The sequence below is a fragment of the Arthrobacter sp. APC 3897 genome (genome assembly GCF_030407495.1).
GTDB lineage: Bacteria > Actinomycetota > Actinomycetes > Actinomycetales > Micrococcaceae > Arthrobacter_B.
Genome location: NZ_JASDDG010000030.1, coordinates 1 through 56,379, shown reverse-complemented (window position 1 = coordinate 56,379; position 56,379 = coordinate 1). Strand labels below are relative to the sequence as shown.

Sequence of the window (56,379 nt, the reverse complement as noted above, 5' to 3'; positions counted from 1 at the left end):
GAGCAGGCCGAGATCTTTACCGAGTGGAACACCGGCCAGCTCAGCTCCTTCCTGATCGAGATCACGGCCGAAGTGCTGGCCCACACGGACGCGAAGACCGGCAAGCCGTTTGTCGACGTGGTAGTGGATTCCGCCGGGCAGAAGGGCACCGGCCGCTGGACCGTTGTGTCCGGCCTGGACCTGGGTTCGCCCGTTTCCGCTATTGCCGAGTCCGTTTTTGCCCGCGCTCTGTCCTCCCAGCGGGGACAGCGTGCTGAGGCACAGGAAATCCTTGCCGGCGGCGAAGCCGCCGTAGAACTGCCGGAAACCTTCGTGGAGGACGTCCGCCAGGCGCTGTACGCTTCCAAGCTCGTCAGCTACGCCCAGGGCATCGACATGCTCAACAGTGCCGCCAGGGAGTACGGCTGGGACCTGAAGCTGGACCAGATCGCCTCGCTGTGGCGCGCCGGCTGCATCATCCGGGCGGAACTGCTTGATGACATCATGAAGGCCTACGAGGGGGACCAGGCTCCGGCCAACCTGCTGCTGGCTCCGGCCTTCGCGGAATCCATTGCCGCCGCTCTGCCGGCCTGGCGCCGCGTAGTGTCCGTTGCGGTCCAGCTGGGCATTCCCGTGCCCGTCTTCAGCTCTTCCCTAGCCTACTACGACGGACTGCGCCGCAAGCGTCTGCCTGCCGCACTCACCCAGGGCCTGCGCGACCTCTTCGGGGCGCACACGTACAACCGGGTCGACGCCGACGGTACCTTCCACACCCTCTGGAGCGGTGACCACTCCGAGGTGGAAGCAGTGGACACCCACTAACAAACCGCAGCGCAGATAAACCCCAGCGCAGATAAACCGCAGAGGTACATAAAAGGCCGCCGGCACCCAACGGGTGCCGGCGGCCTTTTACGTTCGCTGTGCCAGATATAAAACGTGTGCCGGACAGACCATGTGCCAGATGTCTAAACGTCTGCCAGATGCTAAACGTGCGTCAGATATAAATGGCAGGATCGATGTACTCGGCCGGATCCACGGCTGCCTGGGTCTCCTTGGCCTGGCGGTGACGCCAGCGGGCGGGGATTCCGGTGATGATGGAATCCGCCGGGGCGTCCTTCACGACGACGGCGTTGGCGCCCACGGCACTGTTCCTGCCAATCGTCACCGGGCCCAGGATCTTCGCGCCCGCGCCCACTGTCACGCCGTCGCACAGGGTGGGGTGGCGCTTGATCCGGGCCAGGGACCGTCCGCCCAGGGTGACCCCGTGATACAGCATGACGTCGTCACCGATCTCCGCCGTCTCGCCAATGACCACGCCCATGCCGTGGTCAATAAAGAAGCGGCGCCCGATGGTTGCCCCGGGATGGATTTCGATTCCGGTGGCGAAGCGGGTCAGCTGCGAGAGCACCCGGGCAGGGAACCGCAGTCCGGGCCGCGCCCACATCCGATGGGTCAGCCGGTGCATCCAGATGGCGTGCAGTCCGGAGTAGACCACGAGGTTCTCCATGGAACCGCGCGCGGCCGGGTCATGGGACGCAGCGGCGTCGAGGTCTTCACGCAGGCGTGCAAGGAAGCTCACAGGTGACTTTCTGATCGTGCGGAACTAGGCGGGGCGGGATCAGCCCCGGATATCGTCGTAGAGCACGGTGGAGATGTACCGCTCACCGAAGTCGCAGACGATGGCGACAATCAGCTTACCGGCGTTTTCCGGCCGCTTGGCCAGCTCCAGGGCAGCCCACACGATCGCACCGGATGAGATGCCGCCGAGAATACCCTCCTTGGCGCCCAGGGCACGGGCAGTGGCCACCGAGTCTTCAACTGAAGCGTCAATGACCTCGTCGTAGATGTCGGTGTCCAGCACTTCGGGAACAAAGTTGGCGCCCAGGCCCTGGATCTTGTGCGGTCCGGGGGAGCCGCCGTTGAGGATCGCCGAGTCCTTCGGCTCGACGGCGACAATCTGGACACCGGGCTTGCGCTGCTTCAGGACCTGCCCGACGCCGGTCACGGTACCGCCGGTGCCGACGCCGGCCACGAAGATGTCCACCTTGCCGTCGGTGTCCTCCCAGATTTCCTCTGCGGTGGTCCGGCGGTGGACTTCGGGGTTGGCGGCATTGGCAAACTGCTGCGCCCAGATGGCGTTCTCGGTGGTGGCCACAATTTCCTTGGCCTTATCCACGGCGCCGCGCATTCCTTCGGAACCCGGTGTGAGGACAATTTCTGCACCGTAGGCGCGGAGCATGACACGGCGCTCGGTGGACATGGTTTCAGGCATGGTCAGGATGACCTTGTAGCCGCGGGCCGCACCGACCATGGCCAGGGCGATGCCGGTGTTGCCGGAAGTGCCTTCCACGATCGTTCCGCCGGGCTTGAGGGCGCCGGCCTTCTCTGCGGCATCCACAATGGCCACGCCAATCCTGTCCTTCACGCTGTTGGCCGGGTTGTAGAACTCGAGCTTGACCGCCACCTCGGCATCGAGGCCCTCGGTCAGGCGGTTGAGCCGGACCAGCGGGGTGCCGCCTACCAGCTGAGTGACGTCGTCATAAATCCGTGCCATGGTTTGTCCTCTATCCGTTGGAATGAAAGTGAGTCAGGGGCGGCTGGAGGTGCTGCTCCCGGGAATGTCCGCACCGGGGCCTCGTTCAAGCCTACCCCTCAGCATGGGGCTGGTTAGTTGTCAAGCCATTCGGCGTAATATTTCCGTGCCTTGGCGAGCTTGGGATTGATGATCACCTGGCAGTAGCCCTGTTCGGGGTGCTTGGCGTAGAAATCCTGATGGTATTCCTCGGCCACGTGGAAGCGGGGCAGCGGAACGATCTCCGTCACAATCGGGTTGTCCCAGTGTTCCTGTGCGCGGTCGCGAGCCTTCTCGAACTCTTCGCGTTCGGCCTCGCTGGTGTAGAACATCGAGGACCGGTACTGGGTGCCGACGTCGTAGCCCTGCCGGTTCAGTGTGGTGGGATCGTGGGAAATGAAGAACATGTCCAGGATCACCTCGCCCGGAATGATGTCCTCGTCAAAGGTCACAGCCACAACTTCCGCGTGACCGGTGGTGCCGGAGCAGACGCTGTCGTAATCCGGATGGGCGGTGTGCCCGCCGGTGTAGCCGGAAACGACGTCGGTGACACCGCGGGTCTTCTGATAAAGGGCGTCAAGGCACCAAAAGCAGCCTCCGCCAAGTACATAGGTCTTCATACCCTGTATCAATGCGCGCATGTCCGCAATGATTCCCGATCTTCCCTTTCAATACCCTGTGCGGCGGGAATCATGCCAGGCTCCGGTGCGGCCGAATTGAGCCCAGGAAACCCAGCAGGTAGAACTGAAGCCATGGATACAGACATGCCCGCTGAAGGCACCGAGCCGGCGGCACCGGGACAGGACCCGGAAACTCCCGCCGACGCAGCAGCACCGGACGGGTCGGTCCCCACCCTGGGCGACGTGCTCCTGGCAGCCGAAGAACTGTGGCCGGAATCCCTGGCTGAAGGCTGGGACGCCGTCGGGTTGGTGGCCGGCAGGCCTTTCCGCCCGGTTAGGCGCATTCTCTTCGCGGTGGACCCCACCTCCGAGGTCATCGACGAAGCCGTGGAATGGGGTGCCGACCTGCTGGTGACGCACCACCCGCTCTTCCTGAAGCCGGTCCACTCGGTGGCGGGTACGGGTTTCAAGGGTGACGTGGTGCACCGGCTGATCGAAGGCGGCTGCGCACTGCTGACGGTCCACACCAACGGTGACAGCGCTGTGGGCGGGGTGTCCGATGTACTGGCGGACGCGTTTGGGCTTGTCGGGGTTCAGCCGCTGGTTCCCGCTGAAGACGGACTGCCCGAAGAGGGTATTGGACGGGTGGGGGACCTGCCGGAGGCCACCACGCTGGCGGACTTCGCCAAACTGGTTTTCAGCATCCTGCCGGCCGTTGCCGGCGGAGTCCGCGTTGCCGGGGATCCGCACGGAGTGGTCCGCCGGGTTGCGGTCTGCGGCGGCGCAGGTGACAGCCTTTTCGACGCCGTCCGCCGGCACCGGGCTGACGTTTACGTCACAGCCGACCTGCGCCACCATCCCGCGTCCGAAGCCCGCGAGGCCGCCGTCAACGGCCGCCCCTATCTGATGGATGTCTCCCATTTCGGCAGCGAATGGCTGTGGTTGACGCCTGCGGCCAATGCCCTGGAAAACGTCCTGAACGATCAGGGGTTCAGTGCGGAGATCCGAATCAGCGGCACCAACACGGATCCGTGGGACTTTGTGCTGACACCCGGGCTGAACTGACCTTCCCCGTTGGCATAGGCTAGGGGGAAGAAACGGGTCAGGTTGGCCCGGTCATAGGTGGAGGTTTTACGGTGGCAAAAGCATCGTCGGAGGAGCAGCTGCGGCTGCTCGATTTGCAGGCTCTGGACAGTACTGTCCGCAAACTCCGGAACCGGGCCCGCACCGTCAGCGACAACTCGGAAATTGCAGCCCTCGCCCTGCAGCGTGCCGCGGCGCAGAGCAGGCTTGTTGCCGCTTCCACCGAGGCCGCCGATATCGCCCGTGAGCTCACGCGGGCGGAAGCCGATGTGGCCGCCGTGGCAGCCCGGGTTGAGCGCAACCAGAAGCACCTGGACAGCGGCCACGGCACCTCCAAGGAGCTCACCGCCCTGCAGAGCGAAATGGAGTCGCTGAAGCGCCGCCGTTCCGATCTGGAGGATGTGGAGCTTGAGGTTATGGAGCGCCTTGAGGCGGCCCGGGCAGCCGAGGAGCAGTCCCGTGAAGCCGCAGCCGCCCTGGACGCTGAAATGGCGGCGCTGGAAGAAAAGCGCGACGCCGAACTGGCCGAAATCGAAACCGAGCGCCAAGCAGTGGTCGCCGCCCGTGACGAATTGGCAGCCACTTTTGAACCCGGCCTGCTGGCCGTTTACGAAAAGACGCTGGCCAAGCACGGCATTGGTGCCGCACGGCTGTTCCACGGCACCTCCGAGGGCTCAGGGATGCAGCTGAGTCCCGGAGACCTTGCAGATATCCGCAAGGCTGCCGAGGATGACATTGTCTTCTGCCCCGACTCCGGCTGCATTCTGGTGCGCTCCGAAGAGTGGAGCAGCTGACCGGTGACCCTGTTTGACCCGGCCGATACGCCTGCTGAGCCTTCGGGCACGGCTGCGGCTTCATCGAACGCGCCCCGCCGCACGCTGATCGTGGAAGCCGACGGCGGCTCCCGCGGCAACCCCGGACACGCAGGCTACGGCGCCCTGGTGCGGGACCCTGAGACCGGACGCATTCTGGCGGAGAAGGCACAATACATCGGCAAGGCCTCCAACAACGTGGCGGAATACTCCGGCCTGGTGGCTGCCCTGGAAATGGCCCACGAGATCGACCCCGACTGCTGGATCCTGGCCAAGATGGACTCCAAACTCGTGGTGGAGCAGATGAGCGGCCGCTGGAAGATCAAGCACGAGGACATGCAGAAGCTGGCAGCCAAAGCCCGGGGCATCGTCAACCCGCGCCGGGTGAAGTACCAGTGGATTCCGCGTGAGCTGAACAAGGATGCTGACCGGCTTTCCAACGAGGCAATGGACGCCGGCATGGCCGGAGTTCCCTGGGTGCAGAAGGGGGCGGCCGCCGGCGAATCCAAGGCCGCGGCCGCGCCGGAACCTGCTGAAGCAGCGCAGCGGACAGCGCCGCCGGCAGCCACCGGCAGGCTGCACCACACCGAGCTGTGGGTCCGGGACTTCGCCGCCGCCGAACAGTCCCTGGGCTGGCTGCTGGAGCGGCTGGGCTACCTGCGCGCAGACAGCTGGGAAACCGGCGCACGGTGGCAGGGAGCCGACGGCTATGTCGTCATTGAAGCAGGGCCTGACGTGCTGGATGCAGCGCACGAAAGGCGGCGTCCGGGCCTGAACCATCTGGCGTTCCGTGCCGGATCCCGGGCGGACGTGGACCTGCTGGCCCGGCGCGCTGCAAGCCATGGGTGGACGCTGCTCTTCGCCGACCGGCATCCCCATGCCGGCGGCTCGGACCACTACGCGGCCTACCTTGAAAACAGTGCGGGCTTTGAAGTGGAACTGGTGGCCGAAGACTAACCCGCAGTCTCCGGTGCGGGAAGGATGAGGTTGAGCTGGAACGGCTTCCGGGCCGTGGCCGGCACCAGCTCCGCCTCCCACTTCTCCGCCGCGGCGGCGACCAGCTGTTCCGGCGTTTCAGGAGCCGCGCCCGTACGGGTCAGGAGATGACGCGCCAGTTCCCCGCGCGTGTGCTTGGCAAAGTGTGAAACAACGGCGCGTTTGCCGTTCCGGATCTGGAAGACGTTCACGGCCGCGGTCCGCGCGGGGTCTGGTGCCCAGGCCGCTGCATAGGTGCTGGACCGGCAGTCCACCACCAGTTGATCCGCCGCATACTCGTTGAGTGCGGGCGTCAGATGGGTCTTCCAGAAAGACGCAAGTTTGCCCGTCTCCGGTAGTTTCACCGCCATGGACAACCGGTAAGCCGGGATGGGATCGCCAAAGCCCAGCGCCCCCCATAAACCTGAGATGACGACGACGGCGTTGTCCGCGGCGTGCTGCTGGGCGGAAGACAGGGTGGAATATCCCAGGGCGTCGTAGAGCACCCCGCTGTAGATGCGGTGTGCCGGAGCGCAGGGCTGATCCTGCAGGACGGTGTTGCGCTGTACCTCTGCGGCCAGCGAGGGGCCGACGCCGAGAACGGCGTGCGCGTCTGCGGCGGCGCTGGTCCGGGCTACAGCCTCAAGGACCTGTTTGCGGGCGTCGTTAAGTCCGGGAAAATGCAGCTTGTCGGGGTCAAAAGCCGGACCTGAGACGGCGGCCGTTTTTCCTTCGGAGGGCGGGAGCAAAATCAACACCAAATAATCCTACGCGAGGCGGGTTGGCCTCCCGGTCCGTGCCCTGGAACCCAACCAGCCCGGCGGAGACGGTAGCATTGAGGCTGGACGGGTTGGCCAGGCGATCGCGTTGGGTCCCTCTTGAGGGAGCCACCGAGGAAAGTCCGGGCTCCGCAGAGCAGGGTGGTGGGTAACGCCCACTCGGGGAAACCCGCAGGCCAGTGCCACAGAAAAGAAACCGCCGATGACGGTGATCCGCTTGGAACACTGTCTGTCGGTAAGGGTGAAAAGGTGGTGTAAGAGACCACCAGCGTTCCGGGTGACCGGATCGGCTAGGTAAACCCCACCCGGAGCAAGGCCATACAGGACGCGTTTGAGGGCTGCTCGCCCGATGCGTCCGGGTAGGCCGCTTGAGGGCGCCGGTAACGGCGTTCCCAGATGGATGATTGCCGCCTCCGGCCCGGTAACGGACCGGAGATACAAAACCCGGCTTATCGGCCAGCCCGTCCACTTAAGCATTCCTCATCCACCCGGGATCCTGTTTCACTGAAACATCCTGAGCGGCAACCCTGCCTCAAGATTTGGGGTCGTTTTTCCGCAGGATTTGCACAAGCGCTGTACAAAGCAGGCGCACCGGCATCTGCGCGGCTAGTCTTTGGCAATGTCCAGAACTACGACAAAGGGCCGCCCGCTGGTCATCCGTAATGCGAACTTCCGCGCGCTGTGGATCTCCTCAACCGCCGGCATTTTTGGCACTTCCGTTGCCGCTGTGGCGCTGCCCCTCATCGCCGCCGTCGAATTGGATGCCTCGGACTTCGCTGTTGCAGCCTTGTCCGGCGTGGGATTCCTGCCGTGGCTGCTGTTTGGATTGCCGATTGGCGTGCTGGTGGACCGATACCGCCGCAAGCCCGTGGTCATGGCCGCGCTCGTCCTGCGGATCACCGTTTTGATGACCCTGCCGGTGGCGTTCTGGCTGGACCGGCTCACTGTCGTCCAGCTTTTTGCAGTGTCCTTTCTCTCCGGTTTGGCGGCCGTCTTCTCCATGCTGGCGGAATCCGCCTTAGTTCCCCGGGCGGTCAAGCGTGAGGAACTGATCGAGGGCAACGGTCTCATGACCGGATCCGCTGCTTCCGCGGACGCGGTGGGCCGCGGACTGGGCGGCTGGCTGACTTCTGTCTGGGGGGCATCAAACTCTCTGCTGCTGCAGGTGGCAGCGTCCACGGCATCGCTGCTTTCGGTGGCAACACTCAGGGTTCAGGAAGAGGCCGCTCCGTCAAAAAAAGGGAGCAGGATCTTCCGGGACATGAAGGAAGGGCTGCGGTACAGCTTCAGCACCGCTCCGCTGCGGGCAATCCTGCTGGTCGGTGCGTTGTGGAATCTGGGCGGAGCCATCGTTGTCTCCCTCATGGTCATCCTGGTGGTGCGGACGCTGGGGGAATCCGGTGCCATGCTCGGATTCCTGACCGCTTCAACGGCGCTGGGCGGAACGCTGGGCGGGCTCACCGTAAAGCACGTCACGCACCGCCTGGGCTCGGGGACGGTGTGGCGCTGGTCCATGCTGCCCGCTGCGGCCGGCTATTCCAGCCTGCTCTTGATGACGCCGGGCTGGGGGCTGCTGCCGGGGTTCGCCGGGCTCTTCCTGGCCGGATATGCCATCTCCATGAATGTTGTGGTGTCCACCAGCTTCCGCCAGCGCGTGTGCCCACCCGGGATGCTGGGCCGGCTGGGGTCTGCGTCCCGGATGGTGACCTGGGGAATGCTGGCCGTCGCCGGCATCATCGGCGGCTTCCTGGTGGAAGGGCTCGGGATCCGCGGCGCCATCCTTGTTGGACTGGCCATTGCGTTCGTGGCCCCGGTCGTTGCGGCGTTCGGTCCGCTGCGGGGAATCAGGGACCTGGAGGACCTGGAACCCGAACCGGTTGATGAAACCCTCGAGGTCCGCTGAGCACAGGCAACTGTGACAAACATCTCGCTCAACAAAGCGGTGCGGCAAGTGTGTCCTAATACACTTGGAGGGACGACAACCGGCACAAAGCAGTGCCGGCTGAGAAAAGGAAGTGAAATATCTTGAGCCAGTTCTCCGATACCTGCCTTGACACCTGGATGGACCGTGAGGCCCTTGCCGAGGCAATGATTCCGCTGATCGGGCGGCTGTACCGGGAAAACAGCGTGGTCACTTCGGTCTATGGCCGTCCGTTGGTCAACCGTTCCGTCATCGACATCCTCAAGGCACACCGCTTTGCACGGCAAATCGATGAGGTTGAACTGCCGGTCTCTGACACGTTCCCGCTGGTGCAGGCACTGACTGAACTGGAACTGGGCGCCGCGTCCATCGACCTGGCCCGCCTGAGCCTTAAGTACAAGGCCGAGGGCGCCGGAGTGGATCTCAAGGATTTCCTGCGCCGCGAACTGGCCGATGTGGCCGGCAAGCAGGGCGCTGACGACCGCACCAGCACCGACGTCGTGCTCTACGGGTTCGGCCGGATCGGCCGCCTCCTGGCCCGCATCCTCATCGACCATGCCGGCGGCGGCCGGGGCCTGCGGCTCCGGGCGATCGTTGTCCGCAAGGGAGCGGAAAATGACCTGGTCAAGCGCGCGTCCCTGCTGCGCCGGGACTCCGTCCACGGCGCCTTCGACGGAACCATCACCGTTGACGAGGAAAACAACACCATCCTGGCTAACGGCACGCTGATCCAGGTCATCTACTCCAACGATCCGTCCACTGTGGACTACACGGCCTACGGCATCAGCGACGCCGTAGTGGTGGACAACACCGGCCGCTGGCGCGACGAAGAGGGGCTGTCCCAGCACCTGTCCGCCAAGGGTGTCTCGCGCGTGCTGCTCACCGCCCCGGGCAAGGGCAACCTGAAGAACATCGTGCACGGCATCAACCACGCATCCATTTCCGATGATGACAAGATCGTCACCGCTGCTTCCTGCACCACCAACGCCATCACTCCGGTCCTGAAGGTGCTCAACGACAAGTACGGCATCATTCACGGCCATGTGGAAACGGTGCACTCGTTCACGAATGACCAGAACCTGATCGACAACTTCCACAACGGCGACCGCCGCGGCCGCTCCGCCGCCCTGAACATGGTGATCACCGAAACCGGAGCCGCCAAGGCTGTTGCGAAGGCGCTGCCGGAACTGGCAGGCAAGCTCAGCGGCAATGCCATCCGGGTTCCCACCCCCGATGTCTCAATGGCCATCCTGAACCTGAACTTCGAGACCGCCACCACCAAGGAAGAGATTAATACCTTCCTCCGGGAAACCTCGCTGAACTCGGACCTGCACAAGCAGATCGATTACATCGATTCACCCGAGGTTGTTTCCACCGACTTTGTCGGGTCCAAGCGGGCCGGCATCGTGGACGGACTGGCCACCATCTCCAACGGCAAGAACGCCGTCCTCTATGTTTGGTACGACAACGAGTTCGGCTACAGCTGCCAGGTCATCCGGGTTCTGGAGGAAATGGCCCATGTGAATCCGCCGGCCTACCCGCGCGTTGAGGAACTGGCCGCCTCGATCTAGGCGGGATTTATCGAAGACGCCTCAAAGCGAAAGGCGCGTTTCCCTGTCGGGAAGCGCGCCTTTCGCTTTGGTTCAGTCCGAAGTCCCTAGTGGCCGAAAGGATCCGGATCCACACCGGGCATCCATGTCAGTCCCGGAACGTTCCAGCCGTGAGCCTTGATGGCCTTGCGTGCCTTTCGGCTCCACCGGTCATTGAGCTTGTCCACGTACAGCTTGCCGTCCAAATGGTCGTACTCGTGCTGCAGAACCCGGGCAAACCAGCCGGTCGCTTCGAATTCCAGCGGTTCGCCGTTCTCATCGAAACCGGAGATCTTCGCCCAATCGGCACGGTTCACCGGGAAGTTCTCGCCGGGGACGGACAGGCAGCCTTCAGTGTCCTCCTCGGGATCCGGTGCGGAGCCTGGAACCTTGGAGGTGATGAGCACGGGATTGATGACAACGCCGCGGTCCGGGGCGTCGTCGTCGTTCTGATAGGCGAAGGTGAAAAGGCGCAGGCCCACGCCAACCTGGGTGGCGGCCAGGCCGACGCCGTTGGCCACGTCCATGGTCTCGTACATATCCGCCACCAGGGTGCGCAGTTCGTCATCGAACTTTTCCACCGGAGCGGCTCGGCGGTGCAGAACGGGTTCGCCGTGGATAACGATGGGACGGACGGTCATTGCTGGTCTTCCTGTTGGACGGGTAGTGCTGACATGCTGTCTGTGCACCGGGGGACTTGGCTAGGCGGTGATCTGCCGGCCTATAACTTCGCGCATGATTTCTGATGTACCGCCGAAGATGGTCAGCAGCCGGGCGGCCAGGAACGCCTGGGCCACCGGGTATTCCAGGATGTAGCCGTAGCCGCCGTGCAGCTGCAGGCAGCGGTCGGTAATGGACTGGACCCGCTCGCTGGCCCAGAGTTTGGCCTTGGCCGCGGAGACGGCGTCCAGCCTGCCCTCGTTGAAAGCGAGGATTGCCGAATCCACATAGGCTTCCGTGACTTCCACTTCGGTGGCAATGTCCGCCAGGACAAACCGGCTGTTCTGGAAATCCGCGATCCGCTCGCCGAAGGCATTGCGGTTCTTCGTGTATTCCACCGTGGCCTCATAGATCTGCCGGGCGACGGCGGATGATGCGACGGCGATGGCCAGCCGGCCCTGGGGGAGCTGCCCTGCGGCGTATTCCAGGCCGCGGCCCACTTCGCCCACGAGGTTGCCCTCGGGGATGTGGACATCATCGAAGAACAGCTCGGCCGTGTCGGAGGCCTTCAGGCCCATCTTGTCCAGCTGGCCGCCGGTCTTGTAGCCCTCGGTTTTTTCCACCATGAACATGCTGAAGGAGTCTTTGGCGCCGCGGCCGGTTCCGCCGTCGGTGCGGGCAAGGACCAGGGAAGCGTCACCGCTGATCCCGTTGCCAATGAAAGTCTTCTGCCCGTTCAGCCGCCAGCCGCCGTCGTCGTCCCGCACAGCCTTGGTGCGGATGCCGCGAAGGTCGCTGCCGGCACCGGGCTCCGTCCAGGCCACTGAGGTGACCGTTTCGCCGCTGACCATCCCGGGCAGCCAGCGTTCCTTGAGGTCATCGGAACCGTATGCCAGCAGGTGGGGGAGAACCATGTCGTCATGCAGGTGGAAGGCGAGCCCGACGGCGAGGTGGTTGGCTTTGGCGAATTCCTCGTCCATGACGGCGCGGTAGCGGTAGTCCGGCATGCCGGCACCGCCAAACTCCTCCGGCACGGCAAGTCCCAGAAGCCCCTGCTCGCCGGCAGCGCGCCAGAGCTGCCGGGGCATCATGTGCTCGGCGTCCCACTGGGCGTACCCCGGAGCAACCTCGCGGGTGTTGAACTCCCTGGCAAGATCACGGAAAAGCTCGTGGTCTTCGTCGAACAATCTGCGCTCCAAGGCGGCGCCTCCTCATTGGTTGGCCGCAGTACGTTCCGGCGGCGGTGCTGCAGGCTGCCGCAGCACCGGCTGGCGGCGGCCCCATAACAAGTCAAACACAAGTCCAAACACAACAAAGGCCGCCCCGATGAACCGGGACGGCCTCTGTGAAACTGATCCTGCCAGTCTCCCTGGGGTGAGTAACGGGGGTTGAACCCGCGACCTCCTGGACCACAACCAGGCGCTCTGCCAACTGAGCTATACCCACCATGTGCCTCGGATAACATATTCGCAAAATCCAGGCGAGTGGTTTTTGCGAACTCATTTATCTGAGGCAGCGGAATCAAGCTTACACGGTTTTTGGGGCGGTCCTGACCAACTGGCGTCCAAGACCCCAAAATGTGACCGAGCTAACTTCTGATGCCCTCCGCAATCTTCTTGGCCGTGGCCGAATCCGGGCCCGGGGCAGGTACAAAGACGGCCTCGCGGTAGTACCGGAGTTCGTTGATGGAATCCACGATGTCTCCCAGTGCACGGTGGTTCCCGGTTTTCGCCGGTGCCTGGAAGTAGGCGCGCGGGTACCAGCGGCGGGCCAGTTCCTTGATGGTGGAAACGTCAATGATCCGGTAATGCAGATAGTCGATGACTTCCGGCATGTCACGGGCCAGGAACATTTTGTCGGTTCCCACGGAGTTCCCGGCCAGCTGGGCCTTCCGCGGCTCCGGCACCCACTTGGTGATGTATTCGATGACCTGGGCCTCAGCCTCGGCCATGGTCATTCCGTTGGGGAGTTCGTCCAGGAGCTTGGAAGTGGTGTGCATGTTCCGCACAAAATCACCCATCTGCGCCAGCGCAGCGTCATCGGGGCGGATGACCACATCCACTCCGTCACCCAGGATGTTCAGCTCGGAGTCCGTCACCAAGACAGCAACCTCAATGAGGGCGTCATTCTTGATGTCCAGACCGGTCATTTCACAGTCAATCCACACAAGTCGTTCATTAGTTATTGGCACAGAACCAATGTACCGCGCGGGCTGAGCGCGGGTCCGGCACAACCGCTGCCTGTCGTTGGCGCTGAACTTAGTGTCTGCAGCGTCTGGCCGGCGCCCCGCAGGCCGTACCGCCCTGCCTTGCCGTTTCGAGGGACTCCGGTCCGCGTGACGTACGCCGCATCCGCACGATCCGCCCCCCGGCGCGTTGAAGCATCCCGGCTTTGTACACCCTGCGGTGCTAATATCTTGGCTACTGACGGTCCGTGCCGCGGGGAGTTTTTCGCGTCTACCGCGGTTCCGGCGGCCGCGCTGGTTTACTGCTGGTGAGCGCTCCCAAGACGTCCGGTTTCACCGTGATGCCGGGTGTGCGCCGCTGCCGTTGGGCAAATTGTACGAACCCAAAGATTGGAACCACGCAGATGACCGCCCAGGTCCCCGCGACCGAGCCTTCGTCTCCCGGCCCGGAGCTAGCGAAAGCCACCCACCCCAACGTCGCAGTCGTCCAGGGCTTCATCGGTTCCCTCATGATGCTGGTGGGCTCGCTAGGCGTCGGGTGGCTGTCTTTGGCCTCCTACGACCTTCGCCGCAACCCGGTGATCATGTGGCTGCGGTTTGAGCCGGAGGGTGCCGTGCTCTCTGTCTTCCTGCTGGCCCTGGGCGGAATGCTTCTGGTGCGGTCCTGGCTGCGGCTGGGCCAACGCATCACCTCATGGGGCCCCGAGAGCCGTCCGGTGGTTTTGAAGGCCACGATCGCCTGGGCCGCACCCATGTGCGTGGCTCTGCCGCTCTTCAGCCGCGACGTGTTCGCATACATTGCCCAGGGCCTGGTCATGGTCAGCGGGCTGGACCCGTACAAAGACGGCTACTCCCAGATCTCCAACTATGTGCAGATCGGCGCCGATGACCTGTGGGCCCAGAGTCCCACTCCTTACGGTCCGATTTTCCTTTGGCTGGAGGAACTCGTGGTCCGGGCCACCGGCGGCCAGCCGGAATACTCCATTTTGCTGTTCCGGGTTATCTCGCTGATCGGCGTGGCGCTGTGCGTGTATTACGTGCCCAAGCTTGCCGAACTGCACAACATCAACCCCAACCGCGCGCTGTGGCTGACCACGGCAAACCCGCTGTTCCTGACCACGTTCATCGCCAGCATCCACAATGATGCGCTGATGATCGGCCTGGCTTTGGCCGGTCTCTACCTCGCCGCAACCAAGCGCGCCATTCCGGGCATTCTGCTCATTACGCTGTCCATCGGCATCAAGCCGATCACGCTGATCCTGCTGCCGTTCGCCGGGCTCATGTGGGCGGGCAAGGGTGCGTCCTGGCCGCGCAGGTTCCTCTACTGGTTCATGACCGCGGGAATCTCCCTGGGACTGCTGTGGATCCTGGGCATCGTCAACGGTCTCGGCTTCGGCTGGGTGAGTGCGCTGAGCACGCCGGGCAGCGTCTGGATCTGGTACGCGCCGGTGGGTTTCCTCGGCATGCTGGTGGCCACCCTGGGCAATGCCCTGGGCCTGCCGGGCTGGACCTTTGCCGACATCGTTCACACCCTTGGCCGTGTGGCCTCACTGCTGATTGTCTTCTGGCAGATGTTTGTGGGCGAGTACAGCCGGCTGGTCCGCCGGCTCGCCCTGGCCTTCGCCGCCGTCGTCATGCTCGCGCCCATGATCCAGTCCTGGTACGTGGTGTGGCTGATTCCGCTGTTTGCCGTGACCGGAATCCGCAACGACTGGCAGGTGAAAACGCTGTATCTTCTGGTCTCGTTCTTCATGGTGTACGCGATCAGCGATCAGCTGGACATCTGGCCGTACTTCGACTTCAGCCTCACTGCCGCCCGCCAGATCGCGGCCGTGATAGCGCTGGGCTTCGCGCTGTACCTCATCTTCCTTGACCCCAAGACCAAGGTCCTGTTCCGGAAGAAACTTACGGAGCCGTCTCCGGGCGAACTTCGGGTGCGCTGAGGGGTCGGCTGTTTCCGGCTTTCGTCAGCCGGACAATCCGCACCAGCGACCAGCCGAAGAGCACCAGCAGTGCAATGTTGCGGACCGTCAGCAGAAGGGCAACCCCAATGTTCAGGTCGTTGTAGAGCGCGGCGTAAAACATGGGGTACACCAGTGTGGTCAGGGACGCAATGGCCAGCATGAGGACCGCCGGGACACGCCAGCTGCGGCCCTCCCAGGCCACGCCTACCGCCACTACGGCGCCAAGCCACAGCATGAACTGGGGCGAGCCCACTTTGTTGAACACAATAAACGCGGCCACCAGTGCCAGCGACCCGGCAACGAGCAGCTGGCCGGCGTCGGCGCCCCGCCGCAGTGCCCAGATCAGCAGGACGACGACGGCGAGGGCTGCCGCTGCGAGCAGCGGCGTCATGAGCGCGGCCACCGGCTCGCCGAGGGCGCCGCGCACTTCGCGGGTGTTAATGATCTTGTCCTCGAAGATGTAGGCGCCGGAGTCGCCGCCGAGGATGGCCTGCCACAGGCCCGGAGTGGTGAAGGGCGCCTCCATCTGCATTCCGCGCGCGCCCTGGGCGCCGACGAAGGACAGCAGATGCCCGATACCGCCTCCTGCGATGACAATCCCGGCCATCACGGCGGACACTGCCGCGCCGGTGACCAGCAGGGTCAGCCGCCGGCGTGAGGCAACCAGAACGGCCAGGATCACGGCTGCCGGCCAGACTTTCATCCATGTGGCCAGTGACAGCAGAGCTGAGGCAACCACGGGGCGGCCCGCCAGCAGCAGCAGGCCCATGATGACCAGGGGAGCCGTGAGACCGTCGACCCGGCCCACAGCCACCGGCCCCAGCAGACCGGTCACTGCCAGCCACCAGTACGAGGCCGCATATCGGGACGGCGTTCCCGGCTTGCTGATAACTGCGACGGCGGCAGCGTTCAGCCCCGTGAAAATGGCGAACCACACCGCCTGATACGCGCCCCAGCCCAGGACCGAGGACAGGAGCATCGGCAGAAGAGCTCCGATTGGATACACCCAGTCCGTGCTGATGCCCTGCCACACACCGTCATTGATGCCCTCGAAGGCCCACAGCCGGTACAGATTTATGTCACTCAGGACTCCGCTGGAAAAGATCAGCGGGGACAATGCCGCAAAAAAAATCAAATGGACCACAGCGAACCAAATCCATAACGATTTGCGGCGCATAAAGCGCTCCTGCAAAGGGGCCGTTTTCTGCGACATTCCGGGTGGTTCTCCTTAGTTGATGCAGGTGCGGTGCGCTGTCAAGGCACAGCGACAAGGGTACCGGCGGGCGCGCCCCGGCATGCAATCCATGGCCGGACACGGGATACTGGAGGCATGACCGACGGAACAGAACAGGTAATTACGGCAGATTTTGATGTCTCGCAGTGGGAGCCCACCCCGTATCAGGTGGAAGGAACCAACAGCGAACTCTCCACTGTCCGGGCGGTGAAGATTTTCGAGGGGGACATTGTGGGAACTAGTGTTGCCGACCTGATTATGGCCGGAAATGACGTCGGTGCCGGTTACGTTTGTTCGGAGGTTTTCGCCGGATCGGTCGCGGGCCGTTCGGGCACCATGGTGATCCAGCACTGGGGTGTCGCCGAAGGTACTGCCACTGCCAGCTCCGGCCACATCATTCCCGGATCCGGCACTGACGGACTCGCTGGAATCGCCGGTAAAGCGATTTTCACGCAGACACCCGACGGCCAGCACCGGTTGGAACTGCGGGTAACGCTGCCCGAGGAGTCCTAGCCTGCCACCTGCCGCAGGCACCATAGTGCTGCGGCAGCCGATGCCGCGATCACCGCGGCAAAAGCAGAAAGCCAGAACACAGCAGGAACTCCGGTGCGCTGATAGAGGATGAAGGCGTCCGAACTGTGCAGGGAACGCCGGCGCCGGGTATGGACGCTGAGCACCTTGAACCAGTCCCGGACGGCGCCGGCGAGCAGGGCCATGCCCACGCCCAGGGTGATGCCCGAGACTGCGGGGGGCGAGGCAAACCAGACCAGCAGCACTGAAATCCCGGCGCACCCCAAGGCGATCAGCAGCCCCTGTGCGTTGCGGATAAACAACAGCGCTGCCAGCAGAACCAGGGCTCCGGCGGACAACGCAAATCCCGCCCAGCCGTTGATGGCAGCCCAGACCAGAAGCGCGCCGACAAGGGCGGGAACCGGATAACCCCAGAACCCGGTCCACGCCGCTGCGAACCGGCTGCGGCCCATGCTGTGCATCTGGCCGGAGTGGTCAAACCGCAGCTGAATCCCCTTGACCAACTGCCCGGTCATCAGGGCGGCGAAGGCGTGTCCCAGCTCGTGGACAAACGTGACGAAGAGTCCGAACCACCGCCATGCCGGCCGCGGCACGGTGAGCAGGGCCGCCCCGGCAGCAATGAGCAGCAGGGCAGGCAGCGGGACTTCCAGCGGGTCCCCGCGGGTAAAGCCTTCTGCTGCCTTCGAAAACCAGGTACTGATGATGGAGCCGGCAGTTCCTGCTTCCACTAAAGATCCAGTTGCCCGCGCAGAATGGAATCTCCGGAGTGCGCGGGATCGCCGTCGTACGGTTCGTCTGAGATGTCCACCACGGGATACTTGCTGAGGTCCAGGTCCTGCGGCAGCACGAAGTGTCCTTCGGTGCCTTCCATGGTTCCCAGACTGACCATTGACGTAGCGTCCGGAGCGAGCAGCCAAACCTCCCGGTATCCCCGGGCCGCATCGCTGCTGGACGTCACCACAAGTTCCCGCTCGCCGTCCGGAAGCTCGTCCACGACGGCGCTGCCCGTGTCCGAGTAGGACGCCAGCGGGGACAGCTCCACCGATGCGATGGCAACAGGTTTCGGATCGGACTCAAGTGTTCCCAGAGCACCCCAGGTGCCCGCTGCCGCCACAACGACGGCGGCTGCCGCAGCTGCCGACCACGCCCCGGCACGCCTGCGCCGGCGGGCTGCGTCAAGGGAGGCCACGGGCGAGCCGGAGCCTGCCGCGGTGCTGGATGCAGGCGCGCTGGACGAAGAAGCAGCGGGAGCGGACAGCGGGTCCGGCTTCAGTTCTTCATCCAGATTCAACTCGCGGTGGATGTTCTCCCACACCGAGGAGTCCGGTGCCTGGAGGGTTCCGGTCTGCCCGCCGCCGGCTGTTGCTCCGGCGGCCAATGGGTTGTCGTCCAGATGTGAGGCACCGGCCAGGCGCGCGGCAGACACCACACGGCGGAACGAATCCAAATCCGCGCTGCAGCGGGGGCAAGCCTCAAGATGGGCACGTTCCTCGTCAGTGGCTTCTTCACCCAGTGCCAGGAGGGTGAGCGCGTCATCGTGCAGGTGCTGCATCACTGACCTCCAATCTTTGCCTCAACTGGACGAGACTTCGGCGTATATGACTCTTAACGGTTCCCAGCGGCATTTCGAGCCGGTCGGCGATCTGCTGATGGGTCAGGTCCGCATGAAATGCCAGCCGGAGGATGGAACCCTGCGGTTCACCCAACCGGTCCAGCTCCGCGTCGATGACCACTTTGTCGGCAACCCGGTCGGGATGCCCCGTCTCGTCGTCGTCCTCTTCCCGGTGCTGGGCGGCGGCCAATTCCCGCATGTTTTCTTCGCGTGCCCTCGACGTGCCCATGCCGGCTGCAACATTGCGGGTTATGCCAACCAGCCAGGCCACCAGGCTGGAGCGCTCCGGGGAGTAGCTGTCCCGGTATTTCCAGGCCCGGATAAAAACTTCCTGCACTACATCATCTGCTGCTGCTGAATCGTAGAGCCGCCGCAGGGCCATCGAACGGATCAGGGGTGCAAACTGCCGGTAGGCTTCAGCGAGCGCGCTCTGATTGCCGGAAGCGAAGGCCTGATCGAGGCCTGCGTCCTCCTCCGGGGAACCAAGTGGCATCGGGTGCGGACTCCTGATCTCGGGAAGCCGGTCCTCTGCGGTGCGGCCGTCCGGCACGCCCCAAGGATCGGCAGTTTTCCCTATGATACCGGTGCCGCGGTCAAGACCACGTTATCTTCGTAGTCGTCCTCTGCCTCAAGCCATTTGCCGCCGCAGGTGACGAGTTTGAGCCGGGGTTCTCCGGTGCGGTCGAATAGCCTGTGGCCGTCCAGGCTTCGCTTGGCGATGTTCTCCACCTTCTCGGTGGCATAGCGCTGCACCGATCCGTCCTCCCGGGTAACAGTGACGATGGTGCCCGGGGGCACATCCTTGAGGCCGGCGATGGGCAGCTGCTCGGTGCGGGAATCCACGTGCGCGGCAAGTACGCTGGATCCCGCATCTGCTCCCGGGGCCGGACCGTACTTGTACCAGCCGGCTTGATAGTGGTTGTCGGGAATGGTCATCGCGCCGTTGTCCTCCACACCCACGGGCACTACCTCCAGGCTGATCCCCGTTCCCTCGACCTCGACCCGCACCGGGGCCGGGATGCTGACGGCCGGTTCCGGAGTAGCCGGGCGGACGGGGATGCTTGACGGCGCGGGAATCTGCGCGGCGGGACTGGAAGCGGGGACGGGACCGGACGGCGGGGTGGGGTCGGCGGTCTGGGTTGCAGCGGCCGTTGCCGGCGCGCTGACAGCCGCCGGGGAATCCCCTGCCGGTTCTGCCGGGGTTCCGCAGGCAGCCGTTCCTGCGGCCAGCGCACCAAGAACAGCGGCACTGGCCCAAAGTCTGCGTCCGGCGGCGGTACGGGACATGCGGCGAACTTCCAATCCAGAGGTGCGGTACAAAATGGTCGGGGGAGTCCGCCGCCGGCGGCCGGAAAACTTCTCCGGCCGCCGGCAGCGGACTTCAGCCAGCGCCCACCCGGTGTGCCGTCCGGCACGAGGGGCGGATGGAGCAGTTAGCTGCGGGCTGCGGCAGTGTGCTTGCGGCGTGCCACCGCTGCTGCGCCCACCAGGAGCATCAGCGCTGCGCCGGCACCTGCGGCCAGAGCGCCGCCGTTGCCCTCGTCAGAGGTTGCCAGTGCACCGGGGACTGCGTTCGGAGCCGATTCCATGCCGTGGATGGTCTGGGTGGCGAGGGCAAGGTTACCGTCCTCCAGCGAACCCCAGGCGTACACGAAGGTGTGGGTGCCTTCAGCCAGGGTCAGGTCTGCCGGGCCGATGACGGGATCGGTGGTTCCGGCCGCAGCCACGGACGCGGAGATGGTTCCGGCATCAACGGTCAGAGACTTCTCATCAGGGTTTTCCAGTCCGGTGATGACCGGGGTTCCGTTGGCCAGGACGTCCACGGCAGGTGCCGCGGCGTCGTGACGGACAGTCAGGCCTGCCTTGCCCGCTTCGAGCATGGACAGGTCATTTGTGTAGAAGTTGGCCGTCGGCTGACCGGTTGCATCAAGGTTGGCCACGGCGGTGTAGTTTCCGCCCGCAGCCAAATCCACCGTCACCGGACCGATGATCGGTGCCGAAGCATCGGCGGCGTCGGGCGCGGTGATCGCCAGGTCATAGCTGCCTCCGGGCAGGTCGAGCGGTCCGGCCAGGGTGCCCGGAGTGAAATCGTCGAGGGTCAGTGCACCGTTGACGTACACATCCACCGTCGTGTCGGGTATCCCGTGCAGAACCGAGAGCTGAGCAGTGTCTGCTGCTGCCGCTGGGGTCATGAAACCAACTGCGGCAGTCAAACCTGCGGCTGCTGCAAGGGCGGTGACGGTCTTACGCATGATCTCTCCTGAAGGTCGCATCTCCGCCGGCAGCGAAGAATTTATAAGTTGCTTACACTCCCTCTACTTCCGGGGCCCGCGGTTTGGATGCAAACTCATGAAAACTTTTTTCATTTATTTTTTTCGTGTCCTCCCGGGACGTGCCGGGCCCGGTCGGATACCCCGTGGATAAGCCCCTGCCGCTGCGTAGTATTATCGTGAGGTCGCCTCCGTAGCTCAGGGGATAGAGCAGGAGCCTTCTAATCTCTTGGTCGCAGGTTCGAATCCTGCCGGGGGCACAGTATTTGCAGGTGTGAACTTCTGCAGTTTTTCCGCGGTGCCGAAACGGCCGACCGGATCTCCGTACACGTCGGGAGATCCGGTCAGCGTTTCGGCACCATTGCTTTAACCGGTCGTGCCTCTTACCGCACTTGCCGCTCCGGCCGGTTGGTTCTCTGCCGGTGTTCCCTCCCCAGCGCCCTGATTGCCGCACCTCATCCACAACAGCGCCAACTGCCCCCCGTTGTTGCTGTGCACGGCCAAGACTTGCCTCAGCGGGCCGGAAGCGGCCGGCGGTGACTTCGCAGCGACCCCCATGACCCGGTTGCCCGAGCGAAGGAATCGGACCATCCATAGACAGGCAGGTAACAGCATGAGCGACACGATCACAGTCCGGGGATACGTTGCCACGGACGTTCGGAGCACCACTGCGGACAGCGGACTAGCGATTGCGGGCTTCCGCATGTGCACCACGGAGCGGCGATATGACAGGGACACCGGAAGCTGGGCGGACGGCCAAACAAACTGGTTCTCCGTGTCCCTGTTCCGCCAGTTGGCTACCAACGCCGCGTTTAGCATCCACAAAGGGGATCGGGTCATTGTCACGGGCAGGCTGAAGGTGCGGCAGTGGGTCTCGGATGACGGAAGGAGCGGTACTTCGGTGGACATTGACGCCGAGAGCGTCGGGCATGACCTGATGTGGGGTACAGCCAATTACCGTCGAAATGTGCAGAACCGGGCCGCGGGCGAGGGTGGGGCTGAGGGAAGTGAAGGTTCAGGCGGTGAGGATGCCGGGACCGGTGACCTCACCGATGACCTGCCGGCGGATTTGGACCTGGACACAGGCGAACTCGTCGGAACCACCTCAGACGAGCATTCGGGGGACGGACGTGGGGACGGACATGAGGACGGACATGAGGACCATCCGCAGGATCCCTTTGAGCCGTCCGCGAGCGGGTTGGCGGCTGCCGTGTTGTCCAAAACGAAGCACTGAGCCGTGCGCGCGGCGGGTGCGGTGCAGGGGCGTGGCAGAATAGGCGGATGATTCGCGTTCGCCGCAGCAACAGGCTCTCAGGGGTTAGTCTCTCCGTGCTCTTGATTGGCTCCGCAGGCCTGCTTGCTCCGGCGGCCGTGCCGGCGTCGCCCGCAGAGTCCCTGCAGGGCAGCGCCGCAGCCCGGGCAGTGGCCCCCGTCCACGAGGCAACCGTAGTGCCGGACGCGAACACCATGCCGCCGGGGGCAGCAGAGCGCACCCCTGAAAGCCTGACGAAGGCACTCGACGCGCTCGCCGCCGCATCGCCGAGTCCGGACCGTGCCATGATCCGGAAAGCATTCACGGAGGCCGGGTTCCCCGCTGAAACAGTGGAAGTGTCGCTGGACATTACGCCTACCGGCCTGGCCGTCGATTCCATTCGCGGAGCGGCGGCAGAGGACGGCTCCTGTTTCTTCGGAGAAGTGCGCGAAGGTGCAGTCGCGGTCAGCGTTCTGCCCGTACTGGACAGCGGATACTGTTTCGTGGGAGACCAGCGCTAGGCCGAGCACGGGACGGGCATACGGGCTGACGGCGGGGGAGTGATTCTGCCGGGCGGCCGGCTGTCCGCGGAAGTGCGTCACCGGCCAAATGGAACTTATCCGGCCTGACCCACTAGCCTTGATCCTATGGCGGAATTTATCTACACGATGACCAAGGCCCGCAAGGCCGTTGGCGACAAAGTTATCCTCGACGACGTAAGCATGTCCTTCTACCCCGGTGCCAAGATCGGCGTGGTGGGTCCCAACGGTGCGGGTAAGTCCACCATCCTCAAAATCATGGCCGGACTGGACACCCCCTCCAACGGTGAAGCACGGCTGAGTGCCGGTTACACCGTTGGCATCCTGCTCCAGGAACCACCCCTGAATGAGGAAAAGACCGTACTCGGCAACGTCCAGGAGGGCGTTGGCGAGATCTATGCCAAGATCCAGCGCTTTAACGAGATCTCCGAGGCAATGTCCGAGCCCGACGCGGACTTCGACAGCCTGCTCGAAGAAATGGGCAAGCTGCAGGAAGCCATCGATGCCGCCGACGCCTGGGATATCGATTCCCAGCTCGAGCAGGCCATGGATGCGCTGCGGTGCCCGCCGGCCGACGCCGATGTCACCCTGCTTTCCGGTGGTGAGCGCCGCCGCGTTGCGCTGTGCAAGCTGCTGCTGCAGAAGCCGGACCTCCTGCTCCTGGATGAGCCCACTAACCACCTTGACGCTGAAAGCGTGCTGTGGCTCGAGCAGCACCTGTCCGCTTACCACGGCGCCGTCCTGGCCGTGACCCACGACCGGTACTTCCTGGACCACGTTGCCCAGTGGATTGCCGAAGTGGACCGCGGACACCTCTACCCGTATGAGGGTAACTACTCCACCTACCTGGAGAAGAAGCGTGCCCGCCTCGAGGTCCAGGGCAAGAAGGACCAGAAGCTGGCCAAGCGCCTCACCGAGGAACTGGACTGGGTTCGTTCCAATGCCAAGGGCCGCCAGACCAAGTCGAAGGCCCGTCTGGCCCGGTATGAGGAAATGGCCGCCGAAGCGGACCGCACGCGCAAACTGGACTTCGAAGAGATCCAGATTCCGCCGGGCCCGCGCCTGGGCTCCCTGGTGCTGGAAGCCAAGAACCTGGAGAAGGGCTACGGTGACCGCAAGCTCATTGACGGCCTGTCCTTCTCGCTGCCGCGCAACGGCATCGTCGGCGTGATCGGTCCCAACGGTGTGGGTAAGTCCACGCTGTTCAAGACCATCGTTGGCCTTGAAGAGCTCGACGGCGGTGAGCTCAAGATTGGTGATTCGGTCAAGATTTCCTACGTCGACCAGTCCCGCGGCGGCATTGACCCCGAGAAGAGCCTGTGGGAGGTAGTCTCCGACGGCCATGACTGGATCCAGGTGGGCCAGGTGGAGATGCCTTCGCGCGCCTACGTCTCCGCCTTCGGTTTCAAGGGCCCGGACCAGCAGAAGAAGGCCGGTGTGCTCTCCGGCGGTGAGCGGAACCGCCTGAACCTGGCCATGACCCTGAAGCAGGGTGGAAACCTTCTGCTGCTCGATGAGCCCACTAACGACCTGGACGTCGAGACGCTGTCCAGCCTCGAAAACGCGCTGCTGGAATTCCCCGGCTGCGCCGTGGTGGTTTCTCACGACCGGTGGTTCCTGGACCGCGTGTCCACCCACATTCTGGCCTATGAGGGCACCGAGGAGAACCCGGCGAACTGGTACTGGTTCGAGGGTAACTTCGAAGCTTACGAGCAGAACAAGATCGAGCGGCTGGGCCCCGATGCAGCGAAGCCGCACCGCGTAACCCACCGCCGTCTGACCCGCGACTAGTACAGCGGCCGGACCGGCAACGGCAACCGGTCCGGGTGAGCCGGTTCCTGACTAACCCGGTCCTGAATCCAAGGAACCCGCCCCGTACACACGGGGCGGGTTCCTTGGTTAACGCGGTTCTGCTTTATACAGACGTTCCTGTTTTAATGACGTTCCCGAAAGCAGCAACGAGGTTCCTGCCGGGACGGGCCGGCGCGAGGTCCTGACCGGCGCCGCCGTTACGCCTGTTCCGGAATGCGGATCATGCCTTCCTGCGCCACAGTGGCTACGAGCTCGCCGGCACGGTTGAAAATCCTGCCGCTGGCCAGTCCGCGGGCTCCGGAAGCACTCGGTGATTCCTGGACGTAGAGCAGCCAGTCATCCACCCGCAGCGGGCGGTGCCACCACATGGCGTGGTCGAGGCTGGCCACCGACATGCCGCGGGCGGACCATGCCAGGCCATGCCGGCGCAAAACAGACTCCAAGAGGGTGTAATCACTGGCATAGGCCAGGGCCGCACGGTGCAGGTTCTGATCATCCGGCATCGGCCCGAAGGCCTTCATCCAGACAGCGTTGCGGGCCACCTTCTCCGGTCCGGCTTCGAAATACACCGGCTTTTCCACGTGCCGGATGTCCATCGGCCGCTCGTGGGACCAGGCCTTGGCCACGGGATGATCGATGCCTTCAAGCAGCTCCGCAGTGGTCGGAAGGGACTCCGGCTCCGGAATTCCGTCCGGCATTTCCACCTGGTGGTCCAGCCCTTCGCCCGGCTCCTGGAAGGAGGAAATCATGGAGAGGATGGGAACGCCGTTTTGGTACGCATGCGTTCGCCGGGCCGAGAAGGACCGGCCGTCACGCAACCGCTGCACACCGAAGGTAATGGGAATGTCAGTGTCTCCGGGCCGCAGGAAATAGCCGTGCATCGAGTGCATCAGGCGTCCGGGTTCCACGGTCCGCGCGGCGGCCACGAGCGACTGGCCGAGCACCTGCCCGCCAAACACCCGTTTCCGCGGTTCCTGTTGTGAGCCGCCCACAAAGATGTCCTCATCCGTTTGCGCGCCGTCGGCAGGGCTGAGGTTCAGCAGGCTCAGCAGGGAAGCGGTGGGATCGACGGTGTCGGCCATGGGTGGTTGGTCTCCTTGGACAAAAGAAAAAGATGCACTGGTGTTGGCCCCGAAAGTGTCCCGGGGCCCCCTTCGAGATTAGACGTACCCTCCGGCCACACCCAAGCCGGAGCAGGAATGCGCGGCTGCCCGCAGCGTTTGAGAGGATGGGGTTATGCCTATGAATCGCTTTCCCGTCCAGCTGCGCTTTGGTGACGAGGATTCCAACGGTCACGTGAACAACGTGCGCTTTGTCCAATTCCTGGAAGAAGCACGGGTGCGCCTGAGCCTCCTGCCGCTTGGCGCGGAACTTAGCCCGGCTGAACCGTCCGAAACTTTCCGGTCACTGACCTCCCGGACCGGGATGACGCTGGTGGCACATCAGGAGATTGAATACCGTGCCCCGCTGGTCTATCGCCGGGAGCCGGTGTGGGTTGAGGTCTGGGTGACCGGAATCGGCGGTTCCAGCCTCACCTACGGCTTCCGCATCGCCGACGACGACGGCGGCACGGTCTACGCCCTCGCCGAATGCACGCTGGTCATGGCCGATGCGGAAACAGGCCGTCCCGCGGCTCTGTCCGATCTGCAGATTCGGGTGCTGGAGAGCTGGCGCGGGGACCCCGTGCCGTTCCGGAAAAGCAGGCAGGCCAACGCCGGCAGCACGATGTCCGCACCCGCGGGAGTAAACCGATGACCGCGGCCGCTGCAGCCCAGGCGTCCACGGAACTGGTCCTGGCGGACCCCCAGGTCACAGCAGACCTGAGGACCTTCGTGGTGCGCGCCAGGGCGGCGGAGGACGGCGCGGTGCGGCTGCAGGCAGTGGGATCCGTGCTGGCTGCCTATGTTTGTGTTCTCCGGCCTCGTGCACTGGGAGAGAACACACCCACCGTGCTGGGCATGCGGACGATGCCGCTCGCCGCCGAGGCCCGGCTTGATACGGCAGTTTCCCTGGCCTCAGTGGCGGACCGGCTGGCCCGCATGGGGGAGACGGACACCGTGCTGCCGGTGCCGCCCATGACGGTGACCGAAAGCTGGACCGGTGTGGGAGCGCCGCGGAGCGGGTGGGAACGCGGCGACGATGTCCCCTACAAACTGCTGGAACAGTCCGCGCACCGGGGCATCAAGGAGGTTGCTGCGCTGGTTCCGGCCAGCTCCGGAGCGCCGCTGGTCCAGACTGCACGCGGTGCCGTCTGGGGGCAGCAGCTGCCGGACGTGGCTGCGCCCATCCCGGCCGGTGCGGCGTTTGCGGCGCTGACCCTGGGCTTCCTTCCCGCCGGATCGGACGGGGCTGCCGCGGCCTTCCGCTGCGGCCGTTGGATCCGGCTGAGCATGCCCCGGGGCCACGTGCTGATCCGATCGGCCGCGGTCCTGGCTTGACGGCGGCGGGCCGGGGCGGGATCCGCCCAGCCCGCTGAACCTGCCGGGCTAGGCGGAATTAACCATCGAGTGCGCGGCACGCTCCAGATAATCCCACAGCGTTGCTTCGTGCAGCGGCGAGAGATCCAGGGCGTCGACGGCGTCGCGCATGTGTTTCAGCCAGGCGTCCCGGGCCTGGGGCGTGACGGCGAAGGGCATGTGCCGCATCCGCAGCCGCGGGTGTCCGCGCTGCTCCGAGTAGGTCTTGGGGCCGCCCCAGTACTGCTCCAGGAATCCCAGCAAACGGTCCTTGGCTGCGGTCAGGTCTTCTTCCGGATACATGGGCCGCATCAGCGGATCCTCAGCGACGCCGTCGTAGAAGACGTCAACAAGTTTGACGAAGGTTGGATGTCCGCCCACGGCCTCGTAGAAGTTCTCCGTATAGGCTGGCTGCGTAAAGGCAGGCTGGACGGACAGCGGCATGGACGGCCGGTTCTCGGACGGTGTGCTCACAGTTTTTTCCCCTTGAATGAATCGGCAGGTGCGGCCGGCGCAGCTTCGGCGGGAGCGGCAGCGGTGTTGCTGACGGCAACCCGGCCCGCGGTACCCTCTTCGGAAACCTCTTCAGGCTCCCGGTAATTCCCCTGCGAGCGGTTGCCCACCTTGGCCAGCTCCCCGTTGCGGATGTACCAGATCACGCCGCGGCCGTCGACCACGCGGGTGATGCGGATGCCCACTGACTGCACGGTTCCCACGGTGTCGCCTACTTCAATCACATCGCCGATCCCGTACTGGTCCTCGATGGTGATGAAGAACCCGGCCAGGGCATCGCGGATCAGCTCGCGGGCACCAAAACCAAGGGTGATGCCGACAATTCCGACGCTGGCAATCAAGGGAGCAACGTCGATGCCGATGGCCTTAAGCACCATGATGATCACGGTGGTCCAGATGAACAGGCTCACGGCGCTGCGCAGAAGCGCCCCAATGGTGTCCGCGCGCTGGGCGCGGCGTTTCTTGTCCAGGGTGCGCATGACGGGCTGGGCCCATTTCAGCTTCGAGGAGCTGAAGAGCGCATATCCCTTCTGCGCGCGCTGGACTACGCGGTTGATCAGGAACCTTGCGGCCGTCCAGATGAGCAGGCCGGCCAGGATGATGAACCCGGCCTGGATCAGCCCGGACCAGTCAAAGTCCATGGGGACGGATGGGGCGTCGACTTCTGCGGCGGTCAGCAACGGACGGGTACCGTCCCTTTCGTGTGATGGAGCTTCTCTGCCGTGTTGGCAACCAAGCTGCGGGCACAAACAAGGCTACCGGGATAGGCTCCCAACATGCGCATCCTTATTCTTGGTGGAACCCGTTTCCTGTCCCGTGAAGTTGCCCGGCAGGCCGTTGCCCGCGGTCATGACGTGACATGTCTGGCCCGGGGGGAATCCGGGCCGCCCGTCACCGGCGCTGCCTTTGTCCAGGGCGACCGCGACGCGGGTTTGTCCGCCTATGAGGGGCTCGGCGGCGCGTGGGACGCAGTGATTGACTTCGCCCGAAAACCGCAGCAGGTTCAGGAAGCCCTGAGCGCACTGGCAGAGCACGCCGCATATTGGTCCCTGGTGTCCACAGCCTCGGTGTATTCGTCCCATGACACCCCCGGCGAAGACGAAAGCGCTGTCCTTGTTCCGGCAATGGCCTCTGATGACGGAGTGTTCCCGGACCCCGCCGACAACGAATACGGTGCCGGCAAGGTTGCCTGTGAAGAGCTGGTCCGGGAGCTGGGGCCGGCGAACGTCCTGGTGACCCGGCCCGGCCTGATCGCCGGCCCCGAGGATGAGAGTGACCGGTTTGGCTACTGGCCCGCCCGTGTGGCCCAGGAACGCAGCCCGGTCCTGATCCCCGACATGGCAGAGGCCGTGACACAGACCATTGACGTACGGGATCTGGCGCTGTGGCTGGTCACCGGAGCGGAAGACACCCGGACCGGAACCTACAACGCCATGGGCCCCTCGGTTCCTTTTGGTGAGCTCCTGACGCTCTCCACGGCTGCTTCGGGCTACCACGGCAGTTTCCGCACAGCCGATCCGCAGTGGCTGCATGAGCAGGGAGTTGCCTACTGGGCCGGAAACGAATCCCTGCCGTTGTGGATGCCGGAAGGATATGAGGGGTTCTCCACACGGTCGAACGCTGCTGCCCTCGCTGCCGGACTTGAGCTCCGGCCCGTTGAGCACACCGTCCGTGACGTTCTTGCCGATGAGGAAGCCAGGGGGCTGCACCGGGAGCGTAAATCCGGACTGTCTGCTGCCCGCGAAACGTCCCTGCTGGCCGCACTGGATCAGGCGGACGCCCACGGCCGGAACTAGCAGGCAGCGGGTTCAGTCCGCGGCGGTGATTTCGGGCTCGTGCAGCACCGGAAAATTCACGCTCCGGGCGATGAAGCACAGACGGTTGGCCTCCGCGTGCAGCTCCAAGGCGGTGTGTACCGGGTTGCCCGCGGCAACGGTGACCCGGGGCCGGAGCACGGCTCCGGTGAACTCACCGCTTCCGTCCCGGTTCAGGCGCAGCGTGCCTTCGGCGTCGTCGGCGTAAGCCACCACAGTGATGCCGTGCTTCACTGCCACGTGCAGATAGGACAGCATGTGGCACTGCGAGAGTGCCGTGAGCAGCAGCTGTTCGGGGTTCCACCGGTCCCGGTCGCCGTGGAAGGTGGGATCGGCGGTGCCGGCCAGGTCCGGGAGGCCGGGGGCACGGATAACGTGGTCGCGGCCGTAGCCGCGGTAGGAGGAGGTGCCGCTGCCCCGGTTCCCCGTCCATTCCAGGGAGACGCCGTACCGGTGTTCGGAGAGGTTCATCGTTGCTGGGGCTCCTTGGATGCGGGAGGTATAACAAGCGGACGGCGGCGGTGTCCCGGGATCTGCCCGGGACACCGCCGCGGTGTTGGTTGGCTGAACAGGTGGTACGCGGGTGTTACTGGTCCGCGGCCTGGGCCTTCAGGGCACGGACGACTCCGTCGCGGCTTTCCAGCAGGAGCCGGCGCAGCGAGGGAGCTTCGTCGCCCAGTGACGCCAGGAACTCATCAGTGGCATCCACTGTGGCCTGAGTGGTCAGCCGGGACGGGTACAGCCCGGTGACGATCTGCTGGGCAATTTCATGCGTCCGGGTATTCCAGACTTCACGCACTGACGAGAAGTACTTCTCGGCGTAGGGTTCCAGCAGCGCCGTGTCCTGTACACGGCTGAAACCGACAATTGCCGAACGCTGGGCCGCGTTGGGCATATCGGTGCGCTCCACGATGGCTTCCCATGCTGCGGCCTTGGCTTCAGCGGCGGGAAGGGCTGCCCGCGCCATGGCGGCAGCCAGCTGGCCGGTTGCCGTGGCATCCTTGTCCAGCTCCGCTGCGATGTCCGCCTCGCCCAGACGGCCGCCCGCCACCAGCCCGGTCAGCAGTTCCCAGCGCAGGTCGGCGTCGATCTGCAGGCCCTCCAGCGTGCGGTTCCCGGAAAGCAGCCCGGCCAGCGTGTCCAGGTGCCCGTCCGTCACTGCATGTCCGGCGAAGGACTTGACGAACTGCAGCTGGGAATCCGACCCGGGGGCTGCTGCGGCTGCCAGTTCCCACAGGCTGTCCGCAGCGGCGGCCATCATGGCCTCGCGGTCCTTCGGGGCCACGTAGAAGGCCAGGGTGGTGGCGAGCTGGCGCAGGAGCACCTGGACCACCGAAGAATCGGACTCGGAGCCAATGTTCTTCAGCACCAGTTCCACATAGCTGCGGGCCGGGGTCTCGCCGTCGCGCGCGGCGTCCCAGGCGGAAGCCCACACCAGGGTGCGGGGCAGCGACTCGGCAATGTCACGCAGCCGTCGGACGGCGGTGTCTTCGGACTCCGGATCCAGGCGGATCTTGGCGTAGGCCAGGTCATCATCATTGAGCAGGATAAGATCCGGCCGTTTCCGTCCCGCGAGCTCGGCAACGTCGGTGCGTTCGCCGTTGACATCCAGCTCCACCCGGTGGGTGCGGTGCAGCTTTCCGTCCTCGCCGCTGTCGTAGAAACCAATGGCGAGCCGGTGCGGGCGAAGCGTGGGGTATTCGGCCACGGCGCTCTGGAGGACAGCGAACGAGGTGATCACGCCGTCGTCGTCCACTTCCAGGTCAGGACGCAGGGTGTTCACGCCCGCAGTCTCAAGCCACAGCTCGGACCACTGTTTCAGGTCGCGGCCGCTGGCCGCCTCCAGCTCCGACAGCAGGTCCTTGAGCTCGGTGTTGCCCCAGGCATGCTTGCCGAAATACCGGCGGACACCGGCCATGAACTGGTCCTGGCCAACCCAGGCGACCAGCTGCTTGAGCACGGAGGCGCCCTTTGCGTAGGTGATGCCGTCGAAGTTCACCTGCACGTCTTCAAGGTCGCGGATTTCGGCAACGATCGGGTGGGTGGTGGGCAGCTGGTCCTGGCGGTAGGCCCAGGCCTTCTCCATGGACGCAAACGTGGTCCAGGACTGCTTGAACTCAGTGGCGTCGGCGGCTGCCAGTGTAGACATGAACTCGGCAAAGGACTCGTTCAGCCACAGGTCGTTCCACCAGCGCATGGTGACCAGGTCGCCGAACCACATGTGGGCCAGTTCGTGCAGGATGGTGATGGCACGGCGCTCCACCGTGGCGTCGGGCACCCGGGAGCGGAAGACATAGCTTTCCAGGAAGGTCACGGCGCCGGCATTCTCCATGGCTCCGGCATTGAATTCCGGGACGAACAGCTGGTCGTACTTCTCAAACGGGTACGGCGTTCCGAATTGTGCTTCGTAGAACTCGAAGCCCTGCCGGGTCAATTCGAAAACATTCTCGGCATCCAGGTGCTGCATGAGCGATTTGCGGGCAAACACGCCCAGCGGAATGACCCGGCCGTCGGAGCTCGTGAGTTCGCTGCGCACTGACTGGTACGGTCCGGCGATCAGCGCGGTGATGTAGGACGAAATCCGGGGAGTGGGTTCAAAGGACCAGGTGGCGTTCCTGCCGCCCTCTTCCAGCGAGCCGGCCGGCACCGGTTCCGGGGTGGGGGAGTTGGAGATGACATCCCAGTGCGACGGCGCCGTGACGGTGAAACGGAAGGTCGCCTTCAGGTCGGGCTGCTCAAAGACGGTGAACATACGGCGGGAATCCGGCACCTCAAACTGGGAGTAGAGGTATACCTCGTTGTCCACCGGGTCCACGAAGCGGTGCAGCCCTTCGCCCGTGTTCATGTAGAGGGCGTCTGCCTCCACCACGAGTTCATTGGTGGCGGCAAGGTTCGGCAGCTGGATACGGACGCCGTCGGACACCTCGGCGGGATCCAGGTCAACACCGTTCAGCGTGACGCGGCGAACTGATGCCGTCACGGCATCAATAAATGTGGAGGCGCCCTGCCGTGCGGAGAACCGCACCACAGTGGTGCTGCCGAAGACCTCGTCTCCGCGGGTGAGGTCCAGATTCACGTCATAGGAATCGACGCTGATCAGTTCTGCTCTTTCACGGGCTTCTGAGCGCGTGAGATTCATACCTGGCAAGGTGTTGCCTTTCCAATATGTGTGAAGTGGAGTCCGCCGTCGCCGTATTGCAGCCCAGTGGAGCTCGCCCTAACGGCTGATAACAATTGCAACATTGTCTCACTGCTTAGCGCCGGGAACGGAAAGGAACCGCGGATTATCCGGCAAAAGAGTGCAGGTTTCCGGGTCCGCGCGCACCATGACGCGAGCGGCCGGAGCATTGTTTGTGCCTGCCGGTCACGGGCTAGGCTTGAAGGGCAGGATTTCGACTCACAGAAAACGGATGGAACATGCGCGTCCATATTGCAACCGACCACGCGGGCATGGAACTCAGTGCCCACCTTCTTGCCCACCTCCGGGAGAAGGGGTACGAGATGGTAGACCACGGTCCGCAGGTTTACGACGCCGAGGATGACTACCCCGCGTTCTGCATTGCAGCAGCCGAGGCCGTAGTGGTTGACCGGCAAAGCGGTGTTGATGCGCTGGGGATCGTGCTTGGCGGTTCCGGCAACGGCGAGCAGATTGCGGCCAACAAGGTCCGCGGCGTCCGTGCCGCGCTCGCCTGGAACCTGTCCACGGCCAAGCTTGCCCGTGAGCACAATGACGCGAACGTCATCGCCGTGGGCGGCCGCCAGCACACGGTTGAGGAAGCCACCGAGATCATTGAAGCCTTCCTCGCGGAGCCCTACAGCAACGCCGAACGGCACAACCGCCGCATTGCGAAGATTGCCGAGTACGAGACCACCGGTACCATCGCGGACTCCTGATGCCTGAAGGGCATTCCATCCACCGGCTGGCCCGGCAGTTCACCTCGGTGTTTGCCGGCCACCGGCTGGAAGTATCCAGCCCGCAGGGACGGTTCGCCGCTGGTGCGGCCCGCCTGGACGGGCAGGTTCTGACGGGCGCTGCGGCGCACGGCAAGCAGCTGTTTTTGGCGTTCGGCAACGAGCTGTACCTGCGCATCCACCTTGGCCTGTACGGGGCCTTTGACTTCGGCGGAGACTCCACATTCCTTGGTGCCTCCAGCATTGGCGCTCCGCGGAAGGTGGGGGAGCGGGAAATAGCGTCCGACGACGACGGCGGCACCTACGCGGGTCCGCCGCCTCCCAGGGGCGCCGTCCGCGTGCGGCTGGTGTCCGGGCACGGCTGGGCCGATCTCCGGGGTCCCACTGCCTGCGAGGTCATCACGGATGCCGAGCGTGCCGCCGTCGTGGCCCGTCTGGGACCTGACCCCCTTCAGGACGAAGCCGACGGTGCCGAGTTCGTGACGCGGCTGCGGAGGAAGGGCTCTCCGGTGGGCCTGCTGCTCATGAACCAGGAAATCCTGGCCGGAGTAGGCAATGTCTACCGTGCCGAGGTGCTGTTCCGGCAGCGGATCTCCCCCTTCCGGCTGGGACGGGACGTGGCGGAGGGCGAAGCAGCGGACCTGTGGAAGGACATTGCGTCTGTCATGAGTGACGGCGTTGCCGAGGGCAGGATCATCACCACCCTGCCGGCGGACCGGGACAGCGGTGCTGTACCCGTTCCGGTGGAAGAGGCCCATTACGTGTACAAGCGGACCGGATTGCCGTGCCGCCGCTGCGGGACGCCGGTTGCAGGAACCGAAATGGGTGCCCGGAAACTCTACTGGTGCCCGGTCTGCCAGGAACGCTGAACTGCCGCTAGCCCGCCAGGGATTCAAGGAACGCCGCCGCCACGGCCACTGCGTCAGCGGAGCTGCCGGGCAGGAAGACGGCGACGGCGAGATCGCCCTGGATGGCCGCCACCCAGGCGTGGCCCGGCTTCTCACCGCCGGTCCCCGCAGTGCCTGCAGCAGCCATGACAGGTTTGCCCGGGAGATACCCCAGGACCTCCAACTCCTCCGAGGCACCTCCGCCGGCCACATTGGCGCGCAGAATCGACTGCAGCTGTTCCGCCTCGTCGGCGACCAGAGCCGGGGTATGGTCGGCGGACGACGGGGGCTCAGTCTCTCCGTCCCCGGAATCCTGCCGAGCCTCGGGGTTGAGGACCAGCACGGGAGAGACCCTTTCGCCCCTGCCCACAGAGGCCGCCACGGCTGCCACGGCGAAGGGCGAAGCGAGTACCGCGCCCGGAACATCCGCGGACGCTGTCTTCTCGGCTCCGCCGTCCGGCACTCCGCCGTAGAACGCGGGTGTCCCCGGATCCTCGGCTGTGCCCAGCCCCAGGCTCTGAGACGCTGCCGCCAGGTCCGCGTCAGCGGGAATGCCGGATTCTTCGGCTCCTCCCGCTGCGCCGGCACGGAGCCGGGCCAGCACAGTAACCGGGAACGTACTGCCCAGGGAGTATTCGCCCAGCAAAGCAGTCTGGGTTCCCTTGCCGCCGGATGAACTGGCGACGGCCAGGACATTGCCGGTGGAGGGTTGGACGGCCACCAGCGAAGCACCGGGTGTATCGGCAAGCAGAGTATCTGCCTGGGACTGAATCCGCAGGTCAAGGGTGGTCTCCAGGGCCACGCCGGGTTCCGCCGGTGCTTCAAAGAGAGGCGGCGACGGAGTGTTGTCCGCGTTCAGGATACGAACCGTCACCGCGTCTGAACCCCTGAGCTGGGAATCGTATTGACGCTGGAGTCCGGAGAGCCCGGTGAGGTCCCCCGGAGCCAGCAGACTGTCAGCGGACATCTCATCTGTTGCGGGTCCCACCGTCCCCAGCAGGTCTGCCGCAAAGCCGGGGCTTGGGCCCAGTACCCGCCTTTCCGGCATGGCATCGGCGCCCGGAATGGTTGCGATCTCGGAATCGAAGGACGGTGACACCTTGTCCTGCCGCACGGTGGTGACTTCAACGAAATCATCGGGCCCGGCAGCCTGGACTTTTGCCGTGAGCGCGTCCGCATCCAGACCGAGGAAGAGAGAAAGGTAATATGCCGAAGCGGCGTACTCATGTGCGCCCAGCACTGACTTGTCCATGACCACCCGCCAAACCGGCCAGTGGCGCACCAGCACGGACCCGCCGGCGCCCAGAATGTCCGCACGCGTGGGCGGGGATGCCTTGCGCACCATCCTCTGCCACGGAAGAAGGTCCGGATGCACCGTGGTGGAACGGAAACGGGTTTGCCAGCCGGTGTCCCTTCCGCGCTCCAGGGTCACAGTGGTCTCGTAGGTGTAGTCCTCCGCTGACGCGTTGACGTCCCACACGTATTTCAAGGTGGCAACGGCCTCGTTGGCTGAGACTTCCTCGACTTTTGACACGGTGACGGAAGGTTTAACCTTCATGCCGGAGACCACGTACTCAAGCATGCCGTTCACGGCCTCGACGGTTGAATGGGCGAACTCGTTTCCGGTGACGTCCACGCGGGAGAGCCCGTCTGCCAGTGAAGCGACGGCTTCTTCCGGCCCGGGGCGCTCTTCAGCGGAGCATCCGGCCAGCGGAAGGCCCAGGAACGAGAAAACAAGGATGGCGGCTGTCAGGCGTTTCTTCCCCATGCGGGAAGAATAGCTGCGCGCAGGGAAAAAGGGACGGGCAAAGCTCCGAATTGGTCCTGCGGGGATCTTATTGGCCGTTTCCGGCCAGGCCGCCCGGGCCTGCGGGTGAATTACCTGCATTCTGCGGGCCCAGGCACCCGAGAGGGCAGCTCGGCGAACTCACGCCTGCCTGTGGTTCGTAAAGGCAAACAAAAAGGGCCCCGCACAATAGTGCAGGACCCTTTCGAAGCCGGCGGCAGCCGGTTATATTGACTGAGGGGATGACGGGAATCGAACCCGCGTAATCAGTTTGGAAGACTGAGGCTCTACCATTGAGCTACATCCCCGGCGCCCTAAGGCAGGTTTTACCTTAGCACGGGAATTGAGCGGTTCGTTAATCCCGTCGGGGAACAGGCCCGTTGCAGGTCAGGGCGCACTCCAATTGTGCACAGGGCGGTTTCTGCCGGTAGGCTGTCAGGTGCACTGACGGGGTGTAGCTCAGCTTGGAAGAGCGCCTGCTTTGGGAGCAGGAAGTCGCAGGTTCAAATCCTGTCACCCCGACTCTGTAGTACACATGGTGCAGACCCAATCCCCAGAACCCTCAGGAGAACTACGCTGTGAAGAGCGCTGTAGAAAACCTCACACCCACGCGGGTAAAGCTCGTCGTCGAAGTTCCGTTTGAGGAACTGAAGCCGAGCATCGACGAGGCCTACAAGACCATCGCCACCCAGGTGCAGGTGCCTGGCTTCCGCAAGGGCAAGGTCCCCAACAGGCTCATCGACCAGCGCGTTGGCCGCGGCTACGTCCTGGAAACCGCCATCAACGATGGCCTGAACGGTTTCTACCAGGCTGCCGTGCAGGAAACGGGTATCCGTCCGCTGAGCCGCCCCGAGGTTGAGATCAGCGAAGTTCCGGACCCCGCCACCAACGAAGGCCAGCTGGTCTTCAACGTTGAGCTGGACATCCGCCCCGAAATCGAGCTCCCGGACTACGCCGGCCTCGAGGTCACGGTTGAGCCCGCCGAAGCCTCCGACGACGACGTCACCAAGGCACTGGATGAACTGCGCGGCCGCTTCGGCACGCTGAAGTCCGTAGACCGTCCCGCTGCCGAGGGTGACTTCCTCACCATGGATCTCGTAGCCAAGGTTGACGGCGAAGAGGTCGACTCCGCTGCCGACCTGTCCTACCAGGTTGGCGCCGGCACCATGCTCGAGGGCATGGACGAAGCAGTCACCGGCCTGTCCGCTGACGAGTCCGCCACCTTCGAGACCAAGCTGGCCGGCGGCGAGCACGCCGGTGAAGACGCCACCATCACGGTGACGGTCAAGGCTGTCAAGGAGCGCGAGCTCCCTGAAGCCGACGACGACTTTGCTCAGCTGGCCAGCGAATTCGACACCATCGAAGAGCTCCGCGAAGACCTGACCAAGCGTGCCGCAGAGTCCAAGCTCATGGAGCAGGGCGTTGAAGCCCGCGACAAGGTGCTGGAGAAGCTCCTGGAAATGATCGAGGTTCCGGTTCCGGAATCCGTCATCGAAGAACAGCTGGAACAGCACTTCAACTCTGAGAGTGCACACTCCCAGGGTGCGGATCACGACACCGAAGAGCACCGCGCAGAGGTTCGCGAGAACACCGCCGCCGCCTTCAAGAACGAGATCATCCTTGACGCCGTTGCTGACAAGGAAGAGGTAGGTGTCAGCCAGAACGAGCTGATCGACTACATCGTTTCCGCAGCCGGCCAGTACGGCATGGAGCCGAACCAGTTCGCACAGCTGATCGACCAGAGCGGCCAGGTCCCCATGATGGTTGGCGAAGTCCGCCGCCGCAAGGCGCTGGCCAAGGTTCTCGAGCTGGCCAAGGTCACCGACACCGCCGGTGTCGAGATTGACCTGACCGAGTTCGTTCGCCCCGCAGGCGAAGAGGCACCGGTCGAAGACGCTGAAACCGAAGCCCCCGAGGCAGAGGTTGCCGAAGAGGCCAAGAGCGACGACAAGGCATAGCCTGCCCGCCGGCAGCGCGTGACCTTTGGTCAAGGCAATGCGCCGTCAGCCCGAAAGGGCAGGCGGCGCATTTGCGTTTTACTGCCCGCGTGCGCCCGCTGTGCTGTGACCCGTCCCGCACGGAGCCGTGACTGGCATCGTGCGCCGTCAGCGAACAGTCAGCGAAACGCAAGCAGATCACACGCGCAACAGGTTAGTGTCCTAGGAGAGATAAACGGCGGGACCAGCTGACGCGGTTAGCGGTTCTGTACCCCGCCAGAGCGAGAGGTCACTCAGTATGGCAATTGCACCCAACACACCCACAATGGCAACGGTGGACCCGGCCAGCCGGGACGACTACATCTACAATCGTCTGCTGCGTGAGCGGATCATCTGGTTGGGCTCGGAAGTCCGCGATGACAACGCCAACGCCATCTGTTCCCAGCTCCTGCTGCTCTCGGCTGAGGATCCTGAAAAGGACATCTTCCTCTACATCAACTCTCCCGGTGGATCCGTGACGGCCGGCATGGCCATTTACGACACCATGCAGTTCATCCCCAATGACGTGGTCACCGTGGCAACGGGCCTGGCTGCATCCATGGGACAGTTCCTGCTGTCCTCGGGCACCAAGGGCAAGCGCTACGCCACGCCCCACGCACGCATCCTCATGCACCAGCCCTCCGGCGGCATCGGCGGCACCGCTTCCGATATCCGGATTCAGGCAGAACTTATCCTCCACATGAAGCAGGTCATGGCGGAACTGACCGCCGAGCAGACCGGCCAGACCGTGGAGACCATCCTGAAGGACAATGACCGTGACAAGTGGTTCACGGCCCAGGAAGCTCTGGAATACGGATTCTTTGACAAGATTTCCGCGCATGCCGGCGGCGTCACAGGCGGCGGCGGAACGGATCAGGACAAGGGCGCAGCTCCGGTCGAGGACTGACCCTCCCTTCCCTCCAGCGCACCTTTCTTAGACTTCAGGAGTAACAATGAACATGAATTTTGGCACCGCAGGCGGAACGGCTCCCCAGATGCCCTCCAACCGCTACGTCCTGCCGCAGTTTGAAGAGCGCACGCCGTACGGCTTCAAGCGCCAGGACCCCTACACCAAGCTGTTCGAGGACCGCATCATCTTCCTCGGCGTCCAGGTGGATGACGCGTCAGCCGACGATGTCATGGCCCAGCTGCTGGTTCTCGAGTCCAATGACCCGGACCGCGACATCACCCTGTACATCAACTCTCCGGGCGGTTCGTTCACGGCCATGACGGCCATCTACGACACGATGCAGTACATCCGCCCGGAAATTCAGACGGTCTGCCTCGGTCAGGCTGCCAGCGCCGCAGCTGTGCTGCTGGCCGCCGGTACGCCGGGGAAGCGGTTGGCCCTGCCGAACGCCCGCGTACTGATCCACCAGCCCGCCCTCGGCGGCGGCGAGCGTGGGCAGGCTTCTGACCTGGAGATCCAGGCGGCTGAAGTCATGCGGATGCGGACCTGGCTGGAGGACACTCTCGCCCTGCACTCGAACCACACGTCCGAGGAAGTCAACCGGGACATCGAGCGTGACAAGATTCTCACGGCCGCCGGCGCCCTGGAGTACGGACTGATTGACCAGGTGCTGGACTCCCGCAAAATCAAGACTCCGGCCATCAACCGGATGTAAGTATGACGGAAGGCCCGCGGCGCGAAATATCGCACCGCGGGCCTTTCAGTTGCTGTAACACCCAACCAAGTGTCCTAGAGTGGAACATGCCGACCGGCTTCTGCCGTCCCGCACGGGATGCCTGCCGGCACCGCACAACGATGGACCATCTAAGGGGACTGAACTATGGCTCGCATTGGTGAGAGCACGGATCTGCTCAAGTGCTCTTTCTGCGGAAAGAGCCAGAAACAGGTTCGCAAGCTTATTGCCGGCCCCGGAGTCTACATCTGCGACGAGTGCATTGATCTCTGCAACGAGATCATTGAAGAGGAGCTTTCCGAAGTAGCGGACCTCGGTTCCTTTGAATTGCCCAAGCCGAGGGAGATCTTCGACTCGCTGCAGGAGTATGTGATTGGCCAGGAACCGGCCAAGCGCTCCCTCGCCGTCGCCGTTTACAACCATTACAAGCGCATCCAGTCCGGCCACGCGCCGCGCAACACGGGCAACCTCTCCGACGCCGTGGTTTCGGATGACGTTGAAATCGGCAAATCCAACATCCTGCTGATCGGTCCCACCGGCTGCGGCAAGACCTACTTGGCGCAGACCCTGGCCCGCCGTCTGAACGTACCCTTCGCCGTCGCCGATGCCACCGCGCTGACCGAAGCCGGATACGTGGGCGAGGATGTAGAGAACATTCTGCTCAAGCTCATCCAGGCCGCAGACTACGACGTCAAAAAAGCCGAGCAGGGCATTATTTACATCGACGAGATCGACAAGATCTCGCGCAAGAGCGAAAACCCCTCCATCACCCGCGACGTCTCCGGCGAGGGCGTGCAGCAGGCGCTGCTGAAGATCCTGGAAGGAACGGTGGCCTCGGTGCCCCCGCAGGGCGGCCGCAAGCATCCGCACCAGGAATTCATTCAAATCGACACCACCAATGTGCTCTTCATCGTTGCCGGTGCCTTCGCCGGGCTGGAAGAGATCATCGGGTCACGTTCGGGCCGCAAGGGAATCGGCTTTGGCGCACCGCTGAATGAGACCGCCAAGGAAGCCGACTCCTACGCCGATGTCATGCCGGAGGATTTGCTGAAGTTCGGCCTGATCCCGGAGTTCATTGGCCGGCTTCCGGTGATTACCACGGTCTCCAACCTGGACCGGGAGGCACTGATCCGGATCCTCACCGAGCCGAAGAACGCGCTGGTCAAGCAGTTCCAGAAGATGTTCCAGCTCGACGGCGTGGAGCTCACCTTCGAACCCGCCGCCCTGGACGCCATCGCTGATGCAGCGCTGTCCCGCGGGACCGGTGCACGCGGTCTGCGGGCCATCCTCGAAGAAGTCCTGCTGCCGGTCATGTTTGACCTGCCCAGCCGGGACGACGTCGCCACCGTGGTCATTACTGAAGAAGTGGTGACGCAAAAGGCCGAACCTTCGCTGATTTCGCAGGCCGTTGCCACCAAGCGCCGGAACAAATCCGCCTGACCGGGGGTTGGCACGGTTAACCCATGCTGTCCTCAGCAGCCCGCACCCTTCGGCGCGGGTCCGCAACGCCTTGAAGGAGAATTCTGTGAGCCTGCCCGATTCCGCAGCAAAAGCTGATTTTTGGTTTGATCCGATCTGCCCGTTCGCCTGGGTCACCTCCCGCTGGATGGGCGAAGTGGAACAGGTCCGCGAAGTGAGCACCGACTGGCACGTGATGAGCCTGTCCCTGCTGAATGAAGGCAGGGACCTGCCGGCGGATTACATGGAGCGCATGAAGGCGGCCATCAAGCCGGTGCGTGTCATCATCGCAGCCGCCGAACTCCACGGCGACAAGTACATCAAGCCGCTTTACGATGCCATGGGCACCCGGATCCACATCGGCGGCAATGACGATCTGGACGCGGTCATCCGCGAGGCCCTCGACGAGGTGGGTCTCCCGGCCGATCTGGCACGGTTCGCCGGGAGCGACGAGTACGACACCCAGCTGCGTGCCTCGCACCAGGAAGGCATCGCCAAGGTGGGCGACGACGTCGGAACCCCCATTGTGGCCTTCAACGGCACCGCGTTCTTCGGGCCGGTCCTGACCCGGATCCCGCGCGGGGAAGAGGCGGGCCGGATGTTCGACGGCGCCGTCATGCTGGCGGAGAACCCGGCGTTCTTCGAGATCAAGCGCAGCCGCACCGAGAGCCCGCAGTTCGACTAGGCAGCCATTCGACTGGATAGCAGTCCGACTGGATAACTGTCTTACGCAGGCGCCCGGCTGGTCTTCCAGCCGGGCGTTTTACGTGTGCAGCGGCCGGGCCGGTGCGCGTGGCCATGCTAGGTTCGGGGGATCTGAACGGCACGGCAACCTGAACGGACGGACACTATGACGGCACAGCTCACCTCTGCGCACGTTGCCGCCGACAGGAGGGCCGACGCTGCCCTCCTGGGAGCAGCATCCGCAGGTTCCGCGGCTGCAGCGGTCAGGCTCCTGACGGATGGCGCTGTGCCTCCCGCTGTTGCCGGGTGGGCATGGGTGGCCGCTCCCGCATTTTTCATTCTCCTGGCATACGTGCCGGTTGCATCAGGGGAGGGCAAGGCAGGTATCCGACAGCAGCGCGGGGCCTTGGCCGCGCTGTCGGGCCTGGCGGTGCTCTCTGTTGCCTTCACCGTCAGCATGCCGTTCAGTCCGTTTTATGGAATTGCACTGCTGCTGCTGGGGGTTCGGACAAGATACCCGGCGACGGCGGTTGTTGGCGTGGCGGCCGTGCTTGCCTCGGTGATTGTGGTTCCCCTGTCCGTCCCTCAGGGTGCTCTGTGCCTCGGCCTGCTGGCTGTTGCTTGTGCCGCCAACTGCGTGCGAACAGCGTCCGCGGCCCGCATCTAGGCAGTCACGGGATCCGGGCGTATCCCTTTGTTGAGCGGCGTGGTTGTTAAACGACATGGCCGTTGCAGCTCCCGCTAACTTCGGGGAGCTGCAACGGCCACTGGTGCCCGCTGAATGCGGCGGAAATTCGCCGTGCCTGTGGCGTGCGGCCTACTCGGCCGGAGGCGCCAGCTCGACGTCGGACACGGACAATTCGCCTTCGCCGGATGCCAGGGACAGTTCCCGGACGTTGCCGGCAGCCTTCAGGTCGGCGAGGCCGGCCTGCAGCTGTGCCACCTGGGCCTCGGACGCCGTTACCGTGGCTGTCAGGACCTCAGTGCGCTGCTTGACCTTCGCCTCGGACTTGGCCTTGCGGATGCCGCCCAGGGCGGTTGCAACGGTAGCCAGGATACCGGCGTCGGCCGTTGCCACGGCGGAGGACAGGGCGTCAACGTTCGGCCACGGCGCGCGGTGCACCGAGCCGTGGCGCCACCAGCCCCACACCTCTTCGGTGGCGAAGGGCAGGAACGGGGCGAACAGGCGCAGCAGGGCGTCCAGCGTGGTGGCCAGCGTGGCCAGCACCGACGCCTGTTCAGCTTCACCGGCGGCACCGTAGGCGCGGTCCTTGATCAGCTCCACGTAGTCGTCAGTGAAGGACCAGAAGAAGGACTCCGTCAGCTGCAGGGCCTTGGCGTAGTCGTAGCGCTCAAAGGCCGCGGTGGAGGCATTGACCACTTCGGCCAGCTGCTTGAGCAGTGCCGAGTCCAGGGCGTTGGTGATGACCGAAGTGTCCGAGGTGACGACGTTTGCCTCGGTGGCACCCAGGTTCAGGACGAACTTTGAGGCATTGAGCAGCTTGATGGCCAGACGGCGGCCAATCTTCATCTGCGCAATTTCGTAGGCAGTATCCGCGCCCAGCTTGGCGGAAGCCGCCCAGTAGCGCACGGCGTCGGATCCGTAGTCGTTGAGCACGTCGGTGGGAACCACCACGTTGCCCTTGGACTTGGACATCTTCTTGCGGTCCGGATCCAGGATCCAGCCGGAGATGGCGGCGTGCTTCCACGGTGCCGCGTGGTTCAGGGCATCGGCGCGCACCACGGAGGAGAACAGCCAGGTCCGGATGATGTCGTGGCCCTGCGGCCGCAGGTCAAACGGGAAGACCTTGCTGAACAGGTTCTCGTCCCGGCTCCAGCCGCCCACAATCTGCGGGGTCAGCGAGGACGTGGCCCAGGTGTCCAGGACATCTGCGTCGCCCACGAAGCCGCCGGGCTGATTGCGCTGGGATTCCTCGTAACCCGGTGCCGGCTCGGCGGCCGGGTCCACGGGCAGTTGCTCGGAGGAGGGCAGCACGGGATTGTCGTAGTCCGGGTTGCCCGAGGCATCCAGCGGATACCAGACCGGCACCGGAACACCGAAGAAGCGCTGGCGGGAGACCAGCCAGTCACCGTTCAGGCCCTCGATCCAGTTTTCGTAGCGTGAGCGCATGAAGGCCGGGTGGAAGTCGATTTCCCTGCCGCGGGCAATCAGGGCTGCGCGGCGGTCCTCGTCGCGGCCGCCGTTGCGGATGTACCACTGGCGGCTGGTGACAACCTCGAGGGGCTTGTCGCCCTTTTCGAAGAAGTTGACCGGGTGGGTGATCTTCTTCGGCTCGCCTTCGAGGTCTCCGCTTTCGCGCAGCATTTCGACGACGGCTTCCTTGGCGCTGAAGACCGTCTTGGCGGCCACGGCGGCGTAGTTTTCCTTCGCCTTGTCCGTGGTGATCCAGTCCGGGGTCTCTGCCAGGAGGCGGCCGTCACGGCCGACGACGGCGCGCGTGGGCAGGTTCAGTTCACGCCACCACGTGACGTCGGTCTGATCGCCGAAGGTGCAGATCATGGCGATGCCCGAGCCCTTGTCCGGCTTGGCCAGCGGATGGGCACGCACCTCCACCTCGACGTCGAACAGCGGGGAGGTTACTTTGGTGCCGAACAGCCGCTGGTAGCGCTCGTCGTCGGGATGGGCCACCAGCGCCACGCAGGCCGGAAGCAGTTCGGGACGGGTGGTCTCGATGAAGACCTTTTCGCCGTCGGGCGCATGGAAGCTGATGCGGTGGTACGCGCCGGGCTGCTCGCGGTCCTCTACCTCGGCCTGGGCCACGGCGGTGCGGAAGGTGACGTCCCACAGTGTGGGGGCCTCGGACATATAGGCGTCCCCGGCCTTGAGGTTCTCCAGGAAGGCACGCTGGCTGACGGCGCGGGAGTTGTCATCAATGGTGCGGTACGTGCGGGTCCAGTCCACCGACAGGCCGAGGGTGGAGAAGAGGTCCTCGAAGACCTTCTCATCCTCCACAGCCAGCTCTTCACACAGCTCAATGAAGTTCCGGCGGGAGATCACGTCAAAGTCGCGCTGGTTCTTGGGAGCGGTTGCCGGCGGCCGGTAATCGGGATCGTACGGCTTTGTAGGATCGCAGCGGACACCGTAGTAGTTCTGCACCCGGCGTTCGGTGGGCAGGCCGTTGTCATCCCAGCCCATCGGGTAGAAGACGTTCTTGCCGGTCATGCGCTGGTAACGCGCCAGGACGTCGGTCTGCGTGTAGGAGAACATGTGCCCCACGTGCAGCGAGCCGGAGGCAGTGGGCGGGGGAGTGTCAATCGAGTAGACGTCCTCGCGGACCGTGTCTTCGTTAAACGCGTACGTTCCCTCATCACGCCAGCGGCGGCTCAGGGTTGCTTCCAGCCCTTCAAGGGCGGGCTTGTCGGGGACGGATACGGTCTTGGGTTCGTTGTCGGGCGTGTCTGTGCCCGGAAAGTTTTCAGCCATAGTGCCATTCTTCCATGCGGGCAGTGGAGCGCGGCGAACTGTTGCGCCGTCCGGCAGCGGTCCCCGGCCGGCAGCTCTGTCCCGTCCTGCCCGGCGGCCCGTAGCATCCGGGGTATGGCGAAGATTGTGCAGAACCCGGATTCCATCCGTATCCGCCGCATCTATGAAAAGCCCGACGGCGGCTACCGGGTCCTGGTGGACCGGTTATGGCCGCGCGGGGTTTCCAAGGCCCGGGCAGAACTGGATGAGTGGCTCAAGGACCTGGCACCGAGCACTGACCTGCGCAAATGGTTCGGACACCAGGAAGAGCGCTGGTCCGGATTCCAGGAACGGTACCGCCGGGAGCTTGCCGCCAACCCGGCGGTTCCGGATTTTTCCCGTGACTGTGCCTCCCGGGAGGACAATGTGCTGCTCTACGGGGCACGCTCCGCGACGGAGAATGAAGCGGCGGTGCTGCGGGAGTATTTGTTGGGCCTGACCGGAGGGCCATGACGGTACGCCCTTCATCCGTACATGCGGCAAAATAACAGGATGCCTCTTGAAGATCTGCTCATCAGCCTCCGGGCACGTCCGGAATCGAAACAGCGGGACGAGTATCTGCGGTTCCTGACCGGGTCCGGGGATGCCGCTATGCGGCGGGACGGCGGCCCGGAACATGTGACCGGGTCATGCTTCGTATTCTCCCCGGATTTTGACCGTGTGCTCCTGTGTTTCCACCGCAAGGGGCAGTTCTGGGTGCAGTTCGGCGGTCACGTTGAGCCCGGTGATGCATCGGTTGCCGAAGCCGCCCGGCGGGAGGCCCGGGAAGAGTCGGGAATCGATGAGCTTGTGCTGCTTCCGGCTGCATCCCCCGTTCTTCTGGACCTTGACCGGCACGAGCTGAGCGGAGGTTTCTCCTGTGCCGCCCATTGGGACGTGGGATTCGCTGCGGTTGTGAATCCCGACGTCGTCTTTTCCGTCAGTGCGGAGAGCGAGGATGTCCGCTGGTTCCCGATCGACGAACTTCCGGACCGGGTGCCGGCCGGCTTCGGTGCCCGGCTGGATCAGGTCCGCCGCGCGGCAATGTCGCTGCAGGGCTGAAACGCTGCCGCACTGACACACAGCAACACTGAAGCCTGTCCGGAAGGAGAAGTCGCTAGGGTGGTGCCATGACCCCTAAGCGCGCAGTAGTTACCGGAGCAAGTTCAGGAATTGGAGCGGCGGCCGTTCGTGCCCTGCGGAACTCAGGTTGGGACGTGGTGGCCGTGGCCCGCCGCGAAGACAGGCTGCAGGCACTCGCTGCTGAGACCGGAGCCCAGGCCGTCACCGCGGACGTGACCGACAGCGAATCCGTGGCCCGGCTGGCTGAAGAGGTGCTGGCCGCCGGGGGAGTGGACGCCGTCATCAACAATGCCGGCGGCGCCTGGGGCGTTGACTCCGTGGGTACGGGAAAGCTCGCCGACTGGGAGGCCATGTACAACGTCAACGTACTCGGGGCGCTGCGCGTCACCCAGGCCTTCCTCCCCGCACTGCGTGCCTCCGGACAGGGCTCCGTCCTGATGCTGACCTCCACCGCGGCGCTCGCCTCCTATGAGGGCGGCGGCGGATACTGTGCGGCGAAGTCCGCAGAGCAGGCGCTTGCCGAAACACTGCGGCTGGAAGAAGCGGAGAACAACGTCCGAGTCATCGAAATCCTGCCGGGCATGGTCAAGACCGAAGAATTCTCGCTGAACCGGCTCGGCGACAAGGAGGCTGCGGACAAGGTCTACGCCGGCGTGGAGAAGCCCCTGACCGCAGAAGACGTTGCGGACGTCATGGCCTACTCCCTGAACCTGCCGCACCACATCAACCTGGACAAGGTGGTACTGCGCCCCGTGGCCCAGGCCGCCAACCACAAGGTCATCCGCCGCCAGCCGGCGCAGGGATAACCACGCCGGGCAACTTCGACAACCCCGGGGGTGTGGCCTAAACTGGCGGAAGCAGCTTTGACCCGGCTATCACCGGTGAGCTTCCGGAAGAACGGCGCCGCACCCCCTTTGCAGATGTCCTGGGATGTCTGGGGATGCTGACGCCCAGTAGAACCGGACGGGTAAGCCCGTCACAGCAGTCAACGAGCGGCAGCCCGAGTCGGCAGCGCGGTGCACCAAGGTGCACAGGGCAGACGACGACGGCGGCAAGCGAGGTGGTACCGCGGGTTTGCCGCCGGCTCTGAGCCGGCCAAAGACTCCGCCCTCGCATCCTGTACTTCATCAGAACTACTTGCCGCTATCAGGATGACGAATATGCCTTCTATCTATCCCAAGGCCACCACGGCCGCCGCCCCGGCAGAAAACGCCGCCCCGTCCTCCCCGAAGTTTCCGGAACTCGAAGAACTGGTTCTGAAGTACTGGGATGAGGACGGCACCTTCCAGGCCTCAATTGACGCCCGGTCCGCCGGCAAGGACGGCTCCAACGAGTTTGTCTTCTACGACGGACCGCCCTTCGCCAACGGCCTGCCGCACTACGGCCACCTGCTGACCGGTTACGTCAAGGACCTGGTGGCCCGTTACCAGACCCAGCGCGGCCGCCGCGTGGAACGCCGTTTCGGCTGGGACACCCACGGCCTGCCCGCCGAGCTGGAAGCCATGAAGCAGCTGGGCATGTCCGACAAGGTCCAGATCGAGAAGATGGGCATCGATAAGTTCAACGATGCCTGCCGCGCCTCCGTGATGGAGTACGCCGGTGAGTGGAAGGACTACGTCACCCGCCAGGCCCGCTGGGTGGACTTCGAGAACGACTACAAGACGCTCAACGTCGAGTACATGGAGTCGGTCATCTGGGCCTTTAAGACCCTGCATGAAAAGGGCCTGACCTACAGCGGCTTCCGGGTGCTCCCGTACTGCTGGAAGGACGAGACGCCGCTGTCCAACCATGAGCTGCGCATGGACGATGACGTCTACAAGGACCGCCAGGACCAGACCGTCACGGTCACCTTCCCGATCACTGCCGGGGACAACGCGCTCTCCGCTGAGCTCGACGGCGTCCTCGCCGTCGCCTGGACCACCACCCCCTGGACGCTGCCCACCAACATGGCCCTCGCCGTCGGGCCCTCGGTCCGCTACGCCGTGGTGCCCGCAGGCCCCAACGGCACGCCGCAGGAGAACCCGGACGCCCGCTACCTGCTGGCCGAAGACCTCGTGGGTGCCTACGCCAAGGACCTGGGGTACGACGACGCCGAGGCCGCCCGCGCGGCCGTCACCTCCGTACACCTGGGCAGCGAGCTGGCCGGACTGTCCTACGAGCCGCTGTGGAACTACTACACCGATACGGAGAAGTGGGGCACGCAGAACGCCTGGCGGATTGTCCCGGCGGACTACGTCACCACCACCGACGGCACGGGTATTGTCCACCAGGCACCGGCCTACGGTGAAGATGACCAGAAGATCTGCGAAGCCAACGGTATCCCGGTGATCCTGTCCGTGGACGAGGGCGGGAAGTTCCTGCCCATGTTCGCCGACGGCCCGCTGTCCGACATTGCCGGGCTGCAGGTTTTTGACGCCAACAAGCTCATCACCCGCGTGCTGCGCGCTGACGGACGGCTGCTGCGCCAGGCCAGCTACGAGCACAGCTACCCGCACTGCTGGCGCTGCCGGAACCCGCTGATCTACAAGGCTGTTTCCTCCTGGTTCGTGGAGGTCACCAAGATCAAGGACCGCATGGTCGAACTGAACCAGCAGATCAACTGGATCCCGGAAAACGTCAAGGACGGCCAGTTCGGCAAGTGGCTGGAAAATGCCCGCGACTGGTCCATCAGCCGCAACCGGTACTGGGGCAGCCCCATCCCGGTCTGGGTATCCGATGATCCCAACTACCCGCGCACCGACGTGTACGGTTCGCTGGAAGAGATCAAGGCCGACTTTGGCCGGCTGCCGGTCAATCATGCCGGCGAGCCGGACCTGCACCGCCCGTTCATCGACGAGCTGACGCGCCCGAACCCGGACGATCCGCGCACCCCCGAAGAGGGCCAGTCCACCATGCGCCGCGTTGAAGACGTCCTGGACGTCTGGTTCGACTCCGGCTCCATGCCCTACGCCCAGGTGCATTACCCGCATGAAAACGCCGACTGGTTTGAGCACCACAACCCGGGTGACTTCATCGTGGAGTACATCGGCCAGACCCGCGGCTGGTTCTACACGCTGCACGTCCTGGCCACCGCGCTCTTTGACCGCCCGGCCTTCCGCAACGTCATCAGCCACGGCATTGTGCTGGGCTCCGACGGGCAGAAGATGTCCAAGTCCCTGCGCAACTACCCGGACGTCTCCGAGGTCCTGGACCGCGACGGCTCCGACGCCATGCGCTGGTTCCTCATGGCCTCTCCGATCCTGCGCGGCGGCAACCTGATCGTCACCGAACAGGGCATCCGCGAGGGTGTCCGCCAGGTCATCCTGCCGCTGTGGAACGTGTGGCACTTCTTCACGCTCTACACCAACGCCGCGAACAACGGCAGGGGCTACGAGGCGAAGCCGCGCTACGAGTCCACCGAACCGCTGGACAACTACATGCTGGCCGCCACCGGCGACCTGGTGCGGACCATGACGTCCGAGCTGGACAGCTACGACGTGTCCGAGGCCTGCGAAACGCTCCGCCAGTACATGGACACGCTGACCAACTGGTACATCCGCCGCAGCCGCAACCGGTTCTTCGATGAAGACACCCAGGCGTTCGACGTGCTCTACACCTGCCTGGAAACGGTGTGCCGGGTGGCTGCTCCGCTGCTGCCGCTGGTCTCCGAGGAAATCTGGCGCGGACTGACCGGCGGGCGCTCCGTGCACCTGACCGACTGGCCCGACGCCGGCCTGTTCCCGCAGGATCCCGCTTTGGTGGACCGCATGGACCGCACCCGCCGCATCGCTTCGGTGGGCTCGTCCCTGCGCAAGGCCGCCAACCTCCGGGTGCGGCTGCCGCTGTCCGAAATGACCGTGGTTGCTCCCGACGCCGAGTCGCTGCAGGGCCAGTTCGCGGCAATCATCGCCGATGAACTGAACCTGAAGTCGGTTCGCCTGATGGAAGCCGCTGCCGCTGATCCGGCCGAGTTCGGCATCACGCAGAAGCTGGTGGTCAACGCCCGCGCCGCAGGCCCCCGCCTGGGCAAGAACGTCCAGACCGCGATCAAAGCTTCCAAATCAGGGGACTGGTCAGTGGATGACGCCGGCACGGTCACCGCGGGCGGGCTGGAACTGCAGCCGCAGGAATACACGCTGGAAACGGTGGTGGAAACCGCCGACGGCGAATCCTCCAAGGCTGTCTCCGTGCTGCCCGGCGGCGGCTTCCTGGTGTTGAACACCGAGGTCACGCCGGAGCTGGCTGCCGAGGGTACCGCCCGCGACGGCATCCGTGCCATCCAGCAGGCCCGCCGCGACGCGGACCTGCACATCAGCGACCACATCCGCACCGAGGTAAAGACATCGCAGGAATCCGCTGCAGCCCTCGAAGCGAACGCCGAACTGATCAAGTCCGAAACCCTGACCGACCAGCTGGTGGTCACCGCCGTCGAGCTTGCCGGCGACACCGAAGAATTCACCGTCACCGTGGAGAAGATCTAATGAGCATGTCCGACGGACCCTCCGGGGCAATCGACGGGTTCTCCGTGGAAAGCGTCTACGCCGAGCTGCTGAGCCGCGCCCCCGAGAACAAGATGGAACCGCGCATGGCGCCGCTGTTCCGGGCCATGGAGGTGCTCGGGGAGCCCAACAAGGCGTTCCCGATCATCCACATCACCGGAACCAACGGCAAGACGTCCACCGCGCGGATGATCGAAGCCGGGCTGCGGGCCTACGGGCTGCGCACCGGCCGGTACACCAGCCCGCACCTGAGCAAGGTCACCGAGCGGATCAGCATTGACGGCGAACCGGTCTCGGACGAGACGTTCGTTCGGATCTGGGACGAGATCCACCCGTATCTGGACATTGTCGATGCCGAGCTTGAGGCGGCAGGTGAGCCCCGGCTGACCTACTTCGAATGCGTGACAATCCTGGCGTTCGCTGTCTTCGCCGATGAGCCTGTGGACGTGGCGGTCATTGAGGTGGGGCTGGGCGGCATCACCGATGCCACCAACGTGGGAGACGGATCCGTTGCCGTCGTCACACCCATCTCCCTGGACCACACGGAACTGCTGGGCGACGACGTCGCTGACATCGCGGTGGAAAAGGCCGGCATCATCAAGGAGGGCGGCTTCCTGATCAGTGCGGCCCAGCCGATGGAAGCGGCGCAGGTCCTGCTGGAAAAGGCACGTGAAGTCGGTATTCCGTACCGCTTTGAAGGCGTCGAATTCGGCGTCGAATCCCGCGTCATGGCGGTGGGCGGGCAAATGCTTACCATCGCCGGACTCGCCGGGCGCTACGAGGAGCTGCTCCTGCCGCTGCACGGCAAACACCAGGCGGAAAACGCCGCCGTAGCCGTGGCTGCGCTGGAAGCCTTCATCGGCGGCGGCACCAAGGAACTGGACGTGGAACTGCTGCGGACCGGATTCTCCACCGTCTCCTCTCCCGGCCGCCTCGAGGTGGTCCGCACCGCGCCCACTATCGTGGTGGACGCCGCGCACAACCCCGCCGGCGCCAAGGCATCAGCCGAAGCCGTACTGGAAGCCTTCAGCTTCACGTCGCTGGTGCTGGTGGTCGGCATCCTGGCGGAGAAGGACTCGGTGGGCATCCTCACCGAACTGCGGGAAACCCTCGGTGACCAGATCGCCGGCGTCTGCCTGACCCAGTCCAGCTCCCCGCGCGCACTTTCGGCCGAAGACCTGGTCCAGGACGCCGTCGATGCAGGCTTTGCCGACGAAGACCTGCAGGTGGAGCCCGGCCTGGACAACGCCATTGAATGGGCGGTGGCCAAGGCCGAGGAAAACAATGACCTCGCCGGCGGCGTGCTCATTATCGGCTCCATTACCCTGGTGGCCGAAGCGCGCACCCTTCTCGGAAAGTAATCACCATGGCAAAACTCACCAAGGCGCAGCGCGAGTGGCGCCCGGGAATGCCCAAGAAACGGCGTTCCATCCGCATTATGTTCGCCTCCACGGTCCTGGTCCTGGAAGCGTTCCTGGTGCTGTTCGCGACGCTCGCCGTTTTTGGCCTGCAGCGCGATGTCCTGTCCCCGGCGATCATCCTCACCGGCGGACTGGTGCTCTTCGCGGCTCTGGTTGCTACCTGCGCCATTCTGTCCAAGCCGGCCGGGCCGATCATCGGCTGGATCCTGCAGCTGGTCATCATCGCCACGGGCTTCCTGGAACCAATGATGTTCCTGATCGGTGCCATCTTCGCCGCCACCTGGTGGTACGGGCTGAAGACAGGCATGCGCCTGGACCGGGAGAACCGCCAGCGCGACCGCGAGCAGGCGGAATGGGAAAAGGCCCATCCCGAGGCCGTGGAGGGCACAGGCACTGCCGGCACCCCCGTCACCGACTAGGCTTAGACTCGAAAACCGCTACCTCGCAAGGAGATTTACCGTGAGCACCGAACGCACACTTGTACTGATCAAACCCGACGGCGTGAAGCGGAATCTCTCCGGCGCAATCCTGGCCCGCGTGGAAGCCAAGGGCTACACCCTGGCCGAACTGAAGAAGGTGAACGCCACCCGCGAGGTGCTCGAAGAGCACTACGCCGAGCACGAGGGCAAGCCGTTCTACGAGCCGCTGGTTGAGTTCATGCTCAGCGGCCCCGTTGTGGCGGCCATCTTCGAAGGCGAACGCGTCATCGAGGGCTTCCGCTCACTGGCCGGCACCACCGATCCGACGACGGCGGCTCCGGGCACCATCCGCGGTGACTTCGGCCGCGACTGGGGCACGGCGGTCCAGCAGAACCTGGTTCACGGTTCGGATTCCACCGAGTCCGCAGAACGCGAGATCGGCATTTGGTTCGGTAAGTAACCCGCCTAACCAGCATTAAAAGGCCGGGGGCCCGGGCACGGAACAGATCCGTGCCCGGGCCCCCGGCCTTTTAAAACGGGACGGGCGGTATTACCGCGGGGTGCTTGCTACGGAATCAGGCGTTCGGCCTTGAGCCGCGCAAAGAGCTCCTTGAAGGCGTCTTCGGTCCGGCGGTAGCCGGTGAACCCTGCCACTCGGCTCTTGCTCATGTCGGTGAGGACTTCAATATTGCGCCCCAGATCCGCGTCAGTGTGCCACCACGTCGCCAGCCGGGAGAGGTCCGGTTCAGCCAGTGAATGGCGTGCTGCCAGGTCTTTCCATGCCCCGTCCATGTCCGCCATCTGCTCCTCGAGCGGACGCGGCTTGGTGTCGAAGCCCGCCGGTTCCACGCCGAAGTACTCAGCCAGGCGCGGCCACAGGGAACGCCAGCGGAACACATCGCCGTTGACCACGTTGAACGCCTCGTTGGCTGTCTTCGGATCGGTGGCGGCCCACAGCATGTGTTCGGCCAGCAGGCCGGCGTCGGTCATGTCCGTGACTGAGTTCCACTGGGTTTCCGAGCCCGGGAAGACAAACGGCAGGCCGAGTTCGCGGCACAGCGTTGCCTGCGCAGCCAGCGTCTGGCCCATGTTCATGGCATTGCCGACGGCAAAACCAATGACCGTGTGCGCCCGGTGCACGGACCAGGCGAAACCCTGCCGCTGAGCGGCGGCCATGAGCTCGTCTTCCTGGGCGTAGTAGAAGTTGTCCACCGGAAGACGCGGTTCTTCCTCGGAGAACGGGGTGTCCGGCATGGGACCTTCGCCGTAGGCCTCAAACGGTCCCATGTAGTGCTTGAGCCCGGTCATCAGGGCCACGTGTTCCAGCGGTGCATGTTCCAGAGAGGTCAGGAGATTACGGACCATTGCAGAGTTCACCGCAATGTTCTCCGCCTCGGTTTCCTGCCTGGACCAGGATGTGAAGAACACGTGAGTCGGAGCCTGCTCTGCCAGGGCGGCAGTGAGGGTCTCGGGGCTGGTCAGATCCGCGGCAACGGGTACGACGGCGGGACGTGCCGGGTCCGGATCACCTCCCTTGCGCGACAGGGCCAGGACGGTCCAGCCCTGCTGTACCAGAAGGTCAACAATGGCGTCGCCGGCAATTCCGGTTGCCCCGGCCACCAGTGCGGTGGGAGCAGCGTTGCCGGGCCGGGGTGCGGGGGTTTCTCGAAGCATGGTTCTCCTGAAGACTGGGGGATGGTGCCTAGAGGCGACAACCCGGCACAGCCGGGGGAAATTCCTGACGCAGGCGCCCAATACCCCTAGGCTGGGCGCATGGCACTCATTTATCACGCAGAATTGCACCCGGACAAAATGGAACTTCTTGCCTCTTGGCTGCCCACGAGGCCGTGGTTCCCCCGCGTCGGTCAGCTGCCCCTTGAGCGGGTCGGCTCGTTCCGCTTCGATGACCCGGAGGGACAGGTGGGTATTGAGACCCATCTCGTCGCCGTCGGGGCCGATGTGGTGCAGGTCCCGCTGACCTACCGCGGAGCCCCGCTCGAAGGCGCTGAGAAGCACCTGATCACCACCATGGAACATTCGGTACTGGGCACAAGGTGGGTCTACGACGCCTGCGGGGACCCTGCCTATGCCGCGGCGCTGACAGCCTCGATCCTTTCGGGCCAGGGACAGGCGCCGCAGTACTTCGAGAACGACGGCGTCCGGGAGGACATCCCGGAGTCGGTCAGCGTTGTGGCCAGCGGACTGCCTGGCGGCGAGGAGCTCGTTGAAGGCCCGCAGCCGGGCCCGGCCGATCTGACTGTTGCGCGCATCCGGACCACGGACTGGGACCTGTCAGTGGTGCGGGTGCTGGAACTGGGGGGAGAAGCAGTGGCAGATCCGTCATTGACCGCCACCTGGAGCGGACAGGACGTGCCGGTCCTGCTGGCCTGGGCTCTGCCGGCTGAATAACGAGCTGGGGCCCCGACCAGCCGGAAGGCGGGCCGGGGCCCCAGCGGGCATCAGCGTACTCAGCCGATGAAGGAATTCATAAATCGGAAGAAAATTGAGGCTGCAGTGGCCACCCAAAGCAGCGCCACAATGACCCAGACCCATTCCGAGAGGAATTTCACCAGACCGGCCGGTGCCGGAAGGACGCCGCGGGAAAAGTTGCGTACGGTCGTGAAAACGAAAAGCGGAATCATGGCGGCCCACACCACAATGCAGTAAATGCACAGCACGTAAATGTCGAACAGGGCCTGGCTCCACAGCCACACCACAAACACCATGCCCAGTGTCACCCCTGCCTGCATGCCGAGCCAGTACCAGCGGGCAAACCGGGCTCCGGCCAACAGCCCCATGGCGGTCGTGATGATCACGGAGAAAGCCACAATGCCGATCAGCGGGTTGGGGAAACCGAAGATTGCCGCCTGCCAGGTTTTGAAGACGGTTCCGCAGGAAACCCACGGGCTAATATCGCAGCTGGTGATGTAATTGGCGTCGGCATAGACACGAAGACGTTCCAGGACCAGGATGCCGGAACCCAGCCATCCCACAACGCCGGTCACAAGCATGATCCAGGCAAAACCGCGTTCCGAACCCTGCTGCTCGGCGGCCGGGCGGGTGGCCTGTTGGTGGGCTGCACTGGAAGGCACGGGAAACTCCTTTTGGCTGATGGTGATACCGAATGAGTCTATGCGTTGTTGCGGGCCAAAAAGACGGGCGTGTGAGATAATGGCTGTGGCTGATGGCGGAACCACATTCCGGCACCGGTCCAGCGACAGGCTTCCGGTTCTGTCGGTGACGCTTCCCAAGCAGTTCGCCCATCAATCCGGATGGGAACCAGGGAATCCGCCGATAAGACCTACCCGCAGCGGCAACGTCGTGAACGTGCCGGGAGTAGCAGGAAAAGCGCCGCTGGTCTTCGAGTGATCCCGCGCCCTACAGATGGTGCGACCTCGGATGACATCCAGACGACTTCCGGCTGGCGGCAGCAACTGATGCGCCGCACAGCTGACACATTGCCCGCTGGGCATTGGAATGTGGCCAGTGCCGCAGGGGCCGGAGCGAAGTTTTTTATGAGTGATGCACTGAATAATGACCTAGCAGCAAATGGAAGCGGCACAGATTCCGCACCTGTGGCAGATGCACCGCAGGCCAAGGAACCGGCAAAACGTGCCACCCGCAGCCGCCGCAAGTCGGTGGCTGTTTCTGCACCCGCTGCCGACGGCGCCGCCGGTGAAGGCCCGGTAGCCGCAGCCGCAGAGACAGCCGCAGCCGCAGAGGCAGTTGCCGCAGAGACAGCGGCAGCCGAACCCGCCGCCGAGAAGCCCAAGCGCGTGCGGGCGCCGCGCCGCAAGAGCGTTCCGGCAGGCGAAGCCGGTCCCGCCGCAGAAGCAGCCGCAGAGCCGGCAGCCGAAAAGACTCCCTCCGCTGAGAGTCCCGCCGCTGAGACTGCCCCGGGAACTGAGCCTGCAGAAGCCGCTCCCGCTGCTGCAGAGCCCGTCAAGGCCGTGCGCCGCCGTCGTGCGCCCGCCAAGAAGCCGGCGGCTGCTGCCGC

52 protein-coding genes, 4 tRNA genes, 1 other RNA gene and 1 pseudogene (1 of these 58 only partly in view) are annotated in these 56,379 nt (G+C 64.4%); 34 read left to right on the top strand and 24 right to left on the bottom strand.

The annotated features are described in order from the left end of the window. A protein-coding gene (gndA, locus tag QMA10_RS14435) for an NADP-dependent phosphogluconate dehydrogenase (protein WP_290169407.1) crosses the window boundary here: on the top strand, positions 1-801 show its 3' portion. It extends 636 nt beyond the left edge of the window; 801 of the gene's 1,437 nt are visible here — the last part of the coding sequence; its start codon lies beyond the left edge, outside the window; the stop codon is at positions 799-801. Between the two features lie 172 nt (positions 802-973). Here the strand turns inward: gndA and epsC are convergent, their stop codons facing one another. The 3 genes from epsC to msrA form a co-directional block, all read right to left on the bottom strand. Beyond that, on the bottom strand, positions 974-1,558 hold the full coding sequence (epsC, locus tag QMA10_RS14430; protein WP_290169405.1) for a serine O-acetyltransferase EpsC: 585 nt from the start codon (positions 1,556-1,558) through the stop codon (positions 974-976). Positions 1,559-1,597: 39 nt separating this feature from the next. Then, positions 1,598-2,533 (bottom strand): cysteine synthase A, encoded by a 936-nt coding sequence (gene cysK, locus QMA10_RS14425; RefSeq protein ID WP_290169404.1) that lies wholly within the window; start codon positions 2,531-2,533, stop codon positions 1,598-1,600. Positions 2,534-2,646: 113 nt separating this feature from the next. Then, complete coding sequence (msrA, locus tag QMA10_RS14420) at positions 2,647-3,171, bottom strand: peptide-methionine (S)-S-oxide reductase MsrA (RefSeq protein WP_290169421.1); 525 nt, start codon at positions 3,169-3,171, stop codon at positions 2,647-2,649. Positions 3,172-3,303: 132 nt separating this feature from the next. Here msrA and QMA10_RS14415 point away from each other — a divergent pair, with 132 nt between their 5' ends. The 3 genes from QMA10_RS14415 (at position 3,304) to QMA10_RS14405 (ending at position 6,023) form a co-directional block, all read left to right on the top strand. After that, the gene (locus tag QMA10_RS14415; RefSeq protein ID WP_290169403.1) at positions 3,304-4,236 is read left to right on the top strand and encodes a Nif3-like dinuclear metal center hexameric protein; all 933 of its coding nucleotides are present in this window, start codon (positions 3,304-3,306) and stop codon (positions 4,234-4,236) included. Between the two features lie 71 nt (positions 4,237-4,307). After that, positions 4,308-5,048: a C4-type zinc ribbon domain-containing protein gene (locus tag QMA10_RS14410; RefSeq protein ID WP_290169400.1), complete on the top strand. Its 741-nt coding sequence runs from the start codon at positions 4,308-4,310 to the stop codon at positions 5,046-5,048. A gap of 3 nt (positions 5,049-5,051) precedes the next feature. Further along, positions 5,052-6,023: a reverse transcriptase-like protein gene (locus QMA10_RS14405; protein ID WP_290169398.1), complete on the top strand. Its 972-nt coding sequence runs from the start codon at positions 5,052-5,054 to the stop codon at positions 6,021-6,023. Here the strand turns inward: QMA10_RS14405 and QMA10_RS14400 are convergent. Then, entirely contained in the window at positions 6,020-6,799 is a 780-nt protein-coding gene (locus QMA10_RS14400; protein WP_290169396.1) for a peroxide stress protein YaaA, read from the bottom strand. The genes QMA10_RS14405 and QMA10_RS14400 overlap by 4 nt on opposite strands. A gap of 88 nt (positions 6,800-6,887) precedes the next feature. Between QMA10_RS14400 and rnpB the strand changes: the two genes are divergently transcribed. The 3 genes from rnpB to QMA10_RS14385 all read left to right on the top strand — a co-directional run bounded on the left by rnpB (position 6,888) and on the right by QMA10_RS14385 (position 10,312). Then, positions 6,888-7,288, top strand: an RNA gene (rnpB, locus tag QMA10_RS14395) — RNase P RNA component class A. Between the two features lie 151 nt (positions 7,289-7,439). Beyond that, positions 7,440-8,723 (top strand): MFS transporter, encoded by a 1,284-nt coding sequence (locus QMA10_RS14390; RefSeq protein WP_290169394.1) that lies wholly within the window; start codon positions 7,440-7,442, stop codon positions 8,721-8,723. A 122-nt stretch (positions 8,724-8,845) separates the two neighbouring features. Continuing rightward, entirely contained in the window at positions 8,846-10,312 is a 1,467-nt protein-coding gene (locus QMA10_RS14385; RefSeq protein WP_290169392.1) for a glyceraldehyde-3-phosphate dehydrogenase, read from the top strand. An 86-nt stretch (positions 10,313-10,398) separates the two neighbouring features. On the opposite strand, the gene QMA10_RS14380 is transcribed toward QMA10_RS14385, so the two are convergent. From QMA10_RS14380 to orn, 4 genes are all read right to left on the bottom strand, one after another. Next, on the bottom strand, positions 10,399-10,971 hold the full coding sequence (locus tag QMA10_RS14380; RefSeq protein WP_290169390.1) for a peptide deformylase: 573 nt from the start codon (positions 10,969-10,971) through the stop codon (positions 10,399-10,401). A 60-nt stretch (positions 10,972-11,031) separates the two neighbouring features. Further along, positions 11,032-12,189, bottom strand: a complete 1,158-nt coding sequence (locus QMA10_RS14375; RefSeq protein ID WP_290169388.1) for an acyl-CoA dehydrogenase family protein — start codon at positions 12,187-12,189, stop codon at positions 11,032-11,034. Positions 12,190-12,360: 171 nt separating this feature from the next. After that, a tRNA-His gene (locus QMA10_RS14370) sits at positions 12,361-12,436 on the bottom strand. A gap of 142 nt (positions 12,437-12,578) precedes the next feature. Next, positions 12,579-13,181, bottom strand: coding sequence for an oligoribonuclease (orn, locus tag QMA10_RS14365; RefSeq protein ID WP_290169387.1), 603 nt, complete (start codon positions 13,179-13,181; stop codon positions 12,579-12,581). A gap of 398 nt (positions 13,182-13,579) precedes the next feature. On the opposite strand from orn, the gene mptB reads away from it, so the two are divergent. Further along, on the top strand, positions 13,580-15,118 hold the full coding sequence (mptB, locus tag QMA10_RS14360) for a polyprenol phosphomannose-dependent alpha 1,6 mannosyltransferase MptB (protein ID WP_290169385.1): 1,539 nt from the start codon (positions 13,580-13,582) through the stop codon (positions 15,116-15,118). Here the strand turns inward: mptB and QMA10_RS14355 are convergent. Next, positions 15,081-16,352: a glycosyltransferase family 87 protein gene (locus QMA10_RS14355; protein WP_290169384.1), complete on the bottom strand. Its 1,272-nt coding sequence runs from the start codon at positions 16,350-16,352 to the stop codon at positions 15,081-15,083. The two genes, mptB and QMA10_RS14355, sit on opposite strands and share 38 nt — an antisense overlap. A gap of 117 nt (positions 16,353-16,469) precedes the next feature. Between QMA10_RS14355 and QMA10_RS14350 the strand changes: the two genes are divergently transcribed. Beyond that, positions 16,470-16,886, top strand: coding sequence for a DUF3224 domain-containing protein (locus QMA10_RS14350; RefSeq protein ID WP_290169383.1), 417 nt, complete (start codon positions 16,470-16,472; stop codon positions 16,884-16,886). On the opposite strand, the gene QMA10_RS14345 is transcribed toward QMA10_RS14350, so the two are convergent. The 5 genes from QMA10_RS14345 to QMA10_RS14325 all read right to left on the bottom strand — a co-directional run bounded on the left by QMA10_RS14345 (position 16,883) and on the right by QMA10_RS14325 (position 20,768). Beyond that, on the bottom strand, positions 16,883-17,632 hold the full coding sequence (locus QMA10_RS14345; protein WP_290169381.1) for a M50 family metallopeptidase: 750 nt from the start codon (positions 17,630-17,632) through the stop codon (positions 16,883-16,885). The genes QMA10_RS14350 and QMA10_RS14345 overlap by 4 nt on opposite strands. Continuing rightward, a complete protein-coding gene (locus QMA10_RS14340; protein WP_290169419.1) occupies positions 17,632-18,456 on the bottom strand; it encodes an anti-sigma factor in 825 nt (274 codons plus the stop codon). Before QMA10_RS14340 ends, QMA10_RS14345 begins: the two co-directional genes overlap by 1 nt. Continuing rightward, positions 18,437-19,009: an RNA polymerase sigma factor gene (locus QMA10_RS14335; protein ID WP_290169380.1), complete on the bottom strand. Its 573-nt coding sequence runs from the start codon at positions 19,007-19,009 to the stop codon at positions 18,437-18,439. Before QMA10_RS14335 ends, QMA10_RS14340 begins: the two co-directional genes overlap by 20 nt. Positions 19,010-19,089: 80 nt before the next feature. Then, positions 19,090-19,803 (bottom strand): class F sortase, encoded by a 714-nt coding sequence (locus QMA10_RS14330; protein WP_290169379.1) that lies wholly within the window; start codon positions 19,801-19,803, stop codon positions 19,090-19,092. A 146-nt stretch (positions 19,804-19,949) separates the two neighbouring features. After that, positions 19,950-20,768, bottom strand: coding sequence for a DUF4397 domain-containing protein (locus QMA10_RS14325; protein ID WP_290169378.1), 819 nt, complete (start codon positions 20,766-20,768; stop codon positions 19,950-19,952). A gap of 205 nt (positions 20,769-20,973) precedes the next feature. Between QMA10_RS14325 and QMA10_RS14320 the strand changes: the two genes are divergently transcribed. The 4 genes from QMA10_RS14320 (at position 20,974) to ettA (ending at position 24,368) form a co-directional block, all read left to right on the top strand. Further along, positions 20,974-21,046: transfer RNA gene (locus tag QMA10_RS14320), tRNA-Arg, on the top strand. Positions 21,047-21,399: 353 nt separating this feature from the next. Further along, a complete protein-coding gene (ssb, locus tag QMA10_RS14315; RefSeq protein WP_290169377.1) occupies positions 21,400-22,020 on the top strand; it encodes a single-stranded DNA-binding protein in 621 nt (206 codons plus the stop codon). Between the two features lie 47 nt (positions 22,021-22,067). Beyond that, positions 22,068-22,559, top strand: a complete 492-nt coding sequence (locus QMA10_RS14310) for a hypothetical protein (RefSeq protein WP_290169375.1) — start codon at positions 22,068-22,070, stop codon at positions 22,557-22,559. A 126-nt stretch (positions 22,560-22,685) separates the two neighbouring features. Next, entirely contained in the window at positions 22,686-24,368 is a 1,683-nt protein-coding gene (gene ettA / locus QMA10_RS14305; RefSeq protein WP_290169373.1) for an energy-dependent translational throttle protein EttA, read from the top strand. A 218-nt stretch (positions 24,369-24,586) separates the two neighbouring features. Here ettA and QMA10_RS14300 read toward each other — a convergent pair whose 3' ends face one another. Next, positions 24,587-25,471, bottom strand: a complete 885-nt coding sequence (locus tag QMA10_RS14300) for an acyl-CoA thioesterase II (RefSeq protein ID WP_290169371.1) — start codon at positions 25,469-25,471, stop codon at positions 24,587-24,589. A gap of 154 nt (positions 25,472-25,625) precedes the next feature. On the opposite strand from QMA10_RS14300, the gene QMA10_RS14295 reads away from it, so the two are divergent. Both QMA10_RS14295 and QMA10_RS14290 read left to right on the top strand, forming a co-directional pair. Then, positions 25,626-26,144, top strand: coding sequence for a thioesterase family protein (locus QMA10_RS14295; RefSeq protein WP_290169370.1), 519 nt, complete (start codon positions 25,626-25,628; stop codon positions 26,142-26,144). Continuing rightward, positions 26,141-26,827: a hypothetical protein gene (locus tag QMA10_RS14290; RefSeq protein WP_290169368.1), complete on the top strand. Its 687-nt coding sequence runs from the start codon at positions 26,141-26,143 to the stop codon at positions 26,825-26,827. The genes QMA10_RS14295 and QMA10_RS14290 overlap by 4 nt, the downstream gene beginning before the upstream one ends. 48 nt (positions 26,828-26,875) lie before the next feature. Here QMA10_RS14290 and QMA10_RS14285 read toward each other — a convergent pair whose 3' ends face one another. Next, a complete protein-coding gene (locus QMA10_RS14285) occupies positions 26,876-27,289 on the bottom strand; it encodes a globin (protein WP_290169418.1) in 414 nt (137 codons plus the stop codon). Between the two features lie 26 nt (positions 27,290-27,315). After that, entirely contained in the window at positions 27,316-28,038 is a 723-nt protein-coding gene (locus QMA10_RS14280) for a mechanosensitive ion channel domain-containing protein (RefSeq protein ID WP_290169367.1), read from the bottom strand. Between the two features lie 96 nt (positions 28,039-28,134). Here QMA10_RS14280 and QMA10_RS14275 point away from each other — a divergent pair, with 96 nt between their 5' ends. Further along, positions 28,135-29,154, top strand: coding sequence for an NAD-dependent epimerase/dehydratase family protein (locus QMA10_RS14275; protein ID WP_290169366.1), 1,020 nt, complete (start codon positions 28,135-28,137; stop codon positions 29,152-29,154). 12 nt (positions 29,155-29,166) lie between these two features. On the opposite strand, the gene QMA10_RS14270 is transcribed toward QMA10_RS14275, so the two are convergent. Further along, positions 29,167-29,643 carry an OsmC family protein gene (locus tag QMA10_RS14270; RefSeq protein ID WP_290169365.1) on the bottom strand — a complete coding sequence of 159 codons (477 nt, stop codon included), beginning with the start codon at positions 29,641-29,643 and terminating at the stop codon, positions 29,167-29,169. Positions 29,644-29,758: 115 nt separating this feature from the next. Continuing rightward, positions 29,759-32,311: an aminopeptidase N gene (gene pepN / locus QMA10_RS14265; protein ID WP_290169362.1), complete on the bottom strand. Its 2,553-nt coding sequence runs from the start codon at positions 32,309-32,311 to the stop codon at positions 29,759-29,761. Positions 32,312-32,589: 278 nt separating this feature from the next. On the opposite strand from pepN, the gene QMA10_RS14260 reads away from it, so the two are divergent. Then, positions 32,590-33,066, top strand: coding sequence for a ribose-5-phosphate isomerase (locus QMA10_RS14260; protein WP_290169360.1), 477 nt, complete (start codon positions 32,590-32,592; stop codon positions 33,064-33,066). Beyond that, positions 33,066-33,953: a zinc finger domain-containing protein gene (locus QMA10_RS14255; protein ID WP_290169359.1), complete on the top strand. Its 888-nt coding sequence runs from the start codon at positions 33,066-33,068 to the stop codon at positions 33,951-33,953. The genes QMA10_RS14260 and QMA10_RS14255 overlap by 1 nt, the downstream gene beginning before the upstream one ends. 7 nt (positions 33,954-33,960) lie before the next feature. Here QMA10_RS14255 and QMA10_RS14250 read toward each other — a convergent pair whose 3' ends face one another. Then, positions 33,961-35,739, bottom strand: coding sequence for an NTF2-like N-terminal transpeptidase domain-containing protein (locus tag QMA10_RS14250; RefSeq protein ID WP_290169357.1), 1,779 nt, complete (start codon positions 35,737-35,739; stop codon positions 33,961-33,963). Between the two features lie 255 nt (positions 35,740-35,994). Then, positions 35,995-36,065 (bottom strand) — tRNA-Gly (locus tag QMA10_RS14245). A 140-nt stretch (positions 36,066-36,205) separates the two neighbouring features. Here QMA10_RS14245 and QMA10_RS14240 point away from each other — a divergent pair. The 7 genes from QMA10_RS14240 (at position 36,206) to QMA10_RS14210 (ending at position 42,185) form a co-directional block, all read left to right on the top strand. Beyond that, positions 36,206-36,279 (top strand) — tRNA-Pro (locus tag QMA10_RS14240). Positions 36,280-36,335: 56 nt separating this feature from the next. After that, positions 36,336-37,715 (top strand): trigger factor, encoded by a 1,380-nt coding sequence (tig, locus tag QMA10_RS14235; RefSeq protein ID WP_290169355.1) that lies wholly within the window; start codon positions 36,336-36,338, stop codon positions 37,713-37,715. A 304-nt stretch (positions 37,716-38,019) separates the two neighbouring features. Next, on the top strand, positions 38,020-38,640 hold the full coding sequence (locus tag QMA10_RS14230; RefSeq protein ID WP_227890314.1) for an ATP-dependent Clp protease proteolytic subunit: 621 nt from the start codon (positions 38,020-38,022) through the stop codon (positions 38,638-38,640). Positions 38,641-38,686: 46 nt separating this feature from the next. Continuing rightward, positions 38,687-39,358 carry an ATP-dependent Clp protease proteolytic subunit gene (locus QMA10_RS14225; RefSeq protein ID WP_227890168.1) on the top strand — a complete coding sequence of 224 codons (672 nt, stop codon included), beginning with the start codon at positions 38,687-38,689 and terminating at the stop codon, positions 39,356-39,358. 165 nt (positions 39,359-39,523) lie between these two features. After that, the gene (gene clpX / locus QMA10_RS14220) at positions 39,524-40,816 is read left to right on the top strand and encodes an ATP-dependent Clp protease ATP-binding subunit ClpX (protein WP_290169352.1); all 1,293 of its coding nucleotides are present in this window, start codon (positions 39,524-39,526) and stop codon (positions 40,814-40,816) included. A 91-nt stretch (positions 40,817-40,907) separates the two neighbouring features. Continuing rightward, complete coding sequence (locus QMA10_RS14215) at positions 40,908-41,519, top strand: DsbA family protein (RefSeq protein WP_290169417.1); 612 nt, start codon at positions 40,908-40,910, stop codon at positions 41,517-41,519. A 165-nt stretch (positions 41,520-41,684) separates the two neighbouring features. After that, positions 41,685-42,185 carry a hypothetical protein gene (locus QMA10_RS14210; RefSeq protein WP_290169350.1) on the top strand — a complete coding sequence of 167 codons (501 nt, stop codon included), beginning with the start codon at positions 41,685-41,687 and terminating at the stop codon, positions 42,183-42,185. Between the two features lie 150 nt (positions 42,186-42,335). On the opposite strand, the gene valS is transcribed toward QMA10_RS14210, so the two are convergent. Next, positions 42,336-44,963, bottom strand: a complete 2,628-nt coding sequence (gene valS / locus QMA10_RS14205; protein ID WP_290169348.1) for a valine--tRNA ligase — start codon at positions 44,961-44,963, stop codon at positions 42,336-42,338. A 114-nt stretch (positions 44,964-45,077) separates the two neighbouring features. Here valS and QMA10_RS14200 point away from each other — a divergent pair, with 114 nt between their 5' ends. The 7 genes from QMA10_RS14200 (at position 45,078) to ndk (ending at position 52,842) form a co-directional block, all read left to right on the top strand. Next, positions 45,078-45,455, top strand: a complete 378-nt coding sequence (locus tag QMA10_RS14200) for a DUF488 family protein (protein WP_290169347.1) — start codon at positions 45,078-45,080, stop codon at positions 45,453-45,455. Between the two features lie 39 nt (positions 45,456-45,494). Then, entirely contained in the window at positions 45,495-46,043 is a 549-nt protein-coding gene (locus QMA10_RS14195; protein WP_290169345.1) for an NUDIX domain-containing protein, read from the top strand. A gap of 68 nt (positions 46,044-46,111) precedes the next feature. Then, positions 46,112-46,870, top strand: coding sequence for an SDR family oxidoreductase (locus QMA10_RS14190; protein ID WP_290169344.1), 759 nt, complete (start codon positions 46,112-46,114; stop codon positions 46,868-46,870). A gap of 345 nt (positions 46,871-47,215) precedes the next feature. Then, entirely contained in the window at positions 47,216-50,524 is a 3,309-nt protein-coding gene (ileS, locus tag QMA10_RS14185; RefSeq protein ID WP_290169341.1) for an isoleucine--tRNA ligase, read from the top strand. Next, on the top strand, positions 50,524-51,903 hold the full coding sequence (locus QMA10_RS14180) for a folylpolyglutamate synthase/dihydrofolate synthase family protein (RefSeq protein WP_290169340.1): 1,380 nt from the start codon (positions 50,524-50,526) through the stop codon (positions 51,901-51,903). The genes ileS and QMA10_RS14180 overlap by 1 nt, the downstream gene beginning before the upstream one ends. 5 nt (positions 51,904-51,908) lie before the next feature. Then, positions 51,909-52,382, top strand: a complete 474-nt coding sequence (locus QMA10_RS14175; protein WP_290169337.1) for a DUF4233 domain-containing protein — start codon at positions 51,909-51,911, stop codon at positions 52,380-52,382. Between the two features lie 40 nt (positions 52,383-52,422). After that, entirely contained in the window at positions 52,423-52,842 is a 420-nt protein-coding gene (gene ndk, locus QMA10_RS14170) for a nucleoside-diphosphate kinase (protein ID WP_290169336.1), read from the top strand. Positions 52,843-52,949: 107 nt separating this feature from the next. On the opposite strand, the gene QMA10_RS14165 is transcribed toward ndk, so the two are convergent. Beyond that, the gene (locus QMA10_RS14165; protein WP_290169334.1) at positions 52,950-54,056 is read right to left on the bottom strand and encodes an SDR family oxidoreductase; all 1,107 of its coding nucleotides are present in this window, start codon (positions 54,054-54,056) and stop codon (positions 52,950-52,952) included. A 99-nt stretch (positions 54,057-54,155) separates the two neighbouring features. Between QMA10_RS14165 and QMA10_RS14160 the strand changes: the two genes are divergently transcribed. Beyond that, on the top strand, positions 54,156-54,791 hold the full coding sequence (locus QMA10_RS14160; RefSeq protein WP_290169332.1) for a hypothetical protein: 636 nt from the start codon (positions 54,156-54,158) through the stop codon (positions 54,789-54,791). A 59-nt stretch (positions 54,792-54,850) separates the two neighbouring features. Here the strand turns inward: QMA10_RS14160 and QMA10_RS14155 are convergent, their stop codons facing one another. After that, positions 54,851-55,393, bottom strand: a complete 543-nt coding sequence (locus QMA10_RS14155; protein ID WP_290169415.1) for a vitamin K epoxide reductase family protein — start codon at positions 55,391-55,393, stop codon at positions 54,851-54,853. Between the two features lie 564 nt (positions 55,394-55,957). Here QMA10_RS14155 and QMA10_RS14150 point away from each other — a divergent pair. After that, positions 55,958-56,379: pseudogene (locus QMA10_RS14150) on the top strand (hypothetical protein); the annotation flags it as partial.

Excerpts from the sequence above, each read along its gene's own strand:
- pepN (WP_290169362.1), bottom strand. The coding sequence starts at position 32,311 with ATGAATCTCACGCGCTCAGAAGCCCGTGAAAGAGCAGAACTGATCAGC.
- QMA10_RS14155 (WP_290169415.1), bottom strand. The coding sequence starts at position 55,393 with ATGCTTGTGACCGGCGTTGTGGGATGGCTGGGTTCCGGCATCCTGGTC.
- QMA10_RS14285 (WP_290169418.1), bottom strand. The coding sequence starts at position 27,289 with ATGCCGCTGTCCGTCCAGCCTGCCTTTACGCAGCCAGCCTATACGGAG.
- QMA10_RS14390 (WP_290169394.1), top strand. The coding sequence starts at position 7,440 with ATGTCCAGAACTACGACAAAGGGCCGCCCGCTGGTCATCCGTAATGCG.
- QMA10_RS14270 (WP_290169365.1), bottom strand. The coding sequence starts at position 29,643 with ATGAACCTCTCCGAACACCGGTACGGCGTCTCCCTGGAATGGACGGGG.
- QMA10_RS14250 (WP_290169357.1), bottom strand. The coding sequence starts at position 35,739 with ATGGGGAAGAAACGCCTGACAGCCGCCATCCTTGTTTTCTCGTTCCTG.
- QMA10_RS14190 (WP_290169344.1), top strand. The coding sequence starts at position 46,112 with ATGACCCCTAAGCGCGCAGTAGTTACCGGAGCAAGTTCAGGAATTGGA.
- QMA10_RS14295 (WP_290169370.1), top strand. The coding sequence starts at position 25,626 with ATGCCTATGAATCGCTTTCCCGTCCAGCTGCGCTTTGGTGACGAGGAT.
- ettA (WP_290169373.1), top strand. The coding sequence starts at position 22,686 with ATGGCGGAATTTATCTACACGATGACCAAGGCCCGCAAGGCCGTTGGC.
- QMA10_RS14380 (WP_290169390.1), bottom strand. The coding sequence starts at position 10,971 with ATGACCGTCCGTCCCATCGTTATCCACGGCGAACCCGTTCTGCACCGC.
- cysK (WP_290169404.1), bottom strand. The coding sequence starts at position 2,533 with ATGGCACGGATTTATGACGACGTCACTCAGCTGGTAGGCGGCACCCCG.
- mptB (WP_290169385.1), top strand. The coding sequence starts at position 13,580 with ATGACCGCCCAGGTCCCCGCGACCGAGCCTTCGTCTCCCGGCCCGGAG.
- QMA10_RS14355 (WP_290169384.1), bottom strand. The coding sequence starts at position 16,352 with ATGTCGCAGAAAACGGCCCCTTTGCAGGAGCGCTTTATGCGCCGCAAA.
- QMA10_RS14335 (WP_290169380.1), bottom strand. The coding sequence starts at position 19,009 with ATGCCACTTGGTTCCCCGGAGGAGGACGCAGGCCTCGATCAGGCCTTC.
- QMA10_RS14180 (WP_290169340.1), top strand. The coding sequence starts at position 50,524 with ATGAGCATGTCCGACGGACCCTCCGGGGCAATCGACGGGTTCTCCGTG.
- QMA10_RS14225 (WP_227890168.1), top strand. The coding sequence starts at position 38,687 with ATGAACATGAATTTTGGCACCGCAGGCGGAACGGCTCCCCAGATGCCC.
- QMA10_RS14310 (WP_290169375.1), top strand. The coding sequence starts at position 22,068 with ATGATTCGCGTTCGCCGCAGCAACAGGCTCTCAGGGGTTAGTCTCTCC.
- valS (WP_290169348.1), bottom strand. The coding sequence starts at position 44,963 with ATGGCTGAAAACTTTCCGGGCACAGACACGCCCGACAACGAACCCAAG.
- QMA10_RS14415 (WP_290169403.1), top strand. The coding sequence starts at position 3,304 with ATGGATACAGACATGCCCGCTGAAGGCACCGAGCCGGCGGCACCGGGA.
- QMA10_RS14330 (WP_290169379.1), bottom strand. The coding sequence starts at position 19,803 with ATGTCCCGTACCGCCGCCGGACGCAGACTTTGGGCCAGTGCCGCTGTT.
- QMA10_RS14230 (WP_227890314.1), top strand. The coding sequence starts at position 38,020 with ATGGCAACGGTGGACCCGGCCAGCCGGGACGACTACATCTACAATCGT.
- QMA10_RS14165 (WP_290169334.1), bottom strand. The coding sequence starts at position 54,056 with ATGCTTCGAGAAACCCCCGCACCCCGGCCCGGCAACGCTGCTCCCACC.
- QMA10_RS14255 (WP_290169359.1), top strand. The coding sequence starts at position 33,066 with ATGCCTGAAGGGCATTCCATCCACCGGCTGGCCCGGCAGTTCACCTCG.
- QMA10_RS14325 (WP_290169378.1), bottom strand. The coding sequence starts at position 20,768 with ATGCGTAAGACCGTCACCGCCCTTGCAGCAGCCGCAGGTTTGACTGCC.
- QMA10_RS14195 (WP_290169345.1), top strand. The coding sequence starts at position 45,495 with ATGCCTCTTGAAGATCTGCTCATCAGCCTCCGGGCACGTCCGGAATCG.
- QMA10_RS14160 (WP_290169332.1), top strand. The coding sequence starts at position 54,156 with ATGGCACTCATTTATCACGCAGAATTGCACCCGGACAAAATGGAACTT.
- QMA10_RS14210 (WP_290169350.1), top strand. The coding sequence starts at position 41,685 with ATGACGGCACAGCTCACCTCTGCGCACGTTGCCGCCGACAGGAGGGCC.
- QMA10_RS14350 (WP_290169383.1), top strand. The coding sequence starts at position 16,470 with ATGACCGACGGAACAGAACAGGTAATTACGGCAGATTTTGATGTCTCG.
- msrA (WP_290169421.1), bottom strand. The coding sequence starts at position 3,171 with ATGAAGACCTATGTACTTGGCGGAGGCTGCTTTTGGTGCCTTGACGCC.
- QMA10_RS14300 (WP_290169371.1), bottom strand. The coding sequence starts at position 25,471 with ATGGCCGACACCGTCGATCCCACCGCTTCCCTGCTGAGCCTGCTGAAC.
- QMA10_RS14175 (WP_290169337.1), top strand. The coding sequence starts at position 51,909 with ATGGCAAAACTCACCAAGGCGCAGCGCGAGTGGCGCCCGGGAATGCCC.
- QMA10_RS14340 (WP_290169419.1), bottom strand. The coding sequence starts at position 18,456 with ATGCAGCACCTGCACGATGACGCGCTCACCCTCCTGGCACTGGGTGAA.
- QMA10_RS14290 (WP_290169368.1), top strand. The coding sequence starts at position 26,141 with ATGACCGCGGCCGCTGCAGCCCAGGCGTCCACGGAACTGGTCCTGGCG.
- clpX (WP_290169352.1), top strand. The coding sequence starts at position 39,524 with ATGGCTCGCATTGGTGAGAGCACGGATCTGCTCAAGTGCTCTTTCTGC.
- QMA10_RS14260 (WP_290169360.1), top strand. The coding sequence starts at position 32,590 with ATGCGCGTCCATATTGCAACCGACCACGCGGGCATGGAACTCAGTGCC.
- QMA10_RS14275 (WP_290169366.1), top strand. The coding sequence starts at position 28,135 with ATGCGCATCCTTATTCTTGGTGGAACCCGTTTCCTGTCCCGTGAAGTT.
- ileS (WP_290169341.1), top strand. The coding sequence starts at position 47,216 with ATGACGAATATGCCTTCTATCTATCCCAAGGCCACCACGGCCGCCGCC.
- QMA10_RS14200 (WP_290169347.1), top strand. The coding sequence starts at position 45,078 with ATGGCGAAGATTGTGCAGAACCCGGATTCCATCCGTATCCGCCGCATC.
- ssb (WP_290169377.1), top strand. The coding sequence starts at position 21,400 with ATGAGCGACACGATCACAGTCCGGGGATACGTTGCCACGGACGTTCGG.